Raw genomic sequence first — 57,516 nt, 5'->3', positions numbered from 1 at the left:
TACTCTTCCAGCGATCGTACATGGTAATGGCATATCGAGGCGTTGATCGTCGGCCGAGCCGCGAAATTAGTGTCATGATCGGTCAGATCGCCGTTTCTCTGCCTTTCACCGTCGATCGTCATATACGACACGACTTCCCGTTCACGCGACACAGATGGTGCGCCGTAGCACCTGAGAACAGATTGGTGCGAAATGCCGTCTTGATGAGCGGATGCGTTTCCGTCTCAACGAAGCGCTCGGCAGACAAACCTGGCGCCCAGGTGAGATGACGGTTCGAGTTGAAGACGCGCCATGACATCGCCACAGCCTCGGCACCCTCGCGCTCTCTCGCCTCCAGTAGAGGAGGCAGGGAATGATCGAATTCTGCTACCGGAAGCACGACCTCGTCGAGATCGACCACGAGACACCAACGGTAATCCAGTATCTCCGGCAGGATCATCAAGGCGTGGTTATAGGCCTTGTCCTGCATGTTGATGCGCTCGGGGGCCGCACCGCTATTATCGATCCAGACAATTTCACCCGCGTCGGCGAGACACCGGAGCAACACATCTGACCCGTCTGTAAGGTCATTGGTGTAAATAAAAAACTGCTCCACACCAATGCGACGATGATGGGCGATCCATTCGAGCAGATAAACACCTTCGTCACGCGCTGTTGCCAGCAGAGCAAGTGTTTTACGCGGCGTAACGCTGCGACGCGCAGCACTCAGAAGACGGGCGCCTGGAGAGTAGAGGCTCTCTCTACGCGTATTTTCCTGATAACCCAGAAAATCGTAGCATGCTCCTGCCGACTGGACTGGGAAAAAGCGACCCGCTTGCCAGTCGCTGAGCCGCCTGAACCCGTCAGCGATCCATGCGCTGTCAGAGAGCGAAGAAAGCAGCACGGCACATTTCTGCGCGATGCTGCCCTCCGAGGTCGAAACGAACAAACCGGCAAAAACCTCAAGAACACCAGGAGCGAGAAAGTCGCACAGCATGTCGAGCAGAGGGGGCAGAAAGGAGGGCGGAAAGGCCGCCAAAGCGTCGAGAATGCGAAGAGGCGCGTCGCGTCCATCAAGAAGTACTGCGAATTGTGCCGCAAAATCCTGCAGACAAAAGCCCGGCGCGACTTCGGCTGGGACCTGTGTAAAACGCTCCCAGTCCGAGATGGCCCTGCAATCTGCGTAGATACAGCCTGTATCGATTTCGGCCCTCAAAAAGAAAGCCCCTCGAAAGCGCTTGAGGGCGATCTTGTCTTCGTGGAGTGACACCACGCTCAATGGCGCAAAACCCGGTGACCAGCCGCCGCGCCCCGTCTCAGATGGCGCGTCCGGCCACTTACCGTCCGAGGCGACAAGCAACGCAAAACCCGGCGCCGAAGACCAGCTGAGCGCCAGAGTTTCGCGCGCACTGTCTGCAGAGCGATGAGCCAGACGCTGCGTATTTGGGTCAAGATCGAGGAGGGTGTGATGATGGGTTGCGATTTTCGTGACGCTGCACGTTACGCGCGCGCCATCAGCCATACGCAACTGGAATGCGGCCATCTCGTCTGGTCCACCTTTTTTATCCTATGGGCGCCATTGTAGATGCTGACCGCCATCAAGCGCAATCATCTGCCCGGTTACCGAAGGCATACGCAGTAATGACGTCATGGCTGTGACGATTTCCTGCGGATCAGCGCCCGTATTCAGAGGCGCATTCTGACGCATCTTTGCGAAGTGCTCGTCGCTTTGCCCGACGGCTGGCAGGACAGGCCCCGGCCCGATTGCATTGACGCGAATACGCGGTGCGAGGGCCAGCGCCATGCTCTGGGTCAGGGTCCAGAGCCCTGCCTTCGACAGCGTATAGCTCACGAAATGGGGCGTCAGGTTCCAGACACGCTGATCGAGAAGATTAAGGACCATGCCCTGTGCCGTTTCTGGCAGGGCGCGGGCAAAATCCTGCATCAGTACGAAAGGTGCACGCAGATTCGTCTCAATGTGACGATCCCACGACTCACGGGTCGCGTCATGCCATTCGTCGCGCTCGAAGACCGAGGCATTATTGATCAACACGCCGAGCGGCCCAAGGGCCTTCGTGGCGTCGCCGACGAGACGCACCACTTCATTCTCGTGCGAAAGATCGGCCTCCAGCACGCAGCCGGTAACATCGAGGGTCGCCAGAAGGGCACGGGCCTCGTCGGCATGGCTACGGCAATGAAGGGCAATGGCAAAGCCTTCGCGCGCCAGAGCCTCGACCAGCGCCCTGCCGATGCGTCTGCCTCCCCCTGTCACAAGAGCGGCACGCGGCATCGAGGGAGCGATCCCGACGCCGGGCGTCGCATGCCTCACTGTGCGGGCCGCCTTGCAGAGAGAGCCGCCGCCAGCGTGCCGTCATCGAGCACATCGAGCGCGCCACCGATTGGCACGCCATGCCCGACACGCGTGACGGTCACTTCATGCTCTGCCAGTTTCTCCTGTAGCCAATGAGCCGTGCTGGCCCCTTCAACCGTCGCCCCGAGTGCCAGAATGACCTCGCGTACCTCACCGGAGGCAACACGCAACAGAAGAGACGCAGTGTTCAGATCTTCCGGCCCCGTGCCAGAGAGCGCGGAAAGGACCCCACCCAGCACCTGATACGTGCCGGGATGCAGACGCGAGCGCTCCAGCGCCCAGAGATCGCCCACCGTCTCGACCACACAGATCAGGCCGTGATCACGCGTCGGATCGGCGCAGATGCTGCACGGGTCACTACTGTCGAGTGTGCCGCAGATATGACAGCTGCGCACCGAATGCGCGGCAGCTTCCATGGCCTGAGCAAGCGGCAGGAGTCTTGTCTGGGGCGAACGCAGCAGCACGAGCGCCGCACGCCGCGCTGAGCGCGGGCCGAGTCCGGGCAGACGCGACAATAGCTGGATCAGTCTTTCGACATCGCCACCACCCATCATGGCCCTGCCTCCTACGAGACGAAATCAGAACGGGAATTTCAGACCGGCAGGCAGATCGATACCGCCTGTTACCTTGCGCATTTCTTCAGCATTGGCCGTCTCGACCTTGGCGCGGGCATCGGCGAATGCCGCGATGATCAGGTCCTGAAGCATCTCGACCTCATTCGGGTCGGCCAGTTTCGGATCGATCCTGAGGGCGCGCATGTCGCCCTTGCCGCTCAGTGTGACGCTGACCAGACCAGCGCCAGAAACGCCTTCGACCGTCAGCGCGGTCAGCGTGTTCTGCACTTCTTCCATACGCGACTGCATCTGGGAGGCCTGCTTCATCAGCCCTGCGAGATTTTTCATGCTGCTTGCTCCTTGAGACTAGAAAGACGACCCGCCACCGAAATCGTGCCAGTCATCATCATCCATCAGATCGGCATCGACAGGGGCAAAGTCCAGATCGGGGGCCGCCGGCTCTGTCGCCCAGCTTTCGGGCGATTCCAGTTCTTCGGGCGGCAACCCGTATTCATCGAGTGACAGATCCTTGGGCTCACCCACGCGCGCATCAGGGAAAACATCGAGAATGGCGCGCAAAAGCGGATGGGCGTGCAGCTCTTCACGACGCAGCGAAACGATCTCGGCGCCCTGCTCATCGAGCGTCGGCTCGCCTTCGTCCTGCGATGTCTCGATCTGCCACTGGCCCGGATAGACGCGCTCGAGCAAGGACTGAAGCCGGGTTTCGATGCGCGGCGGTGTGCCGCGCGCCATACGCAGCGCGACACGCGGTGGCTCGAAACGCACCAGATGCGCTGAATGGCGCAGAATGCCGTGCAGCATCGCCTCTGATTCACGCGCCACGAAGGCCACCATTTCGCGCCAGGAACGCAGAGGCGGCAGCGGGGCTTCGGCGCTTTCGGTCTCAGGTGGTGGCGGCGCCGGTGTCAGGATCGGAGTGGGCGCAAGGATTGGCGCTTTATAGGCCACACCGCCATTGGCGACGAGACGCAATGCAGCGCGAGGGCGGTCATCACCACCATCTGGTGCGCCCCCGACCACCGCGCCGCGAGCCGTGACACCTGATCCATCGCCAGGTACGTTACCCGGCGAAGCAGCAGAACCACCGCCTTCCTGCCCGTCTGCCGGCATCTGCATGACCAGACGCGCGAGGCGATCGGGGGTAGGCAGCGTGCTGGCATAGCATAGCCGGATCAGCACCATTTCGGCCGCCGCCCGGCGATCGGGAGCCTGCTCGACCTCCTGAATACCCTTGAGCAAAATCTGCCAAGCACGACCGAGCTCGGCGTTGGGCAGTCGATCGGCGAGAGAAGCGCCACGATCGCGCTCCGCCTCAGGCAGCTCGCGGCTATGACGCAGGCTCGCAATGGCCTTGAGGCGCGAGATGATATGGATCAGATCCAGCAAATCGGTCAGCAGAATGCCGAGATCGGCGCCTTGCGCATAAGCCTGACCGCTGATCGAAAGCGCCTGATCGGCATTGCCTTGCATCAGCACCTCGAAGAGGTCGAAAACGAGCTGACGATCTGCCAGACCGAGCATCGCGCTGACCATAGGCGCTTCGATACGCGACGTGCCTTCTCCCTCGCCCTGGGCGATTGCCTGATCGAGGAGGGAAAGCCCGTCACGCACGGAACCGTCGGCGGCGCGGGCAATGAGCGACAATGCCTCATCGGAAAACGCGACGGATTCCTTTCCGGCAATTCCGGCAAAATGCTGCATCAGCATTTCCTGCGGCACACGGCGCAGATCGAAACGCTGGCAGCGCGACAGAACAGTAACCGGCACCTTACGCAATTCGGTCGTCGCGAAAATGAACGTCACCTGCTCGGGCGGCTCTTCTAGCGTCTTGAGCAAGGCGTTGAACGCATTGCGCGAGAGCATATGGACCTCATCGATGATGAAGACCTTCATTCGCCCCTGCATGGGCCTGAAGCGCGTCGCCTCGATGATCTCGCGTATATCGTCCACACCCGTGCGTGAGGCGGCGTCCATCTCCAGCACATCAGGGTGACGATCGGCGAGAATCGCCGTGCAATTGGCGCAGACACCGCAGGGATCGGCGGTTGGACCGCCCTGGCCATCTACCCCAATGCAGTTCAACGCACGGGCAATAATTCGCGCGGTCGTGGTTTTACCGACGCCACGCACACCCGTCAGCATGAAGGCATGCGCCACACGACCGAGCTGGAACGCGCGGCGCAGAATGCGCACTGTCGCGTCCTGACCGATCAGATCGTCAAAATGCTGGGGACGGTATTTGCGCGCCAGAACACGATAAGGCCCACTACGCTCTGCTGTTTTTTTCGGCTCGGGAACCGCAACAGGCGCGGGCGCCGAAGGGGCATCGAAGAACCCACCTCTTCAATCGGGGGGAGCGGGATCTCTTCCGGCGTGGAGGTATCGTCTGAAGGGGTCATGCGCGAAAAAGCGAGACCGGCTGCTTCAGGGGGTGGGAGGCCGAACACATGACCCGAACAAAACTCACTGCGGCTGCTTCCTTCCGGACCTGACCGGGTTCGCAAGCCGTCCGTCCAAGGCCGACCTCCCGGTGCAGGGTTAACACCATTCTGCCTACTCTGCGCAAGAGGCAGGTGCAGGTTTTTTTACAACCCGCTCGCACCGCCCCCCTCATGACGACGATCCCAGCCCCCATAGAGCTTGCCGGTTACAGGCGCAGCAACCGAAGGACGGCCGAAGAGAATACCCTCGGCAACACCCCAGGGGCGATGCGGCGAAAGGGTATAACCCTCAAGTTGCAGGGCTTCCATCACGTCGGGACTGAGCGCGCGCGGCTCCAGCTCGATAGCCACCGGCTTCCATTGTTCGTGGATGCGCGGCAGATCGACCGCCTGCTGGATATCCAATCCGCCATCGATCACCCCAAGCACGACAGAAAGCACGATGGTCGGAATGCGCGACCCGCCGGGGCTGCCGATTACCATGAAGGGCTTGCCCTCATGGGAGATGATCGTGGGCGCCATGGAAGAAAGCGGCGTCTTGCCCGCCGCTATGGCATTGGCCTCCGAACCGACAATGCCGAACATATTGGCACTGCCAGGTTTGGCCGAGAAATCATCCATCTCGTCATTGAGGAAGAAGCCGGTATCGCCCCCGATCACCCCGGCACCGAACCAGCCATTGAGCGTATAAGTGGCGGAAATAGCGAAACCCGAACGATCGGCGACGGAGAACTGCGTTGTCTCGTGCTTCTCATGGGTGTCGCTCGCTGCGGGCTGGGCCGTCATGGGGAGAGCTGCACCCGCTACCAGCGCGTCGGAATTGAGCGCGTGATCGAGCGGGATGCCCTTACGGATTTCTGCGGCATAGGCCGGATCGATCAGGTGGGCGACCGGGTTTTTCACGAAATCTGGGTCACCCAGATCGCGCCGGTCGGAATAGGCATGGCGCATGGCCTCGACCTGACGCTGCACACCAGCAACGCTTCGCAGGCCGAGCGCCTTCATGTCATAGCCAGAGAGGATGTCGAGCATCTCGCAAAGCGCGACGCCGCCGCCGCTCGGAGGGGGCGCGGTATCGATATCATAACCACGATAGCTGCAATGGATCGGAGCGAATTCGCGTGGATGATAGGCCGCGAAATCGGCAAGAGTGAGAATACCGCCGCTTTTCTCGCTGGCCGCAACGACCTGATGCGCGATGGCACCCTTATAGAATTCACTTGCTCCCGACTGCGCGATGCTGCGCAGAGTCTTCGCAAGCGCCTTCTGCACCAGACGATCGCCCGCCTGAAGCGGCGTGCCATCGGCGCGCAGGAAAATGTCACGCGCATGGGCATCCTTCTGGAAGGCCTCAGTGCTTGTATGCAGCAGATCGGCATCGCCCCGCCCCAGAACGAAGCCTTTTTCGGCCAGCACTATTGCAGGCGCCATGACCTTGGCGCGGCTCAGCTTGCCCCAGCGATGATGGATTTCCTCGAGGCCTGCCACCGTTCCCGGCACACCGACAGCCCGCCAGCCCTCGATGGAGGCCTTCGGATCGACCTTGCCCTGTGCATCCTGATACATGGTGGGGGTTGCGGCTCCGGGCGCACGCTCACGGAAATCGATAAAAGTCGTCTTGCCATCGGGCAGACGCAGGGTCATGAACCCGCCGCCGCCGATATTGCCCGCTGCCGGATACACCACAGCCAGGGCATAGCCGACTGCCACAGCCGCATCGGCGGCATTACCGCCAGCAGCCAGAATCTGCCGCCCGGCTTCCGAGGCGAGATGCTGTGCCGACACCACCATGCCGCGCGTGCCTTCGACCGGTTTGGCCGGTTTCAGCTCCGGGTTCACCGTACCAAAAGCCAGCGGATCATAGGGCATGGCCGCTACTGCCGGGGCGGCAGAAGCAAGACTCGGCAACGATATACCGGCGAGAAGGAGGGACAGGGCCGCCGTCCGGGTGCAGACACGCTTCACGTGGATCGTTCCTTGCAGATCAGCCAGATCATAAGGGGGCTTGGTGTACCCAGCGGGTGAGAGCGTGAAAATCTCGCATCCATCGCGTGTCACGGCAAGCATATGTTCGAACTGGGCCGAGAGGGAGCGGTCGCGCGTGACGGCTGTCCAGCCATCTTCGAGCGTCTTGGTGCCCTCTTTGCCAAGGTTGAGCATCGGCTCGATGGTGAAGACCATGCCCTCCTGCAGCTTGAGTCCCTTGCCGGGCTTGCCGTAATGCACGACCTGCGGTTCCGCATGAAACTCGCGCCCGATGCCGTGACCGCAGAAATCGCGCACGACAGACAAACGGTGCCCCTCGGCGAAGCTCTGAATGGCATGGCCGATATCGCCCAGCGTCTTGCCGGGCGCGACTTCGGCGATACCGAGCATCAGCGCCTTGTAGGTCAGATCGACGAGATTGGCCGCCTTGCGTGGCACCGAACCCACCAGATACATGCGCGAGGTGTCGCCATACCAGCCATCGAGAATCGACGTCACATCGATATTGACGATGTCGCCATCCTTGAGGCAGCGCTCGCCCGGAATGCCGTGGCAAACAACATGATTGATCGAAATACAGCAGGATTTTGGAAAACCGCGATAATTCAGCGGCGCCGGAACCGCCCCGTGATCGAGCGTGTAGTCATGGATCAGTCGGTTGAGATCGTCGGTCTTGGCGCCGGGAACCACGTAGGGGGTGATCATATCGAGCGTCGCGGCTGCCAGTTGCCCCGCTTTTCTCAGACCGACGAAATCTTCCTCTGTGTGAAGCGGAACCCCGTGATACGACTCCATACTGCCCATGAACTGCACTCGCCTCCTGCTGAATTCTCTGATCTTGCCAAGAATTCAGAGAAAATGCGCGCCTGAGGCGTCAGGAGCAAGGTCGGGGCCGCGTTTTTTCGCAGCCCGCCAGTTCAGCTTCTGGTGACGGGATTTTTCTTTGTCGAGACGACATGGCGCGACGTCGCCATGCGTACATTGGCGCCTGCCACAACATGATGCTTGGCGCCATGGGCGACCGGCTGGTAACGGCGCGGGCCGCTGGGTGCCTCGGCGACCTCGAACACGGCGCTCGACCCGCCCGACGCATGACCACGGCGGCGCACGTTGCGCGCAAGAACGGTGGGCGGATGCAGCGGCGCCATCGGGGCTACGCCTCAGAGGCGAAACCCTGATCCAGAATATTGGCCATCATCGCATTGCGCTGCGGATTGGAGCGTGCGCCGAGCACGACGCCAACCAGACGCACATTACTGCGCTGGGCAGAAGTGATGAGGTTATGACCCGCGAGATCAGTGTAGCCCGTCTTCATGCCGTCCGCGCCCGCATAGGTCTTGAGCATCGGGTTGTGGTTCGGGATCATACGCCCGTGGAAGGCGAACATCGGCGTCGAGAAATAATGGTAATATTCAGGAAAATCCTGAACGAGATGTTGTGCCAGCATCGACAGATCGCGGGCCGTCGTCACCTGATCGGGGTCGGGCAGGCCGGAGGCATTACGGAAGGTCGTGTTCGACATGCCGAGCGCACGCGCCTGCTGCGTCATCATGTTGGCAAAACGCACTTCATCGCCGCCACCGAGCAGCTCGCCCAGCGCGCAGGCCGCATCATTTGCCGACTTTGTGACGAGCCCCAGGATCGCCTGCTGAACGACAAAGCGCGTGCCGGGCACGAGACCGAGCTTGGATGGTGCCTGGGTTGCCGCGTGAATCGACACAGGCACGGTAGTATCGGGCGTGATCTCACCCGCCTTCAGGGCACGAAACGCCATATACAGCGTCATGAGCTTGGTGAGTGAGGCCGGGTAGCGCTGGAGATCGGGATCGACCTGCGACAGCACCGCACCACTATTGACGTCGACCACATAGGAGCTGACGTGGCCGGCATATTGCGCGCGCGCCGCCTTGGGCACGCCTGCAATCCCCGCGGTCAGACAGACACCCAGCGCCGTACGCGTGAACACGACCCATTTGCGCGTCTTACCCGCATTTTTTGCCTTGGACAGGCGTTTGTTCTTTGCGGACTGCATGCAGTAGGTCACTTGTGCCCCCGGTTCTCTGGCGGTTTTCCCATCATAGACAGACGCTTTTCCTGTCGTCCACGATCATCTGCGTCAATTGCGGGAAAAATAAGGTAAACCGCGCCTTCAGCGGGATTTTGACTCTTTGTCCCGCGTTAGATCTTTGCGATCACCGTTTTCATCCCATATGCTCCTGACCATGCACTACCGCGCCACGACCACCGAGACCTTCATCTCGCCCGGCTTTCCTTCCGGCGCGTTCGCGCTCGTCTGCGCCTCGACGCCAGACGAGCCACCCGGCAAGAATGAAAGCGATGACGAATCACATATCAGCGTGGTCATTCAGGCACGACCTGAAACACGCCGCCCGGCGATGTACAAGGTTTTGATGCTGAATGACGATTACACCCCCATGGAATTCGTCGTGCATGTTTTGGAACGCTTTTTTTCCAAATCGCGCGAAGAAGCGACGAATATCATGCTCAATGTTCACAAGAAGGGCGTCGGCATTTGCGGCGTGTTCACCTTCGAAGTGGCAGAGAGCAAGGTGACACAGGTGATGGATCTCGCCCGGCAGAACCAGCACCCGTTGCAATGTATGATCGAAAAGGCCTGATTCCGCCCCTTGTCGGCAGTCAGTCCGCGAAACAACATAGAGAGTATTCTTTTTCTAAACCAAGATTAGCCTACATCCAGTCCCGTTGGCCCGTCACGCCTGACCCAAAGGAGCGCCCCCATGTTGTCTCGTATGCTCGAACAGACGCTCCATCGCGCCCTCACCCTCGCCGGGGAACGGCGGCATGAATATGCGACCCTCGAACATCTCCTTCTGGCCCTGACAGAAGACACCGACTCGGTGACAGTCTTTAAGGCATGCGGCATTGATCTCGAAAAGCTGCGCGCCGATCTCACCGAATTTCTCGACAAGGATCTTGCAGGTCTCGCCTCCGAGCGCCCTACCGAGCCAAAGCCTACCGCCGCTTTCCAGCGCGTGATCCAGCGTGCCGCCATTCATGTGCAGTCTACAGGGCGTGACGAGGTAACGGGCGCCAATGTGCTGGTGGCGCTTTTTGCCGAGCGCGAGAGTCATGCAGTCTATTTCCTGCAATTGCAGGACATGACGCGTCTCGATGCGGTCAATTTCATCTCGCACGGCATCGCCAAGGCTCCCGACAAGTCAAGCCGTCGCACACCTACAGGCTCGCGTGACAAGGAAGAAGGCGAGCGTGAAGAGAAGCAGGGCAAGACCGCGAAGCCGCTAGAGGCGCTGGCCGCCTATTGTGTGGATCTCAACAAGCGCGCCGAAGACGGCAAGATCGATCCGCTGATCGGTCGCGACAGCGAAGTCGAGCGCACAATCCAGATCCTCTGCCGTCGCACCAAGAACAACCCGCTTTATGTGGGCGATCCCGGCGTCGGCAAGACGGCCATTGCAGAAGGCCTCGCCAAACGCATTGTCGAAGGCGATGTGCCCGAAGTGCTGCTCGACGCCACGATCTTCTCGCTCGATATGGGCGCGCTTCTCGCGGGCACGCGCTATCGCGGCGATTTCGAAGAGCGCCTGAAGGCTGTCGTGACCGAACTCGATCAGACGCCGGGCGGTATCCTGTTCATCGATGAAATCCACACCGTCATCGGAGCAGGCGCGACTTCGGGCGGGGCGATGGACGCCTCGAACCTGCTCAAGCCCGCCCTCGCCGCCGGTACGCTGCGATGCATCGGTTCGACCACCTACAAGGAATACCGCCAGCATTTCGAAAAGGATCGCGCCCTGGTGCGTCGCTTCCAGAAGATCGATGTGCCGGAACCCTCGATCAGCGACACAATCAAGATTTTGCGCGGGTTGAAGGGTAATTACGAACGCCATCACAAAGTGCGCTACACCGATGATGCGCTCAAGGCAGCGGTCGAACTCTCGGCCAAATACATGCATGACCGGAAGCTGCCCGATAAGGCGATCGACATCATCGACGAGGCTGGTGCGTCGCGCATGCTCCTGCCCGAGAGCAAGCGCCGCAAGACGGTCACTCTCAAGGACATCGAAGAGATTGTCGCCAAGATTGCGCGCATCCCGCCCAAATCGGTCTCGACCGACGACCGCGAGACACTGCGTCTTCTTTCGCGCGATCTCAAGAACATGGTGTTCGGTCAGGATCGCGCCATCGAGGCCCTTACCTCGGCCATCAAGCTGGCGCGTGCCGGATTGCGGGACCCGGAAAAGCCGATCGGCAATTACCTGTTCTCGGGCCCTACCGGCGTTGGCAAGACCGAAGTGGCCAAGCAGCTGGCGTCGTCACTCGGCATCGAACTGATCCGTTTCGACATGTCGGAATATATGGAGCGCCACTCGATTTCGCGCCTGATCGGTGCACCGCCGGGCTATGTGGGCTTTGATCAGGGCGGGCTGCTGACAGATGCCATCGACCAGCATCCCCACGCCGTGCTGCTGCTCGATGAAATCGAGAAGGCCCATCCCGAGCTTTACAACATCCTGCTTCAGGTCATGGATCATGGCCGTCTGACCGACCATAACGGCAAGACGATCGATTTCCGCAATGTCATCCTCATCATGACGACCAATGCAGGTGCTGCCGATCTGAGCAAGGAAGCCGTAGGCTTCGGCCGCATCGATCGCGTGGGCGAGGACGAGGACGCCATCAAGAGGCTCTTCACTCCCGAGTTCCGCAATCGCCTGGATGCGATCATTCCCTTCGCCAATCTTACGCCCGAAACTGTCGGGCGCGTGGTGGAGAAATTTGTGCTTCAGCTCGAGGCCCAGCTCGCCGATCGTCATGTCACGATCGAGATCACCTCTGCTGCCAAGGAGTGGCTGGCCGAGCGGGGCTACGATCGCCATTACGGCGCAAGGCCGTTGGGTCGTGTCATTCAGGACAATATCAAGAAGCCCCTGGCAGAGGAGCTTCTCTTCGGCGCGCTGGTCAATGGTGGCGCCGTACGCATCGGCCTGAAGGACAACGCACTTCATTTCGAGTTCCTCGAAGCCATGCCGACTGCAAGCAAGATGGGCGAGGAAGATTCCGACGAGCGCTCAGAAGCGACAAGCGACAACTGATAAGTCGTTATCAGACCTAATAGAAAAAAGGCGGTGGGGTGACCCACCGCTTTTTTTATTCGTATCGGCTGCCATCAACCTGAACATAGCCGGGGCTCGCCCAGTGGCGCCCTGTGCCATGATGGGTCCAGTCGATGCCCTGACTGCGGGCTGAGTCGAAATAATAGCGCCCTACCACGTCGACCGGATCGCCCGGCTTGACCCAAGGCCAGTCAGGTGCCTGCATACGATCGAGATCGGAGACGATGCGTATCTGATGCCCTGGCGCCACCTGCATCATGAAATAACCATGCACGCCGCTGCGCGTGCGGCGGGATCTCTGGGTCACGGAGACGACCTGACCACAGACGTGCTCGGGCAGGTCGACCCGTGTGGGGCCCGTTTGCAGAAACCCGGCCTGATCGGCGAGGAATTTCTGATTATCGCATTGCGCAGGCGCAATCTGCGCTTGAGCCGCACCAAACGACAGCATGCCCAAAAGCCCTGCCACCATCAGACCGCGTCCACTAAGCACGCAAAAGGAAAGAATACTCATTTCTTTTGAAGGGCCTCCGGCTTGTGTGCAGCTTCCGCGCCGGTCTTATCACTTTCCACGAAAATCTTGGGATCGTCTTTCGACGCCTTGATCTCGTTTTTCTTGATCTTCATGGGCTCGGTCACCGTCTTGACCACGTGACCTTCGGTCTCGCCATTGCTGGTCTTCCAGGTGACATCGTCACCCTTCTTGAAGTCTTTCGCCGACATGATGTCTGTCCTTGCTGTGTATGGCGCGAACGCGTCGACCAGCGCGCCCGTTTCCCCGCCCGTTAAGCCAGACGCATAAAAAAAGCCGCCCATAAGAGAGCGGCTTTTTCCGGCATTAACGAACCAAAGATCAGGCAGCGATGGGGCGGCTGCCGGTCTGCACGTCGAGGATCTGCTTGAGGATCAGCGGAAACTCGGAGAGATGACCGATGCGCAGCAGGCCGGGCCAGCTCGGCGCAGGCTTGTCGAGATCACGCAGCAGAACGCAGGCCATGCCAGCGCGGCGGGCGGCTTCGGCACCGGTGTCTGAGTCTTCCAGCACGATGCAATGCTCGGGGCCGACACCTTCAAGCTCTGCGGCATGCAGATAAAGGTCAGGGCGCGGCTTGGGCATGTCGAGATCGCGACCGGAATGGATACGCTCATCCTCAAGCAACTCGTCCAGACCGGTGCTGGAGAACTTGGCTTCCATCTCCGCGCCCGAAGAGTTCGAGCCAATACGAATTGGCAGACCCAGATCATGGACGCGCTGCAGCATCTCATGCGCACCGTCGATGGTCTCGGCTTCGGTTTCCATCATTTTGACAATGCGATCCTGCATCATCATATCCCAGTCGGCGGGCATTTCCTTGCCGGTCTCGCGACCGATGCGCTCGCCGATCTTGACCAGTTCGCCGCCGGTGAAAATCTTGTGGGCCTCTTCATCCGAAAGTTCCCACCCGTGATGACGGGCCTCTTCTGCCATTTTGGCGGTCGAGAGATGTTCGCCATCGACGAGCACGCCGTCGCAATCAAATATGACGAGTTTCAGCGAGCCGTCTTCGCGGATAGCAGCAGGAATATCGGTGGCATGGGCTGGTGCTACGGTCATGGCATTGTCCTTTTCGGTGCATGCGCGTGTGTCGTCGGACAGAACCCGCATTCAGGGTTGGGGCAATCACGAAATCGTGTGTATGACCTTAAGATAGTCATTGAGAAGCATAATTCAAGGAAAAAATGTCAAATAATGTTGGAAATATGAAGTTGGAGAAAATTTCCGCTGTTGTTTGAGACCCTTGCCGCACACAGTCTGGCTTGTCCCTATCGTTGTGATAGTGACTTTATATCTGTTACTTTTTTATGAAATTGGATCATCTTGGAAATGCTTTCCGTGACTCTTTTTTTATTTATATCTTATTCAAAACCATGGTTGAGGCGTATTTTTTATTCGGATCAAATCTGCCTGTTCAAGCAACCACATAGCCGCTTTTCAAATGTTCGGCGTAACACCGACACGGTTGAAGGAGCGCCCACGCTGCTTTGCAGTTTCGCAACGATCAGGTGAAATTTTTGTCGTAATTCGCCAAGCGACCTCGCGGCAGTTTTTTCGATCCAGCGAGGCGGGCAGCGCGCGCCAGCAAACAATCACGGCGTTCCACTCTGGCTCGCTTGGCCGAAAACGTTCTCCCCCGGAAAGAAATCACTCTTGCCGACCGGCGCTGGGATGCTTTCAGATCGGCAAAAGCCGGACAGCCTGTATATCGAGCTAACGCGCGTAGCGCATGACATAGTCTCGGGCGACAAAGAGATCGCGCACGATGGCAAGGACTTTTTCCCTGACCTCATCTGCAGGTTGAATGAGATCGGGCACCACAATGACGCGCATTCCGGCAGCGAGTGCGGCGATCGCGCCGTTCGTTGAATCTTCCAGAGCAAGGCAAAGCTCAGGGTCCACACCAATGCGCGAGGCCGCTACGAGATAGGGGTCGGGGGCAGGCTTGCCCTGGGTCACGTCATCACGGCTAACGATCGCGTCGAAGCGATCATAAAGCGACACCCGGCGTAACTGATCTTCGGTGCGGTCACGGCCCGAAGAGGTCGCGATAGCCCGAGGAATATGCCGCGCATCCAGAAGATCAAGCAACGGGACGACGCCCGGTTTTATTGCCAGCCGCCCGCTATCGATGAAATGCCGCAAATGTTCCGTCTGCAAGGCGAAGAACCGCTCTGACGGAAAGGCGTCTCCGTAAGTGTCACGCAGCAAAGCCGCGCAGCCATCTTCAGGTACGCCGATCATGCGCTCGCAGAAAAAACGAGACAGCTCGCAATCAAGATCGCGACCGGCGCAGATCAGGGCTTCCATCGCCAGAGTTTCACTGTCGAGAAGGAGTCCATCCATGTCGAAGATGACACCGCGTACCGAGATCTGCGGTGTGGTGACCAGATGGCCGGGCAAGTTAAGGGCGGGCATTCATTCCCTCGTGACGTCAAAAAAAGCTGCCGTAACGCCTCTGTCGCATAGCCCAGATAGTTGGGCGGGCTTTGACGATCATCTCTCCCGATGCCTTAAAAAGCCCGGAAGCTGAGGCCTTCACGGCGTGGGAGCGCCTGCTCCCACTCCTTTAACGATTGCTGCCCGTAGCTGTTCACCGACGCTCTTCACATCCTCGGCACTTCGCGGCGCGGTTAATGCGATGTCACATCGTGATGAGCCGCCCGCCACAATACCCATTCTTCGACAACGCGGCCGTAAGGCAGATGGCAATAGCCCACCTCGCCGTCTTTCTCGTGCTTGATTTCGAGCTTGCCGCCCTGTTCCTTACAAAAAACCGAGGCCGGATTGGCCATGCCCAACTGGTCTTTCCTGACGTCCTTCCCCCCACAACCGGAAAGAGAGAAACAAGCGAGCGCCAGCAAACAAGCTGCGCCAGCAGCACGCGTTGGAGTGAGCAACATGATCATCATCTCCTGTCCTGAAATTTCGTTATGAAAAGTTCTGTAGCGCGCCGCTGAAAGGACGCAAGGGAACACGTCGGTGAAAGCGTCTTTCACGGTGCTTCTCGCACCCGCTGTTCCACCACCAGCATGCGATTTCACGAATAGATCGAGTGCACGGCTGATGCGCTGGGCTCTGTGCCAGTAGCTAATTCGCTCGATGCGCCGAGCTTGTCAGGCTGAGCTGGAACCGAAACGCGGCATTCCCAGCCAGGAGAAAAAAGCCTGCGACAACAAGACCAGGGGGCGTTTCCTGACCGCCTCACCAGGGCGTGTTCGACTACACTTCAACGTGTTCGGCCTCCCCCCTTTTGCAATGACGCATATCCCCGTTCAGTCGCGGCAGTCTGGTGGTCCATCTCGGGCCGCCTCTGCCTCACAAAGGAGCGACAAGATGGATATGGGCCTGAAAAACAAGGTGGCGGTCGTCACGGGCGGTAGTGTCGGGATTGGCCTTGCCGTGGCCGAGGGGCTGGCCCGCGAAGGGGCGCATATCGTCATGGTCGCCCGCGACAAGGAGCGGCTCGAAAGCGCCGCCCGCCAACTGGCCGAAACCCATGGCGTGCGTTGCCTGCCTGTTTCTGCCGATGTCGCGACAGCCGAGGGCGTCGAAAGCGTTGTGCGCCAGATCGACGAAGCCTTTGGCGGTGCAGACATCCTGATCAACAACGCAGGCACCGGCTCGAACGAGACGATCATGGAAGCGCCCGATGACAAATGGCAGTTTTACTGGGAGCTGCATGTCATGGCTGCTGTGCGTCTCGCACGCGGACTCGTGCCCGGCATGAAAAAACGAGGGGGGTGCCATCATCCACAATGCGTCGATCTGCGCCGCGCAGCCTCTGTGGTACGAGCCAATCTACAACGTCACCAAAGCTGCTCTGATGATGTTCTCCAAGACGCTCGCGACTGAAGTCATCAAGGACAATATCCGCGTCAACTGCGTCAATCCGGGTCTGATCCTGACACCGGACTGGGTAAAGACTGCCAAGCAGCTCACGAGCGAAACCGGCGGCGACTGGGAGGGCTACCTGCAATCGGTGGCCGATGAAAACGCCCCGATCAAGCGCTTCGGCTCGCCGGAAGAGCTGGCCAATTTCTTCGTCTTCCTGTGCTCGGACAAGGCTTCCTACAGCGTCGGATCATCCTACTTCGTCGATGGCGGCATGCTCAAGACGCTTTGATACCAACCAATGCGACCGGACGGCTTCTGAAAAGTTAGTAAATAATACCCGCCGCTCTTGCAGGGGCGACCATGTTTCGCCCGCGCCCGACTGAAGATCTGGCGCAGGCCCCAAAAGGAAAACCAATCAATGAGTGATCAGAAACGCTTCGCAGGCAAGACGGCTCTGGTGACGGGTGCCGCAGGCAATATCGGCCTTGCCGTCGCCCGGCGCCTGGCAAAGGAAGGCAGCCATGTCGTGCTGCTCGACCTCGATCAGGCCAAGCTCGACGATGCAGCGAAGGGCTTTGCCGAGCATGGCGTGAAGGTAAAGACGGTCGTCTGCGACGTGACGAATTACACCAGCGTCGAGGAAGCCGTGGACTACGCCGAGAAATCGGTCGGACCGATCGATTTCCTGTTCAACAATGCGGGTTATCAGGGTGCCTTCGCGCCGGTTCAGGACTATCCGGTGGAAGACTTCCAGCGCGTCGTGAATATCGATCTGGTCGGCGCCTTTCACGTGCTGCGCGCCGTCTCGCGCCGTATGGTCGAGCGCCGCTCGGGCAGCATCGTCAACACTGCCAGCATGGCTGGGCTGCAAGGGCCGCCGAACATGGCGGCCTATGGCTCGTCGAAATTCGGCGTGGTGGGGCTCACCCAGGTGGCGTCGAAAGATCTCGCCCCGCATAATATCCGCGTCAACGGCATCGCCCCTGCTCTCATGGGCCCAGGTTTCATGTGGGACCGTCAGACCGAGCTTCAGGCCGCAACAAACACCCAGTATTTTTCAACCGACCCCGAGAAGGTGAAAGTTGAGATGGTTGCCGGTGTACCAATGCGCCGCCTTGGCGATATCGAGGAAATTCCGGGAACGGTCGCCTTCCTGCTGAGCGACGATTCAAGCTACATCACAGGTGTGACCCTGCCGATTTCGGGTGGCATCCTCTGAACTGACGATCGGGTCACGCGCCGCCAAGGCGGGGCGTGGCCGGCTACAGACAAGCAGAAACAACGAACTACAGGCACAGCGCTACGGCGGGCTTTCCAGCTCAATTCCATCCAAGGAATACAGTGCTATCAGGCTCAGCACTTATCGATCCGGGTGGAGAAGGCTGATTCAGGCGTTGTGAAGCGACAGAAGGCACGTAACCTGTGCTCGCTCACGGACGAGCATCGGGCGCCTATGTTGCGGCGCTCCCCAGAGAATTGCGGCAGGCCACGTATCGATACTCGGCACGCGTCGAGCAGCGTCCCTTTCATGAACCGTAACCGTAATATTATGGCTTGGAGACCCGGGCGTAAGACCCCCTCCATATCTGGTGCAAGCCCGCAATATGAATGACACCAATAGCGGAACATATGGATGAACTCCGCATCCAGAAACTCGCGCTTCGGCCGGGAAACCAGATCTGCATCGGCGCAATGGTCGGTGAGGATCTGGCGCGGCGCGACACTGGCGCATGAGTCCGGCCTGCTGGCCGCCGATATGCGAGAAGACCAGACCGTCATGATGCTGGACGCCGCAACACCGGGCGATCGGGTAACCATCCTGATTGCAGATGCGCAGAACCCTGACGGCTTCCTGTCCATTCCCCTCGCCTATGCCGGGCCGCTCTGGCAGCCGCAGCGCAACATGGCCTGGAGCAGTGGCGATAGTACCAAGAGCGGGGCCGATACGATTACCAGCCTGTCAGGCGTTGAATACGTCACCTTGCGGTGGCAACGCCGCGTCTTGCGCATCGAGCACCAGTCCCTCGGCACCGAGGAATTGCCGCAGATACGCGCCATGCTGGCCCTCGGGCGAACAGGCGCGAACATCCTCTTCCTGCCCGATCCGGGAGCGGGCACGCGCAGCGGCGATGCGGTGTTCGGGCGGATCGAGGCGGGCGAGATCGCCTCATCGGCAGGAGCGGCCAACCGCCGCGCCCTCACTCTCACGATCAGAGAGCGATTATGATGGCAATGCTTGGCAGTTTTGTGCTAGAAACCGTGAACAATCCGGGAACAAGCGCGTTCATTCTGAGCGGCGCCCCTGCCGGGCGTCGCAACTGGTCGGGCGCGTTCCCTGATGGCGAGGTCTATTACTTCGCCGATGACGGCACCCAAGCCGAATAGGGCATCGATCGCCTGACGCATGGCATACCGGCCAGCATTTCACACGATACCGTGCTCGGCACCACGCAAGACAAGACGCACGTCTCAACTTTACCGGGACCACGTTCGTCTATTCCGCCCTGCCCGCCGAATATGCCGTGCCCGTCTAGGTGGTGCAGGGCATGAGCGTCGTGCCCGACCGTTCATGGAACGGCCGGACCATGACGCTGGGCAGCGTGGACATTACTCTCACCGGCCCTGTCCTGCGCGCCGAATTCAGTGCCACGTTACGGCTCACCGATACCGGGGCCAACGATACGACGTGGCAGGTCGCACGGGCGATCATGGCCATCCACACACTCGATGCCCAGGGCAACGCGTCCGCCCAGCCCATTGCGGCAGCGGGAAGCAATCTGCGCATCGACCGTTTCTTTTTCCTCGGCGTGCGAGCCTCGACGCTGGCCCATGCCAGCCCCGGCACGACGCTGCGCCTTGTGGCCAGCGTGCAGGTGCCGGGCAGTTCCAGCGCCTCGACCGTATTCGGCATGGCGCTGCAGGACGGCGCGCTCAACTGGCTCAACAGCTGAGCCTTTCCCCTGCCCGGTAGACGGGCAGGATCGACGGAGACATCATCATGACATGGCGACCCAGCGCCAATATCCTCCGCCCCGGTTACGGGGCGGGTGGAGGCGCTTGCCCTTCTTCCAGATCCGCCCTCGTCTGGCCCTCTGCGGCACTTCATAGCGGATGCGATTACAGCATCGATTTCGAGAGCTTGCTGGCACCGGGCGAGTTTATCACCTCTTTCGAGTTCGCCGCCGGTTCGGCCGCCGATCAGGCCTGGACCAACCTCTTCGGCACCATAGCCACTGCCTGGCTGCGATGGAAAAGCCCCGGCCTCCAGACCGTGGTCGTCTGCGCGCTCTCCAGCCACGGCAACAGCTATCAGGTCGACATTGCCATTACGGTCGGCACACGACCCACGCTCTTTCCCGTACCTCTCCCGCCCGCACCGCAAACCCCCACTGCCACACTGACCAGCGAGGCCATGGATGCATGGCTCGGCTCCCTGCCGACAGACCCCGGCGAGACCGGAACAGGCTGGTGGAACAATGCGGGCATACCGACACGAACAGGAAATCTGTCATGACGAAACCATATTCTCCTTGGGGCGCCAGGCTGCTCCTGACGGGACTTTTGCTGTTCATGATGCCGGGGGTTCAGGCCGCGCCGCAATTCGTGCCGCCCAACGGCCTGCCGCTCGATACGCCGCTGGGGCCGGATCGTAACGCCGATGGATCTGCTGCGATGTCGTTTCGCACCATGGGGCGGGATATCGCGAAGAACACGACCGATCTGACCAATCTGCGGGAGACGGCTGTGACCAAAGAGGCGCTGACCAGTGCGCTCGCCCCTTACCTGACCAGCACGTCCGCCGATGCCCGCTATGCCTCGCCCTCCAGCGTGACAGCGGCGCTCAAAGTCGAGACTGATCGTGCAACGAGCGCCGAGCAGATCCAAGCCAGAGATCTGGCAAACCTGCGTGACGTCGCCGTGACCGAAGAGGTTCTGACCGCGAGCCTTGCCCCTTACCTGACCGGCACGTCCGCTGATGCCCGCTATGCCACGCCTGCCAGCGTAACAGCGGCGGTCAGGGGCGAGACCGATCGCGCGACGAGCGCCGAACAGACCAAACTCGATAAAGCAGACGCCGCCGCGACCTATCTGCCGTTAGGGGGTGGAGACACGACGGGACCGGTCAACGGTCTGTCGGTGTATCGCAATCTCTTCGGGTCCAGCGCCTCCGGGGCAAGTGTCACCCTGACATCGGATAATACCGGCGTGCTGACAGGCGCGAATTGCTTCGTGGTCCCGACCGGTGGCGTGACGCGCATGGATGTGACCGTCGTCGGCATATCGAGCAACGGGACAGACGCGGTGCTACAGACCTTCTCCGGGCTGGCAGCTCGCAACAGCGGCAGCGCTGCGACGCTGGCACGCGCAGGCAATGACACAACCTATCCCGCTTTCGGCAGCTCGCAAGCGTGGTCGGTCGTGCTGGGCGTCGATGCGCCGACAAGATGCGTCTCTCTCACCGGCAAAGGCGCCGGCACAGGCTCGTGGAAATGGCGCGCGGCCATTCGCTACGAGACGCTCGCGCCGTAACGGTGTGGGGATCTGTCAGGGCGAGGTTTGTCTGACGGCCCGCTCTCAATTTCTTCGAAAACCACACCGGGAGGGCGCAGCCATGCCTGACAACTCACCCCGCAGCCCTGGTGGGTTGCGGTTCTCGGGGGCCTGCTTTTCACCATTCGCTGGCTGATCGGCTTTGGGGCATCGAGCGCAAAAGCCACCATCGAATCACAGCGTCAGGATCTGGATCGGCTGAATGATCGCGTGGACAGGCTGGAGGAACGCGAGAAGGAATATCTCGCGTTGATCGAGGAGCTGCGGGCGCAGAATGAACTGCTGCGTGAGACACTGGCACGGGCTGGTATCGCGATATCCGACCAGATCACGCCGCCGCGCTAAATCGCAGCTTTTGGCATCCAACCGATCACGCAGCAGGCGCACCCAGCTCATATAAAAAGAGAAATCGACATGACACACTCGCTGAAAATCGCCTTGGCGTTCATGCGCCGGGACGATATCGAGGGGCTTCGCCTTGCGCCCTATCTATGTCCCGCCGGGTATTGGACGATCGGCATAGGCAACCGCTTTCTGGCTGACGGCAAGCCCGTCACGTCCAGCACGAAACCGATCACCGAAGCCGAAGCCGTGGCGCTTGCTCGACAGACTCTCTCGGGCCTGCGCACGACACTGCTCGATGCAGTCTCGGTGCCGCTCAAGCCGTGGCAGGAAGGGGCGCTTCTGTCCTGGCAATTCAATGTCGGAAGCACCGCCATGCGCGGCTCGACGCTTCTGAGCCTCCTGAATCAAGGTCGCTATGTCGAGGCAGGGCAGCAGCTCCTGCGCTGGGACAAGGCGACCGTCAAAGGGCGGCTCACCGTATTGCCCGGCCTGCAGCGGCGCAGACGGCTGGAGCTGGCGGTTTATTCGGGCCAGCAGATTCCCGGTGTGGCTTTCGCCGCCTGACGGGCCATCCCTCACAAAATCGAGCATAAGGAACCGTCACCATGGATCTGGACTGGCAACAGCTCTACGCGTCTGTTCTCCCGTTCATCCCGGCAGAAATCGCCGGTGATCTGACGGCGATAGGGACGTTCATCATCGCGCTTTGCGCCATCGTGGCCCGGTTCTGGCCGCGTCCGGCAGCGGGGTCGAAATGGTTGCCGATCTATCTTCTGGTCAACCGGCTCGCGATGAATGACAGGCACGCGGCGAACGCGGATGACCACAAGCCATGACGCTGTTCTCATCGCGGGGGCCGGGGCGCTCATCGTCACGGCCTTGGGCGCCCTGGTCTGGTATGCCAACCGGGCCGGAAAGAATGCGGCATCTGTAAAGACGTCAGAGGCAGCAAGAGCCGAAGCCGATGCCACGACGCTCAGGGCGCAAGCCATGGCCCAGGCTCAGGCAGACAAGCCAGCAACGGCGGAAGCCGTATTACAGCGGCTCAGGGATGGATCGGCATGAGGCGGCTCGCTCTCGCGGCCCTCATGGGGCTCACCGGCTGCTCGCCGATGCACTATGTGCCGTGCCCGACCCTCGTGCCCTACTCGACGGCAGACCACGCGGCGCTCGCCGCCGAGATTTAGGCTAACCCGCAGCCCCAGACAACCCGATGGATCGGCGACTATATCGGCCTGCGGGACCAGGTAAGGGCTTGTCGAAACATCCGCACCGCTACCTGGGCTTGTTCTTGATTTGTTCCGAAAAATATATTAAGATTTCATCGTTCCAGTAAGGATAAAAACAATGAAAAAAAGCTATTTATTTGTCCTTTGCCTGACCACCGGGCTGACTGCTCCATACGCTCGAGCGCAGTCCAATCAATACATCACCCAATCACAGGTCAACCAACCGGGTGGCGTGGCTGGATTAAACGCATCTGGAGCCGTTACCGCTACGGTTAAAAACGACAATGTCTCCGCACGGCAGTCGGTTGATTCTGGAAATATGCCCCTTTCTCCCAGATGGTCATGGACTGGCTGGACTGGTGCTCCGGGCCATATGGGCGGCCCACGTATCACACTGGAGACACCTCATGTTGATATGAATGTTCAGGTTGCCGATCATATGGCGTCATTCGGCGGCCATCAATTTTATGATAGCATCTTCTCCAAATTTTATGCTTTGCCTTACGGTGTTGGAGACAAGGGCGGGTGCGTTCAGTCAATATCTATGACTGCGGCCCCCGGAACAGCCGTCAATTGTGGCGCAGGTGGCTGGGATGCGGTGACCCAATTCTTGCTGGCAACCAATAACCCGCCTTGGTACATGACGGGCGCAGATATCCCTGACGAGAATGGTAAAACTCACGCTGTGACCTTTACGGCGCGAGGGGCGATCGTCCGACCAGCCTCCCATCATCTTATCTGCAACAAATGCACCCTGACATGCATGTCATGACCAACATTGTGGCGGGATCGACACTCTTCTCCGGCGTCAGCCTCTCGGGCGATCCAAAGCATCGCAATCAGGATCAGCAATTTTACGGAAATACCTATATCAGTTCAGAAAGCGGAACTGACGCTGACGGAAGCTTCACCAAATTTTACATGGGCGGACAGTGGCAACCCATCAACGGTGCTCCCGTACCTGACGGGCATGTTCCCTCTTTGGGCATGCCGAGCAGTGATCAGCGTACAGACGCCCTAGATAAGGCCGAATATAGCCAACTGAAATCGCCGGCGCTACTTTTCGGTGTGTATACGAAGCATTTCACGCGAAACACCGCATGCTTAGTGAACGCCAATTATGGGACGGACGGTAGTGGCTCTGCAGCTTTCGGCCCATCGCGTAAGTGCGATGAAGAGCTCGACAACTGGTACTACGGCCCCGATTACGGCGCGACAATGCACGGGCTGACGATAGGCTTGGCTGGAAATATTCCAAGTGATGACAGCTACGGCATGGCCGTTGCTGGTGCTTGGCCTACTGGAATGAGAGTATGGCTGGGTTCGAATGGTATCGACATTGACGGAGATGAATACGTCACGGGAAGCCGCATCGGCGCGGTTCCTGCCTTGGGTAACCAAAAGGCTCTGGCAGAGTGGTGGCAGGAGCCGAGCGCAGGGGTAGGTTATATCGAGAGCGTCAAACTATGGTCGCAGATCGACGGCGTGTCAGACAAACATAACTCTCTGACGCAGGCCGATGCCGCTTCTGCACAAGATGTATCCTACTGGTTCGGCCCGAGACAGTCTGCCAGCAAGTATACCATTGACGGCAATTTCGAAGCCGCGCTTGCATTCAATCCGGCATGGTCAAAAAACGGCGTTGCCCTATGCGGCATCAATGCCAGCAAGTTCTTCGGCAACAGCTCAAATGGCACCGCATGCTTGACCGTGAACGAGTGGGGAGACACTTCCACCAGTGGCACACTCGCAGCCCAAAACGGGATTAAAATTAAGGGTGAAATCAACTCGAGCGGTGGCGCAACATTTGAAGGGAATATCAATATAAACTCCGGTAGATCATTGGTTTTCAAGCCTGCGGCAAGCGACGCACCATCTGTGTTTGCTTATGGCGATGTATCGTCCGTGCAGAAAGCACCCACATTGCGTATCAGTAATAGCAAGGGTGGATGGAGTTACCTTCGCATAGATTCTGTGATTGGGACGTTAGCCACTCCGGCTAGCTCCTCCGCGCCTTGCGACCCTGGCCAGTCACAGGATGATCAGAACTATCATTATGTCTGCACATCGCCGAATCATTGGCGCCGCATCGCTCTTCAGGATTTCTGATCTGCAATTTTGCTCCAAATGAGGGCGGTGTGTTGGTGGCGGAAGGATGAGACCACGGGTCTTCGCCTTCCATCGCGCATCACCTGGTAAACTGGTAGGGCGATTCCCCATCCAGCCACCCGTCAATATCTACTCGGCAGCATTATGACGCTCGATCTTGTCTAATGCTGCGTCAATTAGAAACTCAAAGCCGGTTACGGCTCAGTTCTGCCGTTTTGCTATGCAGTTCAACACACTCACCACTCAATGCGCTTGAGACGTATCAAGGGCCAGCGCCACCCACCTACAAAAGGGCCACGTTCTGAGACGTCAGAAAGTGACACATCGCTAAGCGGCTTGGTGAAGGATTTGCATCTCAGGCGCTCGTCAATGTCTTTCACCCTGCAATGCGCGATGTCGGAACGCGTCTCGATAATGAGCTTCCCCGCCTAAGTGCTTATGGCGCCGGGCTGTAGCCCGAAAACCCCCCTTTGCCACGAGCCGTGGCGGGCATTGCGGCGAGTTATTCATCTAGGGCAGGACGGCACGATCCAAGCTGCGTCATGAGGCGAACGAAATAGGAATAATGCAGAACCGCTGATTTCATTCAGCGGCGTTCTGTCGTTCGATCTTTTCCCAGGCCGCCTCGGCGAGAAATTTGAAACGGTTGCGGCTTACTCCGGCGATCGCTTCAAGAAGGCTCTCGTCAAGCGTCACGTTGACGCGCATCATGCCTTGGGCGTGCGAACGGTCACAGGAAAGGCAACGCCATCGGCAAAATCAGGGTTTTGCATAATGGCATCGAGCGACGAAGGTGCGGGCAAAGCAGCGCCGTCTTCGTTCATCCCCTCAATGTGAAATTCGAGAGCCTCCTGCGCGAGGATGCGGGCTTCTTCCAAAGATCGCCCGACCGTGGTGCAACCCGGAAAATCCGGGAAACTCACCCCGAAATCGCCTTCGGGGTCTTTGTGGATGAGGGCAATGTAGCTGGTCATTTCAATGTCACTCCTGCCTGCTTTTCAAAGTTCTGAGGTGCGCGAAACCGTCGCGGCTTTCTTTTGTCTGATACATCCCAGACACACTTTTTACGAAGATCATACTTACCATGTGTATGAAAACGTATAAACAGTGCCGAACTGATCCAAGAGCTGAATAAGGCAGGATGGGAAGAAACAAGATGCCGAAGCTCACATCATATATTCCGCCACAAGGACCACGGACATTCAATCCCAGTCCCCCATCCTAAAAAGGAACTCGGCAAGGGCCTCATCCACGCAGTACGCAAACAAGCCGGGCTGAAATAGCCCGGCAACGGAGAAGACCAGTGAACTACCCCATCGTTATCGAGACAGGCTCGGAAATCCAGGCGTTCGGAGTGATTGTGCCTGATCTGCCGGGCTGCTTCTCGGCGGGCGATACCTTCGATGAGGCCGTGAGCGGCGCTGCTGAGGCCATCACACTATGGATTGAGAACGCCATCGAAAGCGGCCAAAGCGTGCCCCGCCCTTCCCCGCTCGACCAGCTTCGGACTGATAGCGAGTGGAGCGGATCAGGCTGGATCTGGGGCTTCGCGGCCGTTAATCCGGCGCTCTTCGATGAGTCGGCCGAGCGGATCAATATCACTCTCCCGCGCCGCATCCTGCTCGCCTGGACAGGCGCGCCAAGGAAGAGAACGAGACGCGATCAGGCATGATCGCCCGGCTTGCGTTGACGGCTTGACGTTATGGGGAGGTATTAAGCGAGCCCGGTAGCGTGAGATCAGCTAAACCGAGCGGCAGACGGTGCTGCGTTTTCCCGTCCAATTGAACGAGGAACTGCTTTTGCACTTTTCTCGGATTGTCAGGAAAATCATGGTGCTGCTAGCGAGGATTGAACTCGCGACCTCTCCCTTACCAAGGGAGTGCTCTACCACTGAGCTACAGCAGCAACTGGAGCGCTTCGTAGCTTCTCAGCCCGAAAGCTGCAAGCCCCGAAAGCGCTTTTTTTGCAAAAGAATCAGTCGTCGCGGTGAATTTTTTCCATGCGCTCATGACGCTCCTGCGCCTCGATCGACATGGTGGCGATAGGACGGGCTTCGAGACGCTTGAGACCGATAGGCTCGCCCGTTTCCTCACAATAACCGTAAGACCCGTTCTCGACACGCTGAAGAGCCAGGTTGATCTTGCCGATCAGCTTGCGGGCGCGGTCACGCGTGCGCAGCTCAAGAGCGCGATCCGTCTCGACGCTGGCACGGTCGGTCACATCGGCTTCATGAATGCCGCCTTCGGAAAGACTCGCAAGCGTCAGATTGGCTTCCTTGAGCAAATCATTGCGCCAGCGGAGCAACTTCTGTCTGAAGAACTCCACATGAAGCGGATTCATGAACTCTTCTTCGTCAGAGGGCCGATAATCCGGTGGGAGCGTGATCATGCACGTCTGTCCTTAACGCAAGTCGCTTGGGCCGCGCCGCTCCGCATTGCCTTCTGGATGGGAACTTGGGCCGAACCCGTATCCTGAGCATGTCGGCATGGCTCGTTTGGCGCGGCTTATAGCCGGGCCCGCAACGTTCGCCAAGTCCGAATTGAAAAAATCGCACTGCTAGACAGTGACTAAATCAAGAAACTTTATAAAATCGACAACTGCAATAAAAACATCACATAGATTTCGATGCTGCTTTATTACTCGAAGGAACAATAATCCCACATCGTAACCGCAAAGTCTTTGTTGCGGTCTCGCAAGAAGCTGGACGAGATCGCTTTACTGATCCGCATTTCCCAATACCACGCGTATGACCATGAAAGCCTGACGCCGCGCTGTGGCAACGCGGGTTGGCGGCCTGAAACCGGGGCCTCGTCCCTGAACCCCGGCCACGCACGCACCATCAAAACCGCAAATCCGCCCCGCGGCCTGCAAAAATCAGGCGACGCTCTCATAACGTTCGAGCTGCCACTCGACTGGCTCGAGCGCGGCAAGACGCTGCCATTCCCGCATCAGGGGGTGATCGAGCACGGCCGCGCGATACGCATCCGCAATGGGCGAGAGCGCAACCCCATAGGACGTGAAGCGCGACACGACCGGGGCGAACATGATATCGACATTGGTGAAATTGGTACCGAACAGATAAGGGCCGGAGGCGCCGAACTGCGCGCGCGTTGCGCTCCAGAGGCGATCGATCGTCTCTATCTCTCTTTGCGCCTCATCCGGCATGACCGTAAGCGGACGCGCCTCACGACCCAGATTCATGGGCAAGGCCTGCCGCACTGCCCTGAAACCCGCGTGCATTTCCGAGGCGATGCTGCGCGCCGCTGCACGGGCAATCCGTTCGCCCGGCCAGAGTGACGGCGCAATTTCGGCGCAATATTCGCAGATCGCGAGGCTTTCCCAGATTTTCGCACCCTGATGTTCGAGATAGGGCACCATGGCGTTGGGCGAGACGACATGAATCTCGCTGTCTGCCCGGCGCCACGCAGGGCAATAACCTCATCGGGTACGTCGAGACCGGCGCAGCGCACGGCCAGCCAGCCTCGGAGAGACCACGAAGAATAGCGGCGCGTGCCAATAACGAGACGATCCAAGGCAGGAATTCCTTCTCAGGAAAGAATGAAGCCCCCACCCAGAACCCTGCTCCCCTGATAAAGCACGCAGGCCTGACCCGGCGCGGGCATGGCGGCCTCATCCAACACCACCCTCGCGCCATCTTCAAGCGGATACACCCAGGCCTCACGCGAGACCTCGCGCGCCTGATCTGAACATGGCAGCGCACACCCTCTGGCGGCACCTCGATCAGCCAGTTCATGTCACGCAGGGCAAACTCAAGCCGCCCGGCATTTTCCTTGGGGCCAACGATAATACGACGCGTCGTGGCGTCGATCCGCTTCACAATCTGGCGGCGCCCGTCCTTGGTGTGAATATCGCCGAGACGCTTGCTCTGACCGACCGTATAACGGGCGATACCCTCATGCTGACCGAGCACACGGCCGGTCTCATCAACGATCTCGCCCACGCCATTGGTCTCGGGACGGAGCTTCTCGACGACGGAGGCATAGGTGCCAGACGGTACGAAGCAGATATCCTGACTATCCGGTTTGGCCGCGATAGCCAGACCGAATTCCTGCGCCTTCTGACGCACGGCGTCCTTGTTCGGCATATCACCGAGCGGAAAGCGGAGGTAGTCGAGCTGGTCTTGCGTGGTTGCAAAAAGAAACCATGACTGGTCACGAGACAGATCGGCGGGGCGATGCAGCTCTGCGCGCCCCACGCCCTCGACACGACGCACATAATGGCCGGTCGCCATGGCCTCGCAGCCCAGATCACGCGCCATGCTAAGCAGGTCGGTGAATTTCACCCCCTGATTACAGGCAACGCAAGGTACCGGGGTCTCGCCACGCGCATAGCTATCGGCAAAGCTCGCCATGACGCTGCTGCGAAAACGCTCTTCGGCGTCGATCACGTAATGCGGGATATCGAGCCTGTCGGCCACGGCGCGCGCATCGAGAATATCGCGACCGGCGCAGCAGGCACCCGGCTTGGAGACCGCCTGGCCGTGATCGTAAAGCTGCAACGTGGCGCCGATGACCTCATGCCCTTCCTGTTTCAGGGTCGCGGCCACAACGGAACTGTCCACGCCTCCCGACATGGCAACTAGGATACGCATGAGATCTCTCTATTGTCTGAAGAAGGGGCGAACCCCGATAGACGACGCGCCGGTGTTTAGGACGCCTTGGGCAGACGCACCACCAGACCATCCAGTGCTTCCGTCATAACGATCTGGCAGCCCAGACGGGAAGTCTTTTCGAGCCCGAAAGCCAGATCGAGCATATCTTCTTCGTCATCCGTCGGGGCGGAGAGCTTTTCGGCCCATTGCGGATCAACCACCACATGGCAGGTGGCGCAGGCCAGCGAGCTTCGCAAGCACCTTCAAGCTCGATATCGTGCTTGTGCGCGATTTCGAGCACGGACAGGCCGATCGGGGCATCGACTTCCTTGCGGGTGCCGTCCTGCTCGACGAAAATCATATGAGGCATGTTCTTCTTACCCTGCTTCTTCGTTACGAGGCGCGACGGGCCTCGCGTGCCGCCACCCCGAATGCGTCGAGGGCCTGCACGATCTCGGGCGTGGAGGTAAAGCGTCCGACCGACAGACGCAAGCATCGTGCAGCGTCTTTTGCATCCAGCCCCATAGCGGTCAGCACATAAGACGGGGTGATCTCGGCAGAGCTGCACGCGGAGCCCGTGGAAACGGCGATGTCAGGCAGTGCCGCCATCACGTCGCGCGCCGCATAGCCAGGTGGGAACATCAGGTTGAGCGCACCTGCTATGCGCGGCGCCTGCGCGCCATTGACCGCAAGGCCGGGAAACAGGGCTTCGAGCTCCGCGAGCAACTGCGCCCTGAGGCCCTCAAGCCGTGCAGTTTCCCCCGGCAACGCGCTTTGAGCCAGACAGGCCGCCTCACCGAACCCCACGATCAAAGGGGTCGGCAATGTGCCGGATCGGAACCCGCGCTCCTGACCACCGCCGGAAAAAAGCGGTTGCAGGCGCGCACGCGGCTTATGACGGACGTAAAGCGCCCCGACGCCTTTCGGACCGTAGAATTTATGAGCCGAAAGCGACATCAGATCGACAGATGCGCAGGAAAGCCGGATTTTCCCGGCTGCCTGAGCCGCATCGGTATGGAACAATGCCCCGGCCTGACGGGCCAGTGCGGAGAGGGCCGCGATATCCTGAATCACCCCGGTCTCGTTATTGACGCTCATGATACTGACGAGCGCCGTCGGCACTTCGAGCGCGCGAGAGAGGTCATCGGCGCTCACAATCCCGTCGCGGGAAACCGGCAGGATGACCGGCTCGAAACCTTCTGCCGAGAGGTCGCGCACCGATTCCAGCACGCATTTATGCTCGGTAGCCACCGTAATCACCCGGCGACGGGCGCTATCCTGACGTGCGAGATGACGCGCTGCCCCCTTGATGGCGAGGTTGTTGGCCTCGGTCGCACCGGAGGTAAAAACGATCTCTCTCGACGACGCGCCGATCAGCGACGCGACGGCAGCACGGGCCGTTTCGACCGCCTCGGCGGCCAAATCACCCGCCTTGTGTCCCTCACTATGCGGGTTGCCGTAATGCTCGCTGAACCAGGGCAGCATGGCCGACACCACGTCAGGATCGCAGCGCGTCGTGGCCTGATTATCGAGATAGATCATGCCGCTTTTTTCCCAAGGCGCTCCGCCATGCCCCGATAGGCCAGAATAAACCCCTCGATCTGGCTTTCTGTCACATTCCAGGGAAGGGAAACCCTGATGGCACAGGCTGCATCGTCACCCAGACCCATGGCCTGAAGCACATGGGACGCCGATACCTTGCCCGACGAACAGGCCGAGCCGGTCGAGACCGCATACCCCGCAAGGTCGAGCATCATGAGCTGCGTCTGAGCCGAGACACCATGCAGGATCAGCGATGTCGTATTGGGCAGGCGCGGGCCATGGCCGCCGCCCGTTATCATGCTCCGCAAGCGAGGGCTGCTCCATCGATACGGTCACGCAGAGCGGCGATGGGCGCCCAGTCCTGTGCGGCTGACAAGTCGAACGCAGCCGCCATGGAGCAATGGCAGGCAAGGCCTGCGTGCCCCCGCGTCGCCCACGCTCCTGACCGCCGCCACGCAGCATGGGGGCGACATGTCCCTCGGCACCGAGCACGAGCGCCCCTGCTCCTTTGATCCCGCCTGCCTTGTGCCCGGAAATAGCAAGGCTGGTCAGGCCTTCGACTGTGAGCCTTGCCTCACCGGCGACATGGCGCCCTGCCACCTGCACCGCATCGACATGCAGCAGCGCGCCATACTGCGCGCAGAGGATTCTGATGGACTCGATGGGATGCAGAATACCGGTCTCGTTATTGGCCGCCATGGCACAGACGAGCGCCGGGCCGTCCTGCTGGAGGGCCGTTTCGAGCGCCTGAAGACACAGACTGCCATCGGGCAGCACTGGCAGAACGTCATGATCACGCGACGCCAGGCGCACTGCATCGTGTTCTGTTGCACCGATCAGCAGGCGTCGCCCCTCGCCAAAAGCATGAATTGCCAACGCGTTGGCCTCTGTGCCGCCGGATGTGAAAACAACCTGTTCAGGCCCGGCTTTCCAGAAGCGGCCGACGGTCTCCCGGGCGGCTTCGAGCAGGCGTCGCGCTTCACGTCCCGGTCCATGGACCGATGACGGATTGCCCGCGAGGCGGACAGCATCAAGCACCGCTGCCAGGGCGCCATCGCGCAGAATTTCGGTAGCATTCGCGTCAAGATAAACGGTCATGCGCCTATAAATCGGTTTGCACCGGGCAAGCGCAAGTCAAAACCTCACGCAGGTGAAATCGCGCCTCTTGACGATTTCTGTGGAATTTTACCCTTCAGCCTCGTTATACACTGCGCCAATGATGGCGTGGCGGTCATTTTCGGTGGTCGGTTTTACCCCCCGGAAAATGTCCGCGTCGCGTCAGGGAATATCGGCTTGATATTCTCTCACCGTCGAGGAGCTTGTCCATGTGCGTTTCAACGCCTGTCGAATCCCTTCGTGGTTTTCACCCTCGACCAGCCGCTCGCCTGGTAACCGTTCACACGGTACAATACGGCTGACGCTTCCGCGCCGTTCATCATGAACCGCTTCGCACAGGGCCTTCTGCCCCGTCTCGTGCAAGCCCCGCGCGATCAGGTTCATTTCTCATAATAAAAACACATTCCTCTCCCGGCCATCAACCGTCGGCAAGAGGTTAATTCGGAAGCATTCTGATGCCTGAAGTCATGTTCGCCGGCCCCGATGGCCGGTTGGAGGGTCGCTACCACCATTCCGACGAGCCGAATGCGCCGCTCGCTCTGGTCCTGCATCCGCATCCGCTTCACGGCGGCACCATGAACAACCGCATCACCTACACGATGTATCGGTCGTTCGAAAAAATGGGTTTTTCGGTCATGCGCTACAACTCGCGTGGCGTCGGCCGCTCGCAGGGGCGCTATGATGGCGGAATCGGCGAGATCTCCGATGCGGCCGCCGCGCTCGACTGGATGCAGATGGTCAACCCGAATTCCAGCGAGCTCTGGATTGCGGGCTATTCCTTCGGTGCTTTCGTCGGCATGCAGCTTCTGATGCGCCGCCCGGAAATCAGCGGCTGGATCAGCGTTGCGCCCCCGGCCAACGACTATGATTTCGGCTTTCTGGCGCCTTGCCCCTGCGGCGGGCTGATGATCGCTGGCGACAAGGACGACATGGCTCCCGAGCCCGGCATCCGCAAGCTGGTGGACAAGCTGAACACGCAGAAGAATGTCGAAGTCGATTATCGCATCTTCGAAGGCGCCAACCATATTTTCGCGAGCGAGGCCGAGAAAGTCGCCTCCGCGCTCGAAGATCATGTGACGGTCATGCGCAATCGCCGCGTTCTCGCGATTGCTGCTGACTGATCTGCACCTGAAGGTGCAGCTTTGATGAAAGGCGGGGGCTCTTCCCCGCCTTTTTTATTGGGATTCGGGCTGGTTTCTCATGGCTTTCCGATGGCTATGGTCGGCTTCGCGCTATTTTCATGCTACGACCCCCGCCTCAACCCGACTGATAGTGGATAGACCGATATGGCAGAGCACGCGCTGAAAAGTCCTTTTCTGAAAGAGGCTGACGCTCGGGGCTATATTTTCCAATGCACCGACCTTGCTGCTCTCGATGACGCAATGTGCGCCGGGCCGGTCACGGGCTATATCGGCTTCGATCCGACAGCGGACTCGCTTCATGTCGGCAATGCGCTCTCCATCATGATGCTGCGCCTGATGCAGCGACATGGCCATCGCCCGATCGCGCTGATGGGCGGGGGTACGGCAAAAATCGGCGACCCGTCTTTTCGCGACGAGGCGCGCGCCTGATGAGCCCGGAGAAGCTCGCACAGAATCTGGCCGGCATCGAGATCAGCCTACGCCAGTTCCTGAGCTTCGGCGCCGGCACCAGCGATGCGATGCTGGCCAATAATGCTGAATGGCTTGACCGGCTCTCTTATATCGAGCTGTTGCAGGATGTTGGCGTGCATTTCTCGATCAGCCGCATGCTGTCTTTCGAAAGCGTCAAGCAGCGCCTCGACCGCGAGCAGGGTCTGACCTTTCTGGAATTCAACTATTCGATTTTGCAATCCTATGATTTCCGCGAGCTGAATCGCCGCCACGGGGCGGTGTTGCAGATGGGCGGTTCGGATCAGTGGGGTAATATCGTGGCCGGCATCGATCTGGCGCGACGCACCGATGCGAAACAAGTTTTCGGTCTGACGACCCCGCTCGTTACCACCGCCTCCGGCGCGAAAATGGGGAAATCGGCCAATGGCGCAACCTGGGTGAGCGCCGAGAAACTGCCAGTATTCGAGTACTGGCAGTTCTGGCGCAACACCGAGGATGCCGATGTGGGGCGTTTCCTCAAATTCTTCACCGATCTGCCGGTCGAGGAATGCGAGCGCCTCGGCGCCCTCGAAGGAGCTGCCATCAACGAGGCCAAGAAAATTCTGGCAACCGAGGCGACCGCTATCTGCCACGGTCGCGAGGCGGCAGAGGCGGCCGCTGAGACCGCTCGCCAGGCCTTCGAGACCGGCGGTCTCGCCGTCGATCTTCCTTCGCGAGATCTGCCGATAGCCGAGCTCGAAGCTGGCATTCCTGCATTCAGGCTTTTCGGCGACTCAGGCTGGTAACGACCAATAGCGAGGCACGACGCCTGATCCGTGGCGGGGGCGCCCGCCTGAACGACGAGCCGATACAGGACGAAAACCGCGTCATCACCCCGGATGATCTTGTCGAGGGCGTTCTCAAGCTTTCTTCCGGCAAGAAGCGCCATCTTCTTCTGCGTCCGGTCTGAAACCCGACGCAAACGCCCGTCCGCTCTGGGCAGCCTGACAACGCGCTGCCCGTATAGATCGTTACCGAGGAACATGACCTTCCTGTCATGATGCGTCACGCCGCAGGGATGACGCAACGCACTATTGCCGAATCGAAACTTCTCCCATGATCGCGCTCAGGACACGACGATTATGGGAGAACGAAAGATGGGTACCTTCTTCAAAAGCCCGCAATACTGGCGCTATGCCCTGACCGATCTCGCGGCCTCGCCTTTGCGGCCGCCTGGGGAATGCGTGGCCTTGCGGTGCTGCATTGGCCGCTCTGGGTATGCTCCGCCCTGCTTGCCACCATTACCCTTCCACTCGCCTGGGGTTTTCTGACCCGCGATCTCGGTCAGGGGCGGCCGGAATTTGTCATCGACCGTATTCTCGCGGCCCGCACGCGGCGCGCGCGTGTCATTCTGCTTTTGGCGGCGGGCACCGGGTTGTCGATCATGCATCGGCCAGACCTCATGCTTCTCGTCGCGGGGCTCGTGATCGGTGCCTCCTACCTGCCGCTGGGTCGGGCGATGAAGGAACCCGTGCATATCGGCACAGGGCTCGCCATTCTGCTCGTCACGCTGGTTTCACTGGCACTGCCCCAACCCTTGCACCTGCTGGTCGCAGGCCTCGGTACGGCAACGGCCTGCTGGCTGGGTGCCGCGCTGCGCCTCATGCGCAGCCTGCCGCCCCAGACGGCTGATGAGACATCTCCTGCGACCGTTTGTGCAGAGTTGCCTGACGCGCAGGCCCTCTCATGAACGGTGCGCGAAGCCCCACACGAGCGGCGCTGGTGCGCCGCTTCAGCTTTGCCTTTTATCTTCTGCTCTATCCCTTGCCCTGGCTCGCGCAGGGCACGACACCGCTTGCCGTCATCGCCTTCCTGGCCGGTGCCGGTATTTTTCTGACCCTGCCTTTGCTGCCGGGGCGCTTCGCTCTTACGCTGGGTCTGCGGGCAGGTGTCTATGCCCTGATCGGCACTGGGCTCATCCCTTCGGGGGATATTGGGGGATCTTCTTCATCTCGCTGCGGCCACATGTGGAGCCATACGCTCGCGCGTTTCACGATTTGCCTCCCTTGCCCCCATTCTTGCCGCTTACGGCTTGCTGAGCTGGCGTTTCGATCAGGGATTGATCGGCAGCCTGATCACCCTCATCGTGGCCCTGGGCGCGTTAACCACGACCAAGCTGTCGATGGATCTGCACAGGCAGAACGAAGCCTTGGCCGCCGCGCAGGAGGAGATCAGGGCACTGACGCTTATAACCGAGCGCGAGCGTTTCGCACGCGATTTGCACGATACGCTCGGGCATTCCCTGACGCTCATTGCGCTTAAATCCGATCTCGCCCTGCGGCACCTGCCGGATAATCCTGAAAGCGCCGCCTGGGAGTTACGCGAAATCGGCGAGAAAACGCGGCTGGCCGTCTCAGCCATACGCCTGACCAGTCTGAAACAGGCCCTGACAGAGGGATGTCTCACCCTTGAAAAAGCAGGGATCGGGGTCACGCTTATCGGCGATACCGCAATGATGCCCCCGAGATCCGAAGGCGTACTGGTGATGGTCCTGCGCGAAGCACTGACGAATATCCTGCGTCATGCTCGGGCAGAAACCTGCACCATACGCTTCGGTCATAACATGCACGGGCAGGCGGAGCTGGAGATCAACGATCGCCGATCCCCAAACAGCGAGAGCGAATTCGTACTTTCATTCCGGGAAGGGAATGGTATAGAAGGTATGCGCGCCCGTCTGGTCGAGCTGGATGGCAGTCTCTCCATCGAGCCCCGATGCGACGGCATGACACTCCTCATCACGCTTGGAAACGCTCCATGAGACTGAAGCTACGGCTTGTTCTGGCTGAAGATCAGGTCATGCTTCTCGATGCCTTTGCCTCCCTGTTATCGCTGGAGCCCGATTTCGAGATCGTCGGCAAGGCGGTCAATGGTCGTGAGGCGCTCGAGCTGGTGCGACTGCATCGCCCGGATATCCTTCTCACCGACATCGAAATGCCTGAGCTCGGCGGAATCGAACTGGCGGAGACGCTTCATGCTGCCAAGGCCCACACGGTCGTCGTGATCGTGACCACCTTTGCGCGTGCGGGCTATATGAAGCGGGCACTCAATGCGGGTGTCAGAGGGTATCTCCTGAAAGATGCGCCCCTCGTCCAGCTTGCCGAAGCCCTGCGCAATGTAGGGCGCGGCGGGCGTGCCATCGACCCCACTCTGGCGCAACAGGTCTGGGACGCCGCCCATGACCCGCTCAATTCGCGTGATCGGGCCATTCTGCGTCTGGTAGAGTCCGGGCGTTCAAGCGAACAGATCGCGACTCTTTTCGAGCTGTCGCCCGGTACGCTGCGCAATTGCTTTTCGGACATCATTCAGAAGATCGGGGCGAGAAACCGGGTCGAAGCAGCCGTATCGCCCGTCAGAATGGCTGGCTCTGATCAGCCCAAAATCTTGACCACGCGCTCAAGCACGTGCTTCTGGTCATAAAGCGCCATCGCACGCGCACGCGCCTCCTTCCCCATCGCCTGACGCAAAGCCGGGTTTCCAACCAGTTCGGTCAAGGCCTTTGCCAGAGGCGCAGCCAGACCCGGTGGCACGAGAAGGCCTGTTTCCCCCTGCACAACCTGTTCAGCCGGGCCTCGAATATCGGTCGCCACCACCGGCAGGCCGGTCAGCATGGCTTCGATGACCGACATCGGCAGCCCCTCGAAATGGCTCGGCAGGGTAAAAATATCGGCTGCGGCCAGAAGACGCTGGGTGTCGTCCCGATAGCCGAGGACTCTCAGGCGCGGCCCCAGAACCTTCTCTGCTCGCGCGAACTCCGGCGCCATCATGTCTCCATGATCCGAAGGCAGACGTTCGCCAACGATCAGCAGGACAGCGTCTGGCACGCTCTCCATGGCGCGCAGCAATTCGGGATACCCCTTATGCCGAACGATGCGTGACACAGCGATAATCACGACCTGATCGTCACGCAGACCCAGCGCCTGACGTATTTCTGCGCGCGCTCCCGGGTCTGGCCTGTATCGCGCAGGGTCGCGCCCGTTGCCGATACCCTGCGCTCTCGCGTGGATATGCAGCCGCCGTGCATCGCGCGCCTCTGCGTGCGAGACGGTCATGTAGCGATCGGTGATCTGCCCGGCGCCCCATTCGAGCATGAATGACAGGACACGCCGCTTGAAAGAGCCGGGCTGATTGAACAGGAAGCCGTGGCAGGTATAGGCGATGCACGGCACCCCGCACCACCAGCCCGCCAAACGCGCCAGCAAGCCGCTGATCGGCATATGGCCGTGAACGAGATCGGGCTGCATCCGCCGTATAAGCCGGATCAGCGCACGCAACGCCCGGAACTGGGCGATGGGCGAATAGGATCGGGCCATCGGCAGAGCGTGCACGACAAACCCGTCATCACGCAGCGCCGCCAGATGCGGCCCGTCCGCACAGCCTCCTTCGACGTGGTGTCCGGCTTCACGCAGTTCCTGCATGAGCGGATGGAGGAACTGCTTCATGGCAAAATCGACATTCGCGATTTCGAGAATACGTTTACCGTCCGTCGCCCCGACGCGATTCGAAAGCCGCTTGCGGCGCCACATCATTCCGGCACACGCTCCATGACCCACTGCACTACCTGTCGAGCTGACAGGGGCTCACTTCTGGGAGAAGCCTCTGGCATCGCAGCGGCGCGCGTGCCGGATGGAGGCTGCGAATCTGCCGGCGCATCGGACTCGGCCTCGGAAGACGCACCCAACCGAGACCCAGTCGTCATTTCCCCTTCAGACGCCTGTGCAGTTTCGACAGCTTCACTTGAAGCCTGTACCGTGGCCGTATCGCCATCGGATTGAAGTTGCGCCGCCTCGAGGGGCTGCGGGCGGATCACGATCTGCTGGCTCGCAACCGGCTTTTCACCGCCTGCGTAGACACTCCGCTCCAGAGAGAGCGCACCACCCTCCTGGCGAAAGCGCCAGATCATGCCACCGGCACGCATCAGCACTTCATCGCCATCGGGTGCGAGTTCGGCCTGAACGGAAGGGTGAAGATGAAAGCGCAGCGCGAAGGCCACACGGCGCTCGCCATCGACGCATTCCTCGCCACGCAGGTCTTCGCCCGTCGGTCCAAGATAAAGTCGGCGACGCCAACTGGCGCCGAAACCGGGATACCAGCCGTCATGCTGACCATCGATCCAGTGTGCGCCATCCTGGCTTTGATGGGTAAGCGTCACATGGGCGGGCCGACGCACGATCGATCCTGAGGGCGCGAAATCGCAGCAGGACGTCTCTTCAATAACCAGAGAACTATGCGCAGCTGTTTCGCGCAGGGCCTTTTTCCACATCCCACTCGAGGCGGCACCGCAATTGCCGAAAAGACGCTGCCTGCCATAAGAGAATTCCAGCGCGAGCGGTGCTGCATGGGCATTGCCGTCATAAGGCGCCGGAGCCGGGGTCGTGCCGTCGACAAACAGCAGGGCCTTGCCTGCGGAAATACGCCAAAATCCGCCATCGGGCATTGAGGAAGCCAGGAGACGCTGACGCGCGCCATACTGGATGATCCGGTCTATCTGCCGGTCATCGTGCTCCTTGCTGCCGTGAAACAGCGCGAGACTGCCATCGCCGTGGCGCAGGGCACGCAGAACGGGGCAGATGCGCGCCAAGACATTCTGTACTTTCTCGGAGGGCGAGAGCTGCGCCATGCGCATGAACACGCTGATTTCGGCCAGTTCGCGCGCAGCTTCCATCTGCGCCTGCGGGCTGCGTTCGCGCAGCGTGCCGTCAGGCAGGATCAGACGATCCAGCTCCTGTTCGAGATAGCGATAAAAACGCTGCAGGAACCCGGTCTGCGACGGGATCGCCACCGCGACCGCAAGCAGCCCCTTCAGCGCTGTGAGGTTTTGCCATCCCTGTTCGGGCAGAGGCAGCATGATGGAAATCAGGCGTCCCTCGACAAGAAGGCGATCCATCACTCTCTGACGGAAGGCCTCACTCGCCGACGCCGCAAAGAAGTCGAAATGACCCAGCCACGAGGCAAGCCGCGCCCCTGTCGTGGGCGCGTTGAGCACCAGAGGATCGATGGGCGGCTGATCGAGCCAGCTTCCGACGATCGAGCGGGCATAAAGGCGAGCCTCGTCACTGCCAAGTGCGCGCAGATCCCGCAGCCAGGTGAAGCCCTGCAACCAGTCACGCATTGCCGGGGCCAGATCGGCATATTCCCAATCATGGGCTCGCAGAGGAATGTTGCGCCCCTCGAAACGGGCCGCACCGCTGACCAGTAACGCGCCATGATCGGGGTTGCCCGGCCAGATATCGCGTATGGCATGGACGGGACGATCGGGCGCACGGGCAATGCCCGGCACGCTCGATGGAAGCCGGGCTAATGAAAGACGAGCTTCACGCGCCCAGCGTCCGAACATGCCCGTCATTTCCCTCGGTCAGAAGATCAGGACAGGCTCCCGGCCTGTCTCAAAGAATTGATTGCCACAGCATAATCATCCTGACCGTAGATGGAAGTCCCTGCGACCATCATATCGGCACCTGCGCCTGTTGCCAGCGGCGCCGTGGCGAGATCGATGCCGCCATCGACACCGATGCGGATGTCTCGACCCGTAGCATCGGCCATCTGCCGCAGCTTGCGAATCTTGGGCACCTGGCTCTCGAGGAATTTCTGTCCGCCGAAGCCCGGATTGACGGTCATCACCAGAATGATGTCAACCAGATCGAGCAGATAGTCGAGCGCCTCGGGCGGCGTGCCGGGGCAGATAGCAATGCCGGGCTTCTTGCCGAGCGCGCGGATATGCTGAAGCGTGCGGTGCACATGCGGATTATTTTCGACATGAACATGAATATGGTCGGCGCCTGCTTTGGCGAAAGCCGCGATGAACGCATCGGCGGGTTCGATCATGAGATGCACGTCGAAAGGTTTGTCGGTGCGGTTGCGCAAGGCGGCGACCATGCCGGGGCCAAAGGTCATGTTCGGTACGAAATGCCCATCCATGACGTCGAGATGCAACCAGTCGGCCCCATCGCGCACCACGGCCTCGACCTCTTCACCCATACGCGCAAAATCGGCACTGAGAATGCTCGGGGCAATCAGGGGGGTTTTCAGCTGGGGCATTATCCTACCTTCTCTCTAACGCAGATCTGTTTCAGGCGCTTTTGCGCAGCCTTGCCGCGAAAAATCCATCCATTCCGCCCTGCTCGCCCCACATGCCGGGATGAGTGCGAAATGTGCCCTGTTTCGTGAGGGCCTCGGGCATTGAAGCGAGGTCATCCGTCGTGAAAGGCTCGAGCACCCAGCCACGCTTGAGGGCTGCAGCGACGCGCTGCGGGCCTTCCTCATCCTGAAGCGAACATACGGCATAAAGCAGCACACCGCCGGGCTTGAGCATGGCTCCCGCCGCATCGATCAGACGGTCCTGATCTTTGGCCAGCGCCAGCACGTCACGCGGACGCTTGACCCAGAGTACATCGGGGTGACGACGCAGCGTGCCCGTCGCCGAGCACGGCGCATCGAGCAGAACCGCATCGACCTTTTGCTCAGGTTGCCAGACGAGCGCATCGGCAATGACGACCTTCGCGTCGAGCCCGAGGCGATCGAGATTCTGTTTCAGACGTCTGGCGCGCGTTTCCTCGCGCTCGACGGCAATCACCTCGGCGCCCGCCACAGCGAGCTGAGCCGTCTTGCCGCCCGGGGCCGCGCAAAGATCGATCACGCTCTGACCGGGCTGGATGTTGAGCAGACGCGCCGGCATGGTAGCGGCAGCGTCCTGCACCCAGAAGGCGCCCTCATCGAACCCCTCCAATTCGGTCACACGCGTGCCCGGTGCGAAACGCAGGCTTCCATTGGGCATGACCTCACCACCTTCGGGGGCGGCTGCACCTGGGCGCAGGGTCAGATCGATCGGCGCCTCGCGATGCAGCCCTGCCGCAATATCGCGGGCGCGCTTGTCCCAAGCGGTCCAGAGCCAGGCGGGCACGTCCAGACGATCGGCATCGAGTCCTTCGGCCAGTTCGTCGCCATCGCGGGCGACGCGACGCAGCACGGCATTGGCGAGCCCCGCAAAAGGCGCCAGCCCGCGGCGACGCAGCAGCGAGACGATGGTGCCAACAGCCGCGTGGGGCGGTGTTTCGAGATGACGAAGCTGGGCCACCCCCATGAGCAGGGCACAGCGCACGGGCGCGGGTGGCTCGCGGCGCAGCAGCGGCTGAAGCAGCTCGGTCATGCTGCCCATATGACGCAGAACGGTTGCCGCCAGTCGATGCGCGCTGGCGCGGTCGCGCGGGTCGTTCAACGCGCTGCGGTCGAGCGTCGTCTCCAGCATGCGTCGATGCTCGACGACACCGCAGAGAATATCGAAGGCCAGATCGCGTGTCGGATCGGCGGGAATCTGTGAAGGTGCTTTAGACATTGCCTTGCCAATGGCATTTCGCGAAGCGGCGCGCTACCCCTTCCTGCACCCGAACAGCAACAACTTACGGAGCCGGCCATGTCAAACGACACGCTTTCTTCCCGTCTCGACCAGATCCGCGCCCGTATCACGCGTGAATGCGCGCGTGTCGGGCGCCCGACTGAAGCGGTCAGGCTGGTCGCGGTCAGCAAGTTTCATCCGGCCTCTGCAGTCGAGGAGGCGCTGACTGCCGGGCAAAGAGTTTTTGGCGAAAATCGCGTGCAGGAAGCCAAGGAGAAATTCCCCGCCCTGCGCGAACACTGGCCCGACCTGCGTCTGCACCTCATCGGCACCTTGCAGACGAACAAGGCCCTGGAGGCCTGTCGTCTCGCCGATGCCATCGAATCCGTCGATCGCCCCGGCCTTGTCGATGCGCTGTCGCGTGCCGCCGACCGTCTGGGACAGCTGCCCGATCTTTTCGTTCAGGTGAATACCGGCGACGAACCTCAGAAATCGGGCGTACCACGCGACGAGGCCTCGCGTTTCGTTGCGCTCTGCAAGGCCCGCTTCGGCGACTCCCTGAAAGGGGTGATGTGCATTCCGCCCGAGGAGGAAGACCCGGCACCACATTTTGCTTTCCTGGCGCAGCTCGCACATGAACATGAATTAATCGAGTGCTCGATGGGTATGTCTGCCGACTTCGAAACGGCCATCGCGCACGGGGCCACGCTCGTCCGTGTCGGCACTGCCATCTTCGGCAACCGCCCAAAACCCTGATTCCACGGGAGACCCGACGATAGCGTGCTTGCGGTGGCCGGAAAAACCATCGTATGGCAGGCTTTATGTCAGTGATCGCTCACATCTATGTGTGCGACGCAGCGTGCTTGCCATGAGTTGGAACAGAAATGACAGACAGGCCTGACGGATTGCCAGGTTCGACAAACGCCGCAGCACCAGCCGGTGCCAAGACGGCGACCGACGGACACGGCTCCATCCGTGAGTTCGGCGCGACTGACGATCTGCACAAGAAGGCGCCGGTTGGCCTTGCCGGATTGCTTGGCGTGCTTGGCGTTGTCTATGGCGATATCGGCACAAGCCCACTCTACGCCTTCCAGGCCTCGGTCCAGATTGTCGGCTCCATCCGTCACCCGGCGGAGAGTTGGGAGATCATGGGCATCGAAAGCCTGATCTTCTGGGCGCTGATGCTGGTCGTGACCATCAAATACGTGATGCTGGTGATGCGCGCCGACCATGATGGCGAGGGCGGGATCATCGCCCTGATGTCACTGGCCCAGCGCGTCTGCAAGTCACCCAAATTCCGATGGATCTTCGGCATTGTCGGTATCGGCGGCGCCTGCCTGTTTTTCGGCGACGGCATCATCACCCCCGCGGTTTCGGTTCTGTCGGCCATCGAGGGTATCGAGGTTTCGGTACCTTCGGCCTCGCACATCATCATTCCGGTCGCGATCATCATCCTGATTGCGCTTTTCAGCGCACAGGCACTGGGGACGGGCAAGATCGGACGCGCTTTCGGGCCGATCATGATGGTGTGGTTCCTGACGCTCGCCGTGATGGGCATTCACTCCATCATGCAGACGCCGGGCATACTCATGGCGCTCTCGCCTTATTATGCCGCGCAATTCGTGTTCTATCACGGCTGGCTCGCCTTCATTGCGCTGGGTTCCGTGGTACTGGCCGTAACCGGCGCCGAGGCGCTTTACGCCGATATGGGGCATTTCGGACGAGCCCCGATCCGTTACGCGTGGCTGTTTTTCGTACTGCCCTCACTGACACTGAATTATCTTGGCCAGGGTGCGTTGCTGTTGCGCAATCCGGCTGCGCTGCAAAACCCGTTCTATCATTTGGCGCCGGGCTGGGCACAGATTCCGCTTCTGCTTCTTGCCACCATGGCCACCGTTATTGCGAGCCAGGCAGGGATTTCAGGCGGGTTCTCCCTGTGCCGCCAGCTCATCCAGCTCGGCTACCTGCCGCGCATGCGCATCATGCACACCAATGCGGAAGAGGAAGCGCAGATCTATCTGCCCGTCTTCAACTGGGTGCTGGCTCTGGGCTCGATCCTGCTCGTGCTCTCCTTCCGCTCCTCCTCGGCGCTGGCAGCAGCTATGGGATCGCTGTAACGGGCACGTTCATGTGCACCGCCGTTCTGGCCATGGTCGTGTTCCGCCGCGTGTTCAACTGGAGCGTACCGCTGGCCGGACTGGTCTTCGGGTTCTTCCTGATCAGCGACGGCACGTTCTTCGCCGCTAATGTGCTGAAGATCCCCGATGGTGGCTGGGTGCCGCTGGCTATTGGCGTCACCGCGACCATTCTCATGACGACATGGGCGCGTGGCCGCAGCCTCATCCGTGCCCGTCAGGCAGCTGACTCGCTGCCCATGGCCTCGTTTCTGGCGCGATTGCCACAATCGCGCACCGTGCGCGTGCCCGGCATGGCCGTCTTCCTGACTGCCAATCCCGACACGGTGCCCACCTGCCTTCTGCATAATCTCAAGCACAACAAGGTGCTGCACGATCATGTGCTGTTCGTCACCGTGCAGAACCTCGATCAGCCCGAAGCAGAGCGCGGCCATCGCGCCATGGTGCAGGAGCTGGCGCCGAACATCTATCGGGTGATCGTGCGTTACGGCTTCATGGAAATGCCCAATCTGCCGAAAGCACTCGAAGAGCTGAATGCGGCGGGTGTCGAATTCGACGCCATCCAGGCTTCCTATTTCGTTTCCCGTGAGCTGGTGGTGCGCTCCACCCTGCCCAAGCTCTCGCTGTGGCGCATGTGGCTGTTCCTGCTGATGGTGCGCAATGCGACCCCAAGCACCGAGTTCTTCCGTATTCCGCCCGATCGTGTGGTCGAGCTGGGCGTGAGGATTGCGATCTGAGCGACCCTACACCGCTCTCGCTCTATGTGCATTGGCCGTTCTGTCTGGCGAAATGCCCCTATTGCGATTTCAACTCGCATGTGCGCGACGAGATTCCGCATCAGCGATTCACGGCTGCGCTGAGGCAGGAACTCGCTTCTGATGCCCAGCGCACCGGTCGCCGGCCCTTGCGCTCGATCTTCTTCGGTGGGGGCACCCCCTCGCTGATGCAGCCTGAAACGGTGGCTGTGCTGATCGAGGATGCGCGCCGGCATTTCGATGCACCCGACGATCTGGAAATAACGCTCGAAGCCAATCCCACCAGTGTGGAGAGAGGCAAACTCGCTGCCTTCCGCGAGGCCGGGGTCAATCGCGTATCCCTTGGCATACAGAGCCTCGATGAAACCGCGCTGCGCTTTCTGGGGCGCGAGCACTCAGCCTCTCAGGCTATCGCCGCGCTTGAGACGGCGCGCACCCTTTTTCCCCGGCTTTCCTTCGATCTGATCTATGCGCGCCCTGGACAGACCCTGAGCACATGGCAAGCCGAGCTGCATCAGGCGCTCGAGCTGGCATCCGATCATCTGTCGCTTTATCAGCTCACCATAGAGCAGGGCACGAAATTCGAGGGACTTCACAGACAGGGTCTTTTCGTACTGCCCGAAGACGACGACGCCGCCCTTCTTTATGAAAAGACTGCCGAAATTGCCGGGCTGCACGGGTTGCGGGATTACGAGATCTCGAATTACGCCCGCCCCGGTGCAGAAAGTCGCCATAACCTGACCTATTGGCGCTATCAGGATTATATCGGTATCGGCCCCGGCGCCCATGGGCGCCTGACGCTCGACGGGAGGCTCCATGCCACGCGCCGCCATCGTGCCCCTGAAATATGGGCAGATCGCGTCGAACAGCGTGGCAGTGGCTCAACCGAAGAGACCCCCCTTTCTTCGGAGGAACGCGGGCGCGAAGCCTCTTGATGGGGCTGCGCCTGCGCGAGGGCATCGCTCTTGACTGGTTCGCAGAACGCACCGGCCGCCAGATGCAGGATTGCGTCGATCCACGCATCCTCGACGCCGCTCTGGAGGAATCCTATCTGACGCTCGACGACCACCGCCTGATTGCGACCAATGAAGGCCGTGTCAGGCTCGAAGCCCTGCTCGGGGCGCTTGTTCTCTAGACTTTTACCGGCCCTGACCGGTCCCGAGTTTGTTTTTTCGCAAGGCACAGGTCCCGATGCGTAATCGCCTGCTTCCCTTGCGACACCGATAAGCTAGAAACGAGTCTCGGGGGGAACCTCTCCCGCCTCTCGGAGTAAGAGCTTTCCATGCGTCGTTTTCTTGCCAGCCTGGCTCTTGCAGCCTTATGATCGGCTCAGCCCATGCCGGGGCCTCGACCGGCCCCGAACTCGTCATTGCCGATAATGACTATCTCGGTCCGGGTGGCTCCAACATCCAATCCGTCATTCCGCTGCTGAACAACCCGAAGATTCGAGTGCTCGGCCTCACGGTGGTCGCAGGTGACGATTGGGAAAATGCCGAGAGCGCGCGCATTCGCCGCTTTCTTGAGATTTCCGGTCATCGAGACGTTCCGGTCTTCGACGGTGCAACTCAGCCCCTGATCAACACCGTTGCTCTTACGCGCCTTCGCGAGCAGCAATTCGGCACCCTGCCCTGGAAAGGCGCCTGGGGCGGTCTGGGCTCGATGAGCAAGACTCCCGACACGCAGCCCCCTGTCGCCGCGACGCCCGATGGCGCCCCCACGCTCCAGCCGCAGGGCATCCCGGCCGCGCTGTTCATGATCCAGCAGGTTCATGCTCATCCTCATCAGGTGACGATCATCGAGGCCGGGCCGATGACCAATCTCGCGCTTGCCATCCGCCTCGACCCAAGCTTTGCCGATACGGCCAAGCAGCTCGTTTTCATGGGCGGCTATCTCGATCTCTCGATGATGTCCGTCACGGGCAATGCCGATAACGGCTCGGATTTCAATCTGATCTTCGACCCGGAAGCCGCGCATATCACCCTGACGGCACCCTGGCACGTATCACCTCGGTCGCCAATGTCTCCAACGATGTGGTGCTGTCGAAAGACGAGGTTGCGGCGATTGCCCGTGATCACAAGACACCCGTCACCGATTACCTGGTGAAATACAACGTGCCTTTGGCCATGTGGGACGAGGTTACCAGCGCCATAGTGGCCGATCCGGCTCTCGTGACCAAGGCGCAGGATGCCTATATGGATGTCGAGACGGGCAAGGGCATTGGTTATGGTCATGCCTATGTCTGGCCCGATTCTCTGGCCCCCAAGGCGATGGGCGTGCGCAAGGTGCGGATCGTGCAATCCATCGATGTCGATCGTTTCAAGAAAGACTATACCGCCTGGGCTCAGGGCTTCATGGGAAAGCACTGACCTTTGCTCAATATGATCAAACTGGTGGTCGGCTGCACCACGCTCGATGAACTCGCCGCATGGATGCAGCGCGGCGAGCGTGTCGAAGGGCATGGCGTGATCCGCACCCGTACCATGCCCAAACAGGCCGATGAGATCAGCGGTCAGGGATCGCTCTATCGCGTCATGGGCGGGCTGGTGCTGTGTCGTCAGCCCATCGTCGGGTTCCGTTCGTTCACCCGACCCGATGGGCAGCTTGGCACGCATATTCTGGTAACCGACGACATTGTGCCTGTGCAGCCCCGGGCCATGCGTCCGTTTCAGGGGTGGCGCTATCTGAAGCCTGAGGATGCCCCGCCCGATCTGGGCGGCGGCGGCGCAGTCTCAGGTATCGAGGATCTGCCCCCTGCCCTGCGCCGCAGCCTCTCCGAACTCTGCCTTATCTGAGTCTGGGTCGCGCCGCGCCAGGCGCAGAAGCAGCGCCTCGTCACGCAGCAGCGAGATGATCTCGGGCAATGCCTCGCCTCTGGCGAGTGCCTCGTTCCAGCTCTCAAAACGCCCGGCTTCCGCTTCGTTCGAATCACGAAGGCCGTTTTGCATATCGAAGCGATAGAGCGTCAATTCACCACTCAATCGACGCAGCGCCTTCAATGTCTCCTGACGGATCAGGAAATCTCCGTCACGCAACTGCACAGCGAGCCCGCCGAAAAGCGGCAAGCCGCCTCGCGAAAACTCCGCCGCAATCGTGGCCATGCCTGCCTCGCGTTGTGCCTTGTCCGTCTCCTCCGGCAGGCAATCGCCACGCAGCACCAGACTCGCATAGCGAAAATTCGCCTCAATGGCGCGCTTCACCAGCCCGTCCCGGTCGGCATCGCCGCGCTGCGGCCAGAGCAGCAGCACGCACAGCAGGGCAATAAGACTACCGATCAGATTATCCAGCACCCTCGCCCAGATGATGCCGCCCCCCGGCATCACGGCCTCTGCAATCACCACGACGAGCCCTGTCAGGAAAAAGACCAGCATGGTGTAGTTCACCGCCCTCGTGGCAATGGCCGCGAGCGACATGAAAACGGCTACGACCAGAAGAGCAGGCTTGTCTGGCAGAACCAGCGCGCAGAGTGCTGCCAGCAGACTGCCGCCGATACTGCCGATCACACGCTCGACGCTGCGCACCAGCGTAACGTTGCCAGCAGGCTGCATCACGAGCAGGGCGGCAATCAGTGCCCAGTAGGAGAAACCCTCTCCCCCGTAGAGACAGACGATCTGGGTCAGGGTCAGAGCGAGAGACAGGCGGCAGGCATGACGCCATATCGCGGGCGTCAGCACCCTGAGCGCGGTGCTTTGCTCTGCCTCTGCCTCCTGATGACGGCGCGAGAATGCTGCGATCATGCGCTCGAAAGCTTCCGCGCAGGCGATGATAGGCATCGCGTGAACCACACCCCCGATACGCGCCTTGCGGTCGAGTGTCTGGGCAAGCTGGCCGAGAATTCTGAAATCCGGCTCAGGCCGTGCCGCCTGACGCATGCATTCGTGACACGCCATGCCAAGACGCGCGAGCAGATTGCGCAGCTCAGGCGAGAGCGGCCCTGCCTCGGCCTGATGTTCGAGCGCCAGAAGGGCGGTGAAGACACGTTCGGCTGCCGATAGAGCGACCTCCATACGGCGCCGCAGGCGGAAATTACCATGACGGGCATCGAGCACCATCACCAGGCCGCGGGCACGTTCGATGGCATTGCGCGCAGCCTGACGGTGCACCGTTTCACGCAGGCGCCCCGCTGCCAGCTCACGCGCCATCAGATCGAGGATATAATAGGTTGCGGCAAGGCTGCGCCGGGCAGGCGCATAGGGCTGTTGCCGCCACAAAACGAGGCAGAACAGGGTCGCCAGAGCGCCCCCCGCGCAGAACAGCCCTGCGATCTCGGCAGCCTTTATCGGCGAGGCCGGGAACCCCGTCGCCGCGACAGCCGCACAGCCTGCCAGCACCCAGAGCTGCATGACGGCCGGAGAAAAGACGCGAGACAAGCCACAGCCCAGACCGATCAAGGCGACGAGTGGCAGAGTTGCAAGGGGACCGAATACGCTCAGCGCGGAGACGGTGAAAACCATCGCTGTCCCGGCGAGCGTGAACCCGCCCAGCACCTGAAAACGTTCACGGTCGGGGCCACCCGGATCGATCAGGCACGCCCAGAAACAGGCGAAAGCGATCCAGGCCAGAACCGGCTGATCGAAAAACAGAGACGGCGCCAGTGCCAGCGCCGTAACGAGCGCGGCGCGCCCCCCCTCATACAGGCTGAGCTGCTCGGGTGAGAGCGTGACGGCATAACGCGCCAGATGATTGGTGGAAGAAGTGATCAGAGAAGCAAAGGGGCGAGAGGCAGAAAGACGGGAATGCCCCTTCATCATGCCGCACCGCTCCTTCGCAAAAAGGGGGCGCTCAGCGCCCCGTCATGATCTGCTCGACCAGCTGTCTGACTGTCGGCGTGAAGCCACCAGCATAGAACGGATCGCTTCCGAAACGCCATGCATTGGTGCCACCGAACATCAGGTTATGATCGACAACCTGATCGGCCATCGCCTGACCGGCACTGTCATCGACATGCGCGATGTCTTGCAGGCTCTTCTGGATGCAGAAGGAACGCGGGTCGGCCTTGGCACCATTGGTGTAATTCGGCCCGCGCTGGCTCCAGTTGGAGAAGCGGCACTCGGACAGACAGCCCATGCAGGCGACCTGCTCGGCCACGATGATACGGCTCTCTTCCGGGGTTACGAACACCAGGGTCGAGTCCGGCGTGCGCATGGCCTCGGTATAACCTGCTGCCTCCCAGGCCAGAACATGGGCACGATCGGCTGCGGTCATGAAGACCTCGCGCTTGCGCGCGCCGATGCCATGGGGCGTATCGTGCTCACCTACGGGTTCGCTGCTATAGGCTACCTGACGTTCCGAACGGCCACGCAGAGTCATCATGAAGCTGTTATTGACCGCCGAGGAGTAAAACCCGGTCGGTGAGAAGCGATTCAGATAGACATCGCCCTCATGCAGCTGACGCAGGCGACGCTTCCACGCCTCGGGGATAGGGCTTTCCTGTGTCAGCAGCGGACGTGTGCCAAACTGGAACACAATCGGACCGATCTCGGGATTATTGAACCAGTGTGCCCATTCTTCGAGCCACCACACGCCACCGGCCATGATGATCGGCACGGACTCGAGCCCGAACTGGTTCATCGCCTTGCGCAGCGCCGCGACGCGAGGATACGGGTCTTCCGGGTGAAGCGGGTTTTCGGTGTTCGACAACCCGTTATGCCCGCCTGCACGCCACGGATCTTCGTAGACCACTGCGCCCAGAAGTTCGGCCGTCTTGTGATAGGCGCGCTTCCACAAGGCGTTGAACGCACGCGCCGAAGAGACGATCGGATAGTAGTGAACGTTGTGACGGGCTGCGATTTCGGAAAGGCGATAAGGCATGCCAGCGCCACAGGTGAGGCCATCGATAAGACCGGGGGCCTGTTCGAGAATGCCTTCGATCACCTGCTCGGCGCCGCCCATCTCCCATAGAAGATTGGCGTTGATCATGCCCTTGCTGCCGGCGATCTCGCGGGCGATCCTGACCTGTGTGATACCGCCCTCAATGGCGTAGCGAATCAGCTCTTCGTGCCGTTCGCGCCGCGTGCGGCCTGAATAGGTCTGCGGAATGCGGTTGCCATCTTTGTCATAACTGTCGGCATTGACGGCAGAAACCGTGCCTACGCCACCGGCGGCGGCCCAATGCCCTGCAGAAATACCAGTCGAGACCGAAACGCCCTTCCCACCTTCAACAAGGGGAAGAACCTCCCGGCCAGCCATGCGGACGGTATCAATCGACATCATAATCTATGTTGTACTCCGAGAGAGGCGACAGCATTGCCGCCCCCTCCTGAAACGGCAGGTCAGTCAGCGTCGCGCTGTCTGGCGGGACGGGTCGGCTTTGCACCGACGTTTTCCGAAATATCGGCACCCGTCTGCTGGTCGACAACGCGCATCGACAGCTTGACCTTGCCGCGATCGTCGAAACCGACAACCTTGACCTTCACGGTATCGCCCTGCTTGATGACATCTGTCGTCTTGGCCACGCGGGCATCGCTCAGCTCGGAGATATGCACAAGACCGTCGCGCGGGCCGAGGAAGTTCACGAACGCGCCGAAATCGGCGGTCTTGACGACCTTGCCATCATAGATACGGCCGATTTCGGGCTCTGCCACGATGCCTTCGATGCGCGAGATGGCCTTCTGGGCCTGCTCGTCATTCGAAGCAGCAATGGTGATCACGCCTTCATCGTTGATATCGACCTTGGCGCCCGAGAATTCAACGATCTCGCGAATGACCTTGCCACCCGAACCGATGACATCGCGGATCTTTTCCTTGGCGATGGTTAGGGTGGTGATCTTAGGCGCATTGCGCGACACCCCTTCACGGCCCTCGTCGATGGCCTTGGCCATCTCGCCGAGGATGTGCAGACGGCCGTCACGGGCCTGCTCGAGCGCAACCTTCATGATTTCAGGTGTGATCGAGGTGATCTTGATGTCCATCTGGAGCGCGGTAATGCCCGCTTCCGTTCCGGCCACCTTGAAGTCCATGTCACCGAGGTGATCTTCATCGCCCAAAATGTCGGAAAGCACGGCGTAACCGCGATCTTCCTTGATCAGACCCATGGCGATACCGGCGACGGGGCGCGGCAGAGGCACACCGGCATCCATGAGCGCCAGCGACGAACCGCAAACGGTAGCCATCGACGACGAGCCGTTGCTCTCGGTGATTTCGGAAACGATACGCACGGTGTAAGGGAAGCGATCCTTGCCCGGCAGAAGCGGGTGGAGGGCGCGCCATGCCAGCTTGCCATGACCGATTTCACGACGGCCCGGGCTACCCATGCGACCACATTCACCGACCGAATAGGGCGGGAAGTTGTAATGCAGCATGAAGTTGGAACGGTACTCGCCTTCGAGCGCGTCTATGATCTGCTCGTCCTGCGTCGTGCCGAGTGTCGCGACAACGAGTGCCTGCGTTTCACCACGGGTGAACAGCGCCGAGCCGTGAGCGCGCGGCAGAATGCCGACTTCGGACACGATCGGACGAACTGTCTTGGTGTCGCGGCCGTCGATACGCTGGCCCGTCTTCAGAATAGCACCACGAACGACCTGAGCCTCAAGCTCCTTGAGCATCGGCTTGGCAATATCGACGTCGAGTCCCTCTTCGATAAGCCCCTCGATGATGCGACCCTTCGCGATCGCGATCTTCTCATAGCGAGCCTGCTTGGCTTTTTCCTTATAGCGTCGGCCATGAGCTTGGTGCCGATCTTCTCGACGCGCTTGCGCAGAGCGATCTGCTCCTTGGTCGGGCCCTCGAGATTCCAGGGCTGCTTGGCGGCATGCTCGGCAAGATCGATGATCGCATCGATAACCGGCTGGAACGCTGCATGACCGGCGGTCACGGCATCGAGCATCACCTCTTCCGAAAGTTCGGAAGCCTCGGATTCGACCATCAGCACGCCTTCGGTCGTACCGGCGACGACCAGATCCAGGGCGCTTTCCTTCATCTCGGCGACAGTCGGTTGATAACCGTGCGACCGTCAATGATGCCGACACGCGCCACACCGACAGGGCCGTAGAACGGAATGCCGGAAAGCGTCAGAGCAGCCGAGCAGCCGATGAGCGCAACCAGACCCGGATCATTTTCCATGTCATGGCTGAGAACGGTCGCGGTGACCTGCACTTCGTTACGGAAATTCTCCGGGAAGAGCGGGCGGATCGGACGATCGATCAGACGCGAGATAAGGGTCTCGCTCTCCGAGGGACGCCCTTCGCGCTTGAAAAAGCCGCCCGGAATACGACCAGCCGCGTAGGCTTTTTCCTGATAATTGACGGTCAGCGGGAAAAAGTCTTGACCCGGCTTGACGTTCTTGGCGCCAACAGCGGTGCACAGCACCACAGTGTCGCCATAGGTCACGACAACAGCGCCGTCGGCCTGACGGGCAATCTTGCCGGTTTCGAGCACGAGCGGGCGACCTGCCCAGTCGATTTCCTTGCGGAAGTAGTTGAACATCATTCTGTCCTGAAATTGCGGCTTTGGCACCGGAAACGGGGGAGAGGGAGGGAACGGGCCCTGACTGGCTGGCAGCGTTTCGGACGGCATGGCAAGAACGACCGGGATCGGACCGGCATGTCACCATGTGGCCTGAAACGCCGAAGGCCGGTTCTGTCTCCAGCTTCAACGTTCAGTGACGCAGCCTGTTGGCCCGCCGCCAGAAAAGCGGCGGGCAGTGGCGGAGACGAGGCGCTCCGCCCGAGCATGTTAGCGGCGCAGGCCGAGACGCTCGATAAGGGTCTGGTAGCGGCCCTGGTCCTTGCGCTTGAGATAGTCAAGCAGGCCACGGCGCTGGCCAACAAGCATCAGAAGGCCACGACGGGAGTGGAAGTCCTTCTTATGCGTCTGCAGGTGGCCCGTCAGGTTGACGATGCGCTCGCTGAGCAGAGCAACCTGGACTTCCGGCGAACCGGTATCGGTCGGGGCGGTCTTGAATTCTTCGATAAGCGCCGTGCGGCGTTCAGCTGTAATCGACATCTCTGTCTCCGTATTTAAACGACTCGAATATGCGTATCGGCTTGAGACGCCCCTCCTGGACGCGGCACAACCCGACAAGACACCCCCCCTCGTGGGCTTGCAGAACGTCGCCATCCTGCATCGTCAGCATCAGACCGAAGCGGTCGGTCAGAGCGAGGCTCTGTCCGAAGCGCAAGGCCTGTGCTTCTGCGTCGGTCACGGCCAGAGCCGGGATGTCGGCCAGCGCGGTCGAGACCGGGCGCAGAAACGCTGAAAGTGCATCGGCCTTGTCGTCATTTTGGACCAGCTTGTCCAGTGTTATCGCATGCTTCTCGTCGAACGGACCGCATTTGGTCCGACGCAGGACAGCGATATGTCCAACCGTTCCGCAGGCCAAGGCGATGTCTCGCGCAAGACTGCGCATATAGACCCCCTTGCCCGACTGAACCTCGAAAATGGCATGATCGCGATCAGGGCGTTCGACGAGAACAATGGAATCAACACGCGCCGGACGCGGCGGTAGTTCCGGCGGTTTGCCGGCACGGGCGAGATCATAGGAACGCTCTCCATCGACCTTCAACGCCGAATAGACGGGCGGAACCTGCATGATGTCGCCGGTCAGCGCGGGAAGCACCGCGCGCAATTCCTCGTCCGACGGACGGTGCAGGCTGGTGGCGACCACCTCTCCTTCGCGATCATCCGTCGTACGGGATTCACCGAGGAAAAGCGTGAAGCGGTAACGCTTGGTCGCATCCATGATATAGGGAATTGTCTTGGTGGCCTGCCCGAAAGCAACAGGCAGAATGCCCGTCGCCAAAGGGTCGAGTGTGCCGCCATGCCCGGCTTTTTTTGCATCGAACAGGCGACGCGCCTTATTCACCACATCGGTCGAGCCGATCTGCAGGCTCTTATCGACGATCAGCCAGCCGTCGATTTCCTGCCCCTTTTTGCGTCCCATGATGGGTCGCTCCGTTCAGTCTTTTGAATCGAGGTCGCGCTTGACCTCGGGTGTGCGCATGAGCGCATCCATATCCATCGCATGTTCAAGCGCCGTGTCGGGCTGGAAATGGATTTCCGGCACCATGCGTGAACGAAGCGTCTTGGATAGACCCGTACGCAGGAACGGCGCGATGCGCTTCAGCGCAGGGAGAATTTCCTCGACATCGCTTCGACCCAGGCGGCACACGAACGCGGTGGCATGCCGGAAATCGGGCGAGATACGCACCTCCGTCACGGTCACGCGGACGTCTACTAGTTCCGGATCGCGGAACTCGGTGCGCGCGAAAATCTCCGAGAGGACACGACGGACCTCCTCGGACATTCTCAACTGACGCTGCGAAGGACCACCGGCAGCGTCACCGGGGCCTGAAAACCCCGGCACCTTGGAACGCGATCCCCTCATGCAGGGATCACTTCCATTTCGAAGCACTCGACCATGTCGCCTTCACGCAGGTCGTTATAGCCAGCGAAGGAAAGACCGCACTCGTAATTGCGGGCCACTTCCTTGACGTCGTCCTTGAAGCGCTTGAGCTGGCTCAGATCACCTTCATGGATCACCACGTTCTCACGCAGCAGGCGCACGCCACAGCCGCGCTTGACCACGCCCTCGGTGACATAGCAACCGGCGACCTTGCCGACCTTCGTGATGTTGAAGACCTGACGGATCTCGCATAGCCCAGGAACTTCTCGCGATGCTTGGGCGCAACCTTACCCTTGACCAGCTGCTCCACGTCATCGGTCACCTGGTAGATGATCGAGTAGTAGCGGATATCCACATCTTCACGCTGTGCCATCTCACGTGCCTGCGTCGTAGCACGCACGTTGAAGGCCACGATGATGGCGTTGGACGCTTGGCAAGCTGAATGTCGCTTTCCGTGATCTGACCGACAGAGGCGTTCAACACGCGAATGCGTACTTCCTCATGTTCGAGCTTAAGCACAGAAGCTTCGATCGCTTCGGCCGAACCCTGCACGTCAGCCTTGATGAGCAGAGCCACTTCCTTCTGCTCACCCGCCTGAATACGGGCCAGCATCTGGTCCAGTGTACCACGAGCGGCAGCACGACCGGCAGCCATCTTGTCACGCTGGCGACGCTGACGGAACTCGCAGATCTCGCGGGCGCGGTTTTCGTTTTCGACAACCACGAACGGCTCACCAGCACCCGGAACGCCCGTAATACCGAGCAGTTCGACCGGCATGGACGGACCGGCATCCTTGAGCTGACGCCCCTTGTCGTCGAGCATGGCGCGCACGCGGCCCCACTCGGCGCCGGCCACCACGATGTCCGAACGATTGAGCGTGCCCTTCTGGACCAGCACCGTTGCCACCGGACCACGACCACGATCGAGACGGCTTTCGATGACCGAGCCTTCGGCAACGCGGTTCGGATTGGCCTTGAGGTCGAGCACTTCTGCCTGAAGCAGAATGGCTTCTTCCAGCTTGTCCAGACCCGTGCGCTTCAGCGCCGACACTTCGATATCCTGCACGTCGCCGCCGAGCGCTTCCACCACGATCTCGTGGCTGAGCAGAGCCTGACGGACACGGTCGGGGTTAGCACCTGGCTTGTCGATCTTGTTGATCGCCACAATGATCGGCGCATCGGCTGCCTTGGCATGCTTGATGGCTTCGATCGTCTGCGGCATGACGCCGTCATCAGCTGCCACGACCAGCACGACCACGTCGGTGACGGAAGCACCACGGGCACGCATGGAGGTGAAAGCCTCGTGGCCTGGCGTATCGACGAAGGTAATCTTCGCACCGCTGGCAAGCGTCACCTGATAGGCGCCGATATGCTGGGTGATGCCACCCGCTTCGCCCGCGGCCACATCGGTGGTGCGCAGCGCATCGAGCAGAGACGTCTTGCCGTGATCGACATGACCCATGACCGTGACGACCGGAGCGCGGGGCTGCAGTTCGTCTTCGCGGTCGTCCACACCCTCAATGCCCAGCTCGACGTCGCTTTCGGCAACACGACGGACACGATGGCCGAATTCGCTGATAACCAGCTCTGCCGTGTCGGCGTCGATCAGCTGGGTTGGGGTCGCCATAACGCCCATCTTCATGAGAGCCTTGACGACTTCAGCCTGACGCAGCGCCATACGGTTGGCCAGTTCGGCCACCGAGATCGATTCCGGCAGAATCACGTCGCGCACGACGCGCACCTGATCGGCACGTAGACGCTCGAGTTCGGCCTGACGGCGCTCACGATCGCGCTGACGACGCACCGAAGCGAGCGAACGCGTCTTGTCATCATCGCCTTCGATGGCGGCGCGCACGTCGATCCGGCCCGAACGGCGAGAGTCACCGCTTTTCTTGGGTGCAGCCGGCGCCCCACGACGCGGCGGCACTGCCGGAGCGCGGCGCGGACTGGCGCGACGGTCATCTTCCGTCTCACCACCACGAC

Annotated in this window: 48 protein-coding genes, 1 tRNA gene, 1 other RNA gene and 13 pseudogenes (1 of these 63 only partly in view); 28 read left to right on the top strand and 35 right to left on the bottom strand. The window is 60.4% G+C overall.

Features of this window, described 5'->3' with window-relative positions; translation table 11 throughout:
* From JCM25414_RS09610 to JCM25414_RS18925, 10 genes and pseudogenes are all read right to left on the bottom strand, one after another.
* On the bottom strand, positions 1-122 hold the beginning of the coding sequence (locus JCM25414_RS09610; protein ID WP_025841503.1) for a hypothetical protein. It extends 355 nt beyond the left edge of the window; 122 of the gene's 477 nt are visible here — the first part of the coding sequence; the start codon lies at positions 120-122; its stop codon lies off the left edge, out of view.
* A complete protein-coding gene (locus JCM25414_RS09605) occupies positions 119-1,522 on the bottom strand; it encodes a glycosyltransferase family 2 protein (RefSeq protein ID WP_025841502.1) in 1,404 nt (467 codons plus the stop codon). Before JCM25414_RS09605 ends, JCM25414_RS09610 begins: the two co-directional genes overlap by 4 nt.
* A gap of 24 nt (positions 1,523-1,546) precedes the next feature.
* On the bottom strand, positions 1,547-2,269 hold the full coding sequence (locus tag JCM25414_RS09600; protein WP_035443113.1) for an SDR family oxidoreductase: 723 nt from the start codon (positions 2,267-2,269) through the stop codon (positions 1,547-1,549).
* A 35-nt stretch (positions 2,270-2,304) separates the two neighbouring features.
* Positions 2,305-2,904 carry a recombination mediator RecR gene (gene recR / locus JCM25414_RS09595; protein WP_035443076.1) on the bottom strand — a complete coding sequence of 200 codons (600 nt, stop codon included), beginning with the start codon at positions 2,902-2,904 and terminating at the stop codon, positions 2,305-2,307.
* Between the two features lie 24 nt (positions 2,905-2,928).
* Positions 2,929-3,252, bottom strand: a complete 324-nt coding sequence (locus tag JCM25414_RS09590; RefSeq protein WP_025841499.1) for a YbaB/EbfC family nucleoid-associated protein — start codon at positions 3,250-3,252, stop codon at positions 2,929-2,931.
* An 18-nt stretch (positions 3,253-3,270) separates the two neighbouring features.
* Positions 3,271-5,324, bottom strand: a pseudogene (locus JCM25414_RS18935) (DNA polymerase III subunit gamma/tau).
* Between the two features lie 32 nt (positions 5,325-5,356).
* Positions 5,357-5,453, bottom strand: an RNA gene (gene ffs, locus JCM25414_RS22470) — signal recognition particle sRNA small type.
* A gap of 57 nt (positions 5,454-5,510) precedes the next feature.
* Entirely contained in the window at positions 5,511-7,235 is a 1,725-nt protein-coding gene (ggt, locus tag JCM25414_RS18930; RefSeq protein WP_199897618.1) for a gamma-glutamyltransferase, read from the bottom strand.
* A 126-nt stretch (positions 7,236-7,361) separates the two neighbouring features.
* A pseudogene (gene map, locus JCM25414_RS23745) lies at positions 7,362-8,147 on the bottom strand (type I methionyl aminopeptidase); the annotation flags it as partial.
* A 122-nt stretch (positions 8,148-8,269) separates the two neighbouring features.
* A pseudogene (locus JCM25414_RS18925) lies at positions 8,270-9,384 on the bottom strand (D-alanyl-D-alanine carboxypeptidase family protein).
* Positions 9,385-9,574: 190 nt separating this feature from the next.
* Between JCM25414_RS18925 and clpS the strand changes: the two are divergent.
* Positions 9,575-9,991 carry an ATP-dependent Clp protease adapter ClpS gene (clpS, locus tag JCM25414_RS18920; protein WP_081775872.1) on the top strand — a complete coding sequence of 139 codons (417 nt, stop codon included), beginning with the start codon at positions 9,575-9,577 and terminating at the stop codon, positions 9,989-9,991.
* A gap of 120 nt (positions 9,992-10,111) precedes the next feature.
* The gene (gene clpA / locus JCM25414_RS09565) at positions 10,112-12,448 is read left to right on the top strand and encodes an ATP-dependent Clp protease ATP-binding subunit ClpA (protein ID WP_025841496.1); all 2,337 of its coding nucleotides are present in this window, start codon (positions 10,112-10,114) and stop codon (positions 12,446-12,448) included.
* Between the two features lie 55 nt (positions 12,449-12,503).
* On the opposite strand, the gene JCM25414_RS09560 is transcribed toward clpA, so the two are convergent.
* The 5 genes from JCM25414_RS09560 to JCM25414_RS18915 form a co-directional block, all read right to left on the bottom strand.
* Entirely contained in the window at positions 12,504-12,983 is a 480-nt protein-coding gene (locus JCM25414_RS09560; RefSeq protein ID WP_035443074.1) for a DUF3465 domain-containing protein, read from the bottom strand.
* Positions 12,980-13,285: a hypervirulence associated TUDOR domain-containing protein gene (locus JCM25414_RS09555; RefSeq protein ID WP_242403479.1), complete on the bottom strand. Its 306-nt coding sequence runs from the start codon at positions 13,283-13,285 to the stop codon at positions 12,980-12,982. The genes JCM25414_RS09560 and JCM25414_RS09555 overlap by 4 nt, the downstream gene beginning before the upstream one ends.
* A 37-nt stretch (positions 13,286-13,322) precedes the next feature.
* Positions 13,323-14,063, bottom strand: a complete 741-nt coding sequence (locus tag JCM25414_RS09550) for an HAD family hydrolase (RefSeq protein ID WP_035443108.1) — start codon at positions 14,061-14,063, stop codon at positions 13,323-13,325.
* Positions 14,064-14,717: 654 nt separating this feature from the next.
* Positions 14,718-15,422 (bottom strand): HAD family hydrolase, encoded by a 705-nt coding sequence (locus tag JCM25414_RS09545; RefSeq protein WP_025841492.1) that lies wholly within the window; start codon positions 15,420-15,422, stop codon positions 14,718-14,720.
* A 215-nt stretch (positions 15,423-15,637) separates the two neighbouring features.
* Positions 15,638-15,907 (bottom strand): putative hemolysin, encoded by a 270-nt coding sequence (locus JCM25414_RS18915; RefSeq protein WP_035443105.1) that lies wholly within the window; start codon positions 15,905-15,907, stop codon positions 15,638-15,640.
* 199 nt (positions 15,908-16,106) lie between these two features.
* On the opposite strand from JCM25414_RS18915, the pseudogene JCM25414_RS26625 reads away from it, so the two are divergent.
* The 13 genes and pseudogenes from JCM25414_RS26625 to JCM25414_RS09470 all read left to right on the top strand — a co-directional run bounded on the left by JCM25414_RS26625 (position 16,107) and on the right by JCM25414_RS09470 (position 25,075).
* Positions 16,107-17,130 (top strand): annotated as a pseudogene (locus JCM25414_RS26625) (SDR family NAD(P)-dependent oxidoreductase).
* A 129-nt stretch (positions 17,131-17,259) separates the two neighbouring features.
* Positions 17,260-18,060: an SDR family NAD(P)-dependent oxidoreductase gene (locus JCM25414_RS09530; protein WP_025841490.1), complete on the top strand. Its 801-nt coding sequence runs from the start codon at positions 17,260-17,262 to the stop codon at positions 18,058-18,060.
* Positions 18,061-18,474: 414 nt separating this feature from the next.
* A complete protein-coding gene (locus tag JCM25414_RS18905) occupies positions 18,475-19,068 on the top strand; it encodes a hypothetical protein (RefSeq protein ID WP_025841489.1) in 594 nt (197 codons plus the stop codon).
* Entirely contained in the window at positions 19,065-19,226 is a 162-nt protein-coding gene (locus JCM25414_RS23375) for a hypothetical protein (protein WP_159101740.1), read from the top strand. The genes JCM25414_RS18905 and JCM25414_RS23375 overlap by 4 nt, the downstream gene beginning before the upstream one ends.
* A 161-nt stretch (positions 19,227-19,387) precedes the next feature.
* Positions 19,388-19,792: a hypothetical protein gene (locus JCM25414_RS09515; RefSeq protein WP_148301034.1), complete on the top strand. Its 405-nt coding sequence runs from the start codon at positions 19,388-19,390 to the stop codon at positions 19,790-19,792.
* 47 nt (positions 19,793-19,839) lie between these two features.
* Positions 19,840-20,355, top strand: a complete 516-nt coding sequence (locus JCM25414_RS09510; RefSeq protein WP_025841487.1) for a hypothetical protein — start codon at positions 19,840-19,842, stop codon at positions 20,353-20,355.
* A complete protein-coding gene (locus JCM25414_RS09505; RefSeq protein ID WP_025841486.1) occupies positions 20,352-21,371 on the top strand; it encodes a hypothetical protein in 1,020 nt (339 codons plus the stop codon). Before JCM25414_RS09510 ends, JCM25414_RS09505 begins: the two co-directional genes overlap by 4 nt.
* Positions 21,372-21,602: 231 nt before the next feature.
* Entirely contained in the window at positions 21,603-21,737 is a 135-nt protein-coding gene (locus tag JCM25414_RS26045; RefSeq protein ID WP_277911182.1) for a hypothetical protein, read from the top strand.
* Between the two features lie 69 nt (positions 21,738-21,806).
* Positions 21,807-22,301: a lysozyme gene (locus tag JCM25414_RS09495; protein WP_025841484.1), complete on the top strand. Its 495-nt coding sequence runs from the start codon at positions 21,807-21,809 to the stop codon at positions 22,299-22,301.
* 41 nt (positions 22,302-22,342) lie between these two features.
* Positions 22,343-22,573: a hypothetical protein gene (locus JCM25414_RS09490; RefSeq protein WP_025841483.1), complete on the top strand. Its 231-nt coding sequence runs from the start codon at positions 22,343-22,345 to the stop codon at positions 22,571-22,573.
* Entirely contained in the window at positions 22,557-22,802 is a 246-nt protein-coding gene (locus tag JCM25414_RS09485; protein ID WP_025841482.1) for a hypothetical protein, read from the top strand. The genes JCM25414_RS09490 and JCM25414_RS09485 overlap by 17 nt, the downstream gene beginning before the upstream one ends.
* A gap of 282 nt (positions 22,803-23,084) precedes the next feature.
* Complete coding sequence (locus JCM25414_RS23020) at positions 23,085-23,738, top strand: hypothetical protein (RefSeq protein WP_148301033.1); 654 nt, start codon at positions 23,085-23,087, stop codon at positions 23,736-23,738.
* Positions 23,726-25,075, top strand: coding sequence for a hypothetical protein (locus JCM25414_RS09470; protein WP_025841480.1), 1,350 nt, complete (start codon positions 23,726-23,728; stop codon positions 25,073-25,075). The genes JCM25414_RS23020 and JCM25414_RS09470 overlap by 13 nt, the downstream gene beginning before the upstream one ends.
* Positions 25,076-25,657: 582 nt before the next feature.
* Here JCM25414_RS09470 and JCM25414_RS26040 read toward each other — a convergent pair.
* Together JCM25414_RS26040 and JCM25414_RS18895 are read right to left on the bottom strand one after the other, a co-directional pair.
* On the bottom strand, positions 25,658-25,786 hold the full coding sequence (locus JCM25414_RS26040) for a hypothetical protein (RefSeq protein ID WP_277911181.1): 129 nt from the start codon (positions 25,784-25,786) through the stop codon (positions 25,658-25,660).
* Positions 25,783-26,049, bottom strand: a complete 267-nt coding sequence (locus JCM25414_RS18895) for a type II toxin-antitoxin system HicB family antitoxin (protein WP_199897615.1) — start codon at positions 26,047-26,049, stop codon at positions 25,783-25,785. Before JCM25414_RS18895 ends, JCM25414_RS26040 begins: the two co-directional genes overlap by 4 nt.
* A 126-nt stretch (positions 26,050-26,175) precedes the next feature.
* Here JCM25414_RS18895 and JCM25414_RS22465 point away from each other — a divergent pair, with 126 nt between their 5' ends.
* Positions 26,176-26,358, top strand: coding sequence for a type II toxin-antitoxin system HicA family toxin (locus JCM25414_RS22465; RefSeq protein ID WP_081775871.1), 183 nt, complete (start codon positions 26,176-26,178; stop codon positions 26,356-26,358).
* Positions 26,359-26,378: 20 nt separating this feature from the next.
* Positions 26,379-26,747 carry a type II toxin-antitoxin system HicB family antitoxin gene (locus tag JCM25414_RS18890; protein ID WP_304488826.1) on the top strand — a complete coding sequence of 123 codons (369 nt, stop codon included), beginning with the start codon at positions 26,379-26,381 and terminating at the stop codon, positions 26,745-26,747.
* Between the two features lie 158 nt (positions 26,748-26,905).
* Here the strand turns inward: JCM25414_RS18890 and JCM25414_RS09455 are convergent.
* The 7 genes and pseudogenes from JCM25414_RS09455 to JCM25414_RS18865 all read right to left on the bottom strand — a co-directional run bounded on the left by JCM25414_RS09455 (position 26,906) and on the right by JCM25414_RS18865 (position 32,327).
* Positions 26,906-26,980, bottom strand: a tRNA-Thr gene (locus tag JCM25414_RS09455).
* 69 nt (positions 26,981-27,049) lie between these two features.
* Positions 27,050-27,463 carry an RNA polymerase-binding protein DksA gene (gene dksA / locus JCM25414_RS09450; protein ID WP_025841479.1) on the bottom strand — a complete coding sequence of 138 codons (414 nt, stop codon included), beginning with the start codon at positions 27,461-27,463 and terminating at the stop codon, positions 27,050-27,052.
* A 486-nt stretch (positions 27,464-27,949) separates the two neighbouring features.
* A pseudogene (locus JCM25414_RS18885) lies at positions 27,950-28,617 on the bottom strand (glutathione S-transferase family protein).
* A 6-nt stretch (positions 28,618-28,623) separates the two neighbouring features.
* A pseudogene (mnmA, locus tag JCM25414_RS18880) lies at positions 28,624-29,687 on the bottom strand (tRNA 2-thiouridine(34) synthase MnmA).
* A 56-nt stretch (positions 29,688-29,743) separates the two neighbouring features.
* A pseudogene (locus JCM25414_RS18875) lies at positions 29,744-30,057 on the bottom strand (ferredoxin family 2Fe-2S iron-sulfur cluster binding protein).
* Between the two features lie 23 nt (positions 30,058-30,080).
* Positions 30,081-31,229 carry a cysteine desulfurase family protein gene (locus JCM25414_RS09430; protein ID WP_025841478.1) on the bottom strand — a complete coding sequence of 383 codons (1,149 nt, stop codon included), beginning with the start codon at positions 31,227-31,229 and terminating at the stop codon, positions 30,081-30,083.
* Positions 31,226-32,327, bottom strand: a pseudogene (locus tag JCM25414_RS18865) (cysteine desulfurase family protein). The gene JCM25414_RS09430 and the pseudogene JCM25414_RS18865 overlap by 4 nt, the downstream one beginning before the upstream one ends.
* 473 nt (positions 32,328-32,800) lie before the next feature.
* On the opposite strand from JCM25414_RS18865, the gene JCM25414_RS09420 reads away from it, so the two are divergent.
* The 5 genes and pseudogenes from JCM25414_RS09420 (at position 32,801) to JCM25414_RS18850 (ending at position 37,393) form a co-directional block, all read left to right on the top strand.
* Positions 32,801-33,466 (top strand): alpha/beta hydrolase, encoded by a 666-nt coding sequence (locus JCM25414_RS09420; protein WP_025841477.1) that lies wholly within the window; start codon positions 32,801-32,803, stop codon positions 33,464-33,466.
* A 165-nt stretch (positions 33,467-33,631) separates the two neighbouring features.
* Positions 33,632-34,886, top strand: a pseudogene (gene tyrS, locus JCM25414_RS18860) (tyrosine--tRNA ligase).
* Between the two features lie 270 nt (positions 34,887-35,156).
* The gene (locus tag JCM25414_RS18855; RefSeq protein WP_025841476.1) at positions 35,157-35,666 is read left to right on the top strand and encodes a hypothetical protein; all 510 of its coding nucleotides are present in this window, start codon (positions 35,157-35,159) and stop codon (positions 35,664-35,666) included.
* Positions 35,667-35,909: 243 nt separating this feature from the next.
* Complete coding sequence (locus JCM25414_RS09405; protein WP_025841475.1) at positions 35,910-36,734, top strand: sensor histidine kinase; 825 nt, start codon at positions 35,910-35,912, stop codon at positions 36,732-36,734.
* Positions 36,731-37,393, top strand: a complete 663-nt coding sequence (locus tag JCM25414_RS18850; protein WP_148301030.1) for a response regulator transcription factor — start codon at positions 36,731-36,733, stop codon at positions 37,391-37,393. The genes JCM25414_RS09405 and JCM25414_RS18850 overlap by 4 nt, the downstream gene beginning before the upstream one ends.
* On the opposite strand, the gene JCM25414_RS09395 is transcribed toward JCM25414_RS18850, so the two are convergent.
* Genes JCM25414_RS09395 through JCM25414_RS09380 form a run of 4 tightly spaced genes read right to left on the bottom strand, consistent with a single transcriptional unit; the run spans position 37,345 to position 42,305 of the window.
* Positions 37,345-38,502 (bottom strand): glycosyltransferase family 4 protein, encoded by a 1,158-nt coding sequence (locus tag JCM25414_RS09395; protein ID WP_242403477.1) that lies wholly within the window; start codon positions 38,500-38,502, stop codon positions 37,345-37,347. The genes JCM25414_RS18850 and JCM25414_RS09395 overlap by 49 nt on opposite strands.
* On the bottom strand, positions 38,499-40,310 hold the full coding sequence (locus JCM25414_RS09390; protein ID WP_035443088.1) for a heparinase II/III family protein: 1,812 nt from the start codon (positions 40,308-40,310) through the stop codon (positions 38,499-38,501). The genes JCM25414_RS09395 and JCM25414_RS09390 overlap by 4 nt, the downstream gene beginning before the upstream one ends.
* A gap of 26 nt (positions 40,311-40,336) precedes the next feature.
* A complete protein-coding gene (gene rpe / locus JCM25414_RS09385) occupies positions 40,337-41,011 on the bottom strand; it encodes a ribulose-phosphate 3-epimerase (RefSeq protein ID WP_025841472.1) in 675 nt (224 codons plus the stop codon).
* A 31-nt stretch (positions 41,012-41,042) separates the two neighbouring features.
* Entirely contained in the window at positions 41,043-42,305 is a 1,263-nt protein-coding gene (locus tag JCM25414_RS09380) for an RsmB/NOP family class I SAM-dependent RNA methyltransferase (protein ID WP_025841471.1), read from the bottom strand.
* A gap of 78 nt (positions 42,306-42,383) precedes the next feature.
* Here JCM25414_RS09380 and JCM25414_RS09375 point away from each other — a divergent pair, with 78 nt between their 5' ends.
* The 6 genes and pseudogenes from JCM25414_RS09375 (at position 42,384) to JCM25414_RS09355 (ending at position 47,987) form a co-directional block, all read left to right on the top strand.
* Positions 42,384-43,061, top strand: a complete 678-nt coding sequence (locus tag JCM25414_RS09375) for a YggS family pyridoxal phosphate-dependent enzyme (RefSeq protein ID WP_025841470.1) — start codon at positions 42,384-42,386, stop codon at positions 43,059-43,061.
* A gap of 128 nt (positions 43,062-43,189) precedes the next feature.
* Positions 43,190-45,177, top strand: a pseudogene (locus JCM25414_RS18845) (potassium transporter Kup).
* A pseudogene (hemW, locus tag JCM25414_RS18840) lies at positions 45,174-46,330 on the top strand (radical SAM family heme chaperone HemW). The pseudogenes JCM25414_RS18845 and hemW overlap by 4 nt, the downstream one beginning before the upstream one ends.
* A 185-nt stretch (positions 46,331-46,515) precedes the next feature.
* The gene (locus JCM25414_RS18835) at positions 46,516-47,298 is read left to right on the top strand and encodes a nucleoside hydrolase (RefSeq protein WP_408734885.1); all 783 of its coding nucleotides are present in this window, start codon (positions 46,516-46,518) and stop codon (positions 47,296-47,298) included.
* Complete coding sequence (locus JCM25414_RS27035; protein ID WP_408734884.1) at positions 47,295-47,561, top strand: nucleoside hydrolase; 267 nt, start codon at positions 47,295-47,297, stop codon at positions 47,559-47,561. Before JCM25414_RS18835 ends, JCM25414_RS27035 begins: the two co-directional genes overlap by 4 nt.
* A 3-nt stretch (positions 47,562-47,564) precedes the next feature.
* Positions 47,565-47,987, top strand: a complete 423-nt coding sequence (locus JCM25414_RS09355; RefSeq protein ID WP_025841469.1) for a DUF1489 family protein — start codon at positions 47,565-47,567, stop codon at positions 47,985-47,987.
* Here the strand turns inward: JCM25414_RS09355 and JCM25414_RS09350 are convergent.
* The 7 genes and pseudogenes from JCM25414_RS09350 to infB form a co-directional block, all read right to left on the bottom strand.
* The gene (locus JCM25414_RS09350) at positions 47,925-49,943 is read right to left on the bottom strand and encodes an FUSC family protein (RefSeq protein ID WP_025841468.1); all 2,019 of its coding nucleotides are present in this window, start codon (positions 49,941-49,943) and stop codon (positions 47,925-47,927) included. The two genes, JCM25414_RS09355 and JCM25414_RS09350, sit on opposite strands and share 63 nt — an antisense overlap.
* 31 nt (positions 49,944-49,974) lie before the next feature.
* Entirely contained in the window at positions 49,975-51,405 is a 1,431-nt protein-coding gene (locus JCM25414_RS09345; RefSeq protein ID WP_025841467.1) for an NAD(P)H-dependent flavin oxidoreductase, read from the bottom strand.
* A 59-nt stretch (positions 51,406-51,464) separates the two neighbouring features.
* Positions 51,465-53,619, bottom strand: a pseudogene (gene pnp, locus JCM25414_RS18830) (polyribonucleotide nucleotidyltransferase).
* 246 nt (positions 53,620-53,865) lie between these two features.
* The gene (gene rpsO / locus JCM25414_RS09330; protein WP_025841466.1) at positions 53,866-54,135 is read right to left on the bottom strand and encodes a 30S ribosomal protein S15; all 270 of its coding nucleotides are present in this window, start codon (positions 54,133-54,135) and stop codon (positions 53,866-53,868) included.
* Complete coding sequence (gene truB, locus JCM25414_RS09325) at positions 54,119-55,072, bottom strand: tRNA pseudouridine(55) synthase TruB (protein ID WP_025841465.1); 954 nt, start codon at positions 55,070-55,072, stop codon at positions 54,119-54,121. The genes rpsO and truB overlap by 17 nt, the downstream gene beginning before the upstream one ends.
* Before the next feature lie 15 nt (positions 55,073-55,087).
* Positions 55,088-55,516 carry a 30S ribosome-binding factor RbfA gene (rbfA, locus tag JCM25414_RS09320; RefSeq protein ID WP_025841464.1) on the bottom strand — a complete coding sequence of 143 codons (429 nt, stop codon included), beginning with the start codon at positions 55,514-55,516 and terminating at the stop codon, positions 55,088-55,090.
* Positions 55,513-57,516: pseudogene (gene infB / locus JCM25414_RS18825) on the bottom strand (translation initiation factor IF-2); the annotation flags it as partial. The pseudogene infB and the gene rbfA, both read right to left, overlap by 4 nt.

It is taken from the genome of Asaia platycodi JCM 25414, from assembly GCF_000614545.1.
GTDB lineage: Bacteria > Pseudomonadota > Alphaproteobacteria > Acetobacterales > Acetobacteraceae > Asaia > Asaia platycodi.
This window is presented reverse-complemented; position numbering and strand designations above follow the sequence as displayed.

Bases quoted from the DNA above. Each gene is read 5' to 3' on its own strand.
- JCM25414_RS09510 (WP_025841487.1), top strand. From the start codon at position 19,840: ATGACATGGCGACCCAGCGCCAATATCCTCCGCCCCGGTTACGGGGCG.
- JCM25414_RS09470 (WP_025841480.1), top strand. From the start codon at position 23,726: ATGCATGTCATGACCAACATTGTGGCGGGATCGACACTCTTCTCCGGC.
- rbfA (WP_025841464.1), bottom strand. From the start codon at position 55,516: ATGAGGGGATCGCGTTCCAAGGTGCCGGGGTTTTCAGGCCCCGGTGAC.
- clpS (WP_081775872.1), top strand. From the start codon at position 9,575: ATGCACTACCGCGCCACGACCACCGAGACCTTCATCTCGCCCGGCTTT.
- JCM25414_RS09600 (WP_035443113.1), bottom strand. From the start codon at position 2,269: ATGCCGCGTGCCGCTCTTGTGACAGGGGGAGGCAGACGCATCGGCAGG.
- JCM25414_RS09345 (WP_025841467.1), bottom strand. From the start codon at position 51,405: ATGATGTCGATTGATACCGTCCGCATGGCTGGCCGGGAGGTTCTTCCC.
- truB (WP_025841465.1), bottom strand. From the start codon at position 55,072: ATGGGACGCAAAAAGGGGCAGGAAATCGACGGCTGGCTGATCGTCGAT.
- JCM25414_RS18905 (WP_025841489.1), top strand. From the start codon at position 18,475: ATGAACTCCGCATCCAGAAACTCGCGCTTCGGCCGGGAAACCAGATCT.
- JCM25414_RS09495 (WP_025841484.1), top strand. From the start codon at position 21,807: ATGACACACTCGCTGAAAATCGCCTTGGCGTTCATGCGCCGGGACGAT.
- JCM25414_RS09590 (WP_025841499.1), bottom strand. From the start codon at position 3,252: ATGAAAAATCTCGCAGGGCTGATGAAGCAGGCCTCCCAGATGCAGTCG.
- clpA (WP_025841496.1), top strand. From the start codon at position 10,112: ATGTTGTCTCGTATGCTCGAACAGACGCTCCATCGCGCCCTCACCCTC.
- JCM25414_RS09375 (WP_025841470.1), top strand. From the start codon at position 42,384: ATGTCAAACGACACGCTTTCTTCCCGTCTCGACCAGATCCGCGCCCGT.
- JCM25414_RS09420 (WP_025841477.1), top strand. From the start codon at position 32,801: ATGCCTGAAGTCATGTTCGCCGGCCCCGATGGCCGGTTGGAGGGTCGC.
- JCM25414_RS09380 (WP_025841471.1), bottom strand. From the start codon at position 42,305: ATGTCTAAAGCACCTTCACAGATTCCCGCCGATCCGACACGCGATCTG.
- JCM25414_RS18915 (WP_035443105.1), bottom strand. From the start codon at position 15,907: ATGTTGCTCACTCCAACGCGTGCTGCTGGCGCAGCTTGTTTGCTGGCG.
- JCM25414_RS09545 (WP_025841492.1), bottom strand. From the start codon at position 15,422: ATGCCCGCCCTTAACTTGCCCGGCCATCTGGTCACCACACCGCAGATC.
- JCM25414_RS09515 (WP_148301034.1), top strand. From the start codon at position 19,388: ATGAGCGTCGTGCCCGACCGTTCATGGAACGGCCGGACCATGACGCTG.
- JCM25414_RS09555 (WP_242403479.1), bottom strand. From the start codon at position 13,285: ATGGGCGGCTTTTTTTATGCGTCTGGCTTAACGGGCGGGGAAACGGGC.
- JCM25414_RS09605 (WP_025841502.1), bottom strand. From the start codon at position 1,522: ATGGCCGCATTCCAGTTGCGTATGGCTGATGGCGCGCGCGTAACGTGC.
- JCM25414_RS09550 (WP_035443108.1), bottom strand. From the start codon at position 14,063: ATGACCGTAGCACCAGCCCATGCCACCGATATTCCTGCTGCTATCCGC.
- JCM25414_RS09560 (WP_035443074.1), bottom strand. From the start codon at position 12,983: ATGAGTATTCTTTCCTTTTGCGTGCTTAGTGGACGCGGTCTGATGGTG.
- JCM25414_RS09390 (WP_035443088.1), bottom strand. From the start codon at position 40,310: ATGTTCGGACGCTGGGCGCGTGAAGCTCGTCTTTCATTAGCCCGGCTT.
- ggt (WP_199897618.1), bottom strand. From the start codon at position 7,235: ATGCCCTATGATCCGCTGGCTTTTGGTACGGTGAACCCGGAGCTGAAA.
- rpe (WP_025841472.1), bottom strand. From the start codon at position 41,011: ATGCCCCAGCTGAAAACCCCCCTGATTGCCCCGAGCATTCTCAGTGCC.
- JCM25414_RS26040 (WP_277911181.1), bottom strand. From the start codon at position 25,786: ATGATGCGCGTCAACGTGACGCTTGACGAGAGCCTTCTTGAAGCGATC.
- JCM25414_RS09430 (WP_025841478.1), bottom strand. From the start codon at position 31,229: ATGATCTATCTCGATAATCAGGCCACGACGCGCTGCGATCCTGACGTG.
- JCM25414_RS09350 (WP_025841468.1), bottom strand. From the start codon at position 49,943: ATGATGAAGGGGCATTCCCGTCTTTCTGCCTCTCGCCCCTTTGCTTCT.
- rpsO (WP_025841466.1), bottom strand. From the start codon at position 54,135: ATGTCGATTACAGCTGAACGCCGCACGGCGCTTATCGAAGAATTCAAG.
- dksA (WP_025841479.1), bottom strand. From the start codon at position 27,463: ATGATCACGCTCCCACCGGATTATCGGCCCTCTGACGAAGAAGAGTTC.
- JCM25414_RS23375 (WP_159101740.1), top strand. From the start codon at position 19,065: ATGATGGCAATGCTTGGCAGTTTTGTGCTAGAAACCGTGAACAATCCG.
- JCM25414_RS09485 (WP_025841482.1), top strand. From the start codon at position 22,557: ATGACCACAAGCCATGACGCTGTTCTCATCGCGGGGGCCGGGGCGCTC.
- JCM25414_RS18895 (WP_199897615.1), bottom strand. From the start codon at position 26,049: ATGACCAGCTACATTGCCCTCATCCACAAAGACCCCGAAGGCGATTTC.
- JCM25414_RS09395 (WP_242403477.1), bottom strand. From the start codon at position 38,502: ATGATGTGGCGCCGCAAGCGGCTTTCGAATCGCGTCGGGGCGACGGAC.
- JCM25414_RS09505 (WP_025841486.1), top strand. From the start codon at position 20,352: ATGACGAAACCATATTCTCCTTGGGGCGCCAGGCTGCTCCTGACGGGA.
- JCM25414_RS18850 (WP_148301030.1), top strand. From the start codon at position 36,731: ATGAGACTGAAGCTACGGCTTGTTCTGGCTGAAGATCAGGTCATGCTT.
- JCM25414_RS18835 (WP_408734885.1), top strand. From the start codon at position 46,516: ATGATCGGCTCAGCCCATGCCGGGGCCTCGACCGGCCCCGAACTCGTC.
- recR (WP_035443076.1), bottom strand. From the start codon at position 2,904: ATGATGGGTGGTGGCGATGTCGAAAGACTGATCCAGCTATTGTCGCGT.
- JCM25414_RS23020 (WP_148301033.1), top strand. From the start codon at position 23,085: ATGAAAAAAAGCTATTTATTTGTCCTTTGCCTGACCACCGGGCTGACT.
- JCM25414_RS09490 (WP_025841483.1), top strand. From the start codon at position 22,343: ATGGATCTGGACTGGCAACAGCTCTACGCGTCTGTTCTCCCGTTCATC.
- JCM25414_RS09530 (WP_025841490.1), top strand. From the start codon at position 17,260: ATGAGTGATCAGAAACGCTTCGCAGGCAAGACGGCTCTGGTGACGGGT.
- JCM25414_RS18855 (WP_025841476.1), top strand. From the start codon at position 35,157: ATGCGTGGCCTTGCGGTGCTGCATTGGCCGCTCTGGGTATGCTCCGCC.